The organism is Methanoculleus chikugoensis, from assembly GCF_900095385.1.
Classification (GTDB): domain Archaea; phylum Halobacteriota; class Methanomicrobia; order Methanomicrobiales; family Methanoculleaceae; genus Methanoculleus; species Methanoculleus chikugoensis_A.
Window position 1 is genome coordinate 1 of record NZ_FMID01000062.1, and the last position, 51631, is coordinate 51631.

At 60.5% G+C, this 51631-nt stretch carries 47 protein-coding genes, 2 tRNA genes and 1 pseudogene; 13 read left to right on the forward strand and 37 right to left on the reverse strand.

Annotation, left to right across the window (positions count from 1 at the left end):
• Window positions 1–469 precede the first annotated feature (469 nt).
• Together L21_RS12480 and L21_RS13945 are read right to left on the reverse strand one after the other, a co-directional pair.
• Window positions 470–1477 carry a hypothetical protein gene (locus tag L21_RS12480; protein ID WP_143727306.1) on the reverse strand — a complete coding sequence of 336 codons (1008 nt, stop codon included), beginning with the start codon at window positions 1475–1477 and terminating at the stop codon, window positions 470–472.
• Window positions 1455–2486, reverse strand: a complete 1032-nt coding sequence (locus L21_RS13945) for a hypothetical protein (RefSeq protein ID WP_143727307.1) — start codon at window positions 2484–2486, stop codon at window positions 1455–1457. Before L21_RS13945 ends, L21_RS12480 begins: the two co-directional genes overlap by 23 nt.
• 191 nt (window positions 2487–2677) lie before the next feature.
• Here L21_RS13945 and L21_RS12485 point away from each other — a divergent pair, with 191 nt between their 5' ends.
• Entirely contained in the window at window positions 2678–2887 is a 210-nt protein-coding gene (locus L21_RS12485; RefSeq protein ID WP_256713212.1) for a type II toxin-antitoxin system HicA family toxin, read from the forward strand.
• Window positions 2888–3003: 116 nt separating this feature from the next.
• Here the strand turns inward: L21_RS12485 and L21_RS12490 are convergent, their stop codons facing one another.
• The 3 genes from L21_RS12490 to L21_RS12500 form a co-directional block, all read right to left on the reverse strand.
• Entirely contained in the window at window positions 3004–3246 is a 243-nt protein-coding gene (locus tag L21_RS12490; protein WP_074370785.1) for a hypothetical protein, read from the reverse strand.
• A 3-nt stretch (window positions 3247–3249) separates the two neighbouring features.
• Window positions 3250–3699, reverse strand: a complete 450-nt coding sequence (locus tag L21_RS12495) for an EVE domain-containing protein (RefSeq protein WP_074370786.1) — start codon at window positions 3697–3699, stop codon at window positions 3250–3252.
• 78 nt (window positions 3700–3777) lie between these two features.
• On the reverse strand, window positions 3778–6804 hold the full coding sequence (locus L21_RS12500) for a type I restriction endonuclease subunit R (protein ID WP_083609026.1): 3027 nt from the start codon (window positions 6802–6804) through the stop codon (window positions 3778–3780).
• Window positions 6805–7043: 239 nt separating this feature from the next.
• Here L21_RS12500 and L21_RS14250 point away from each other — a divergent pair, with 239 nt between their 5' ends.
• On the forward strand, window positions 7044–7664 hold the full coding sequence (locus L21_RS14250) for a hypothetical protein (protein WP_178377732.1): 621 nt from the start codon (window positions 7044–7046) through the stop codon (window positions 7662–7664).
• 121 nt (window positions 7665–7785) lie between these two features.
• Here the strand turns inward: L21_RS14250 and L21_RS14645 are convergent, their stop codons facing one another.
• The 6 genes from L21_RS14645 to L21_RS12535 all read right to left on the reverse strand — a co-directional run bounded on the left by L21_RS14645 (window position 7786) and on the right by L21_RS12535 (window position 13391).
• Window positions 7786–8232: a transposase gene (locus L21_RS14645; RefSeq protein WP_178377733.1), complete on the reverse strand. Its 447-nt coding sequence runs from the start codon at window positions 8230–8232 to the stop codon at window positions 7786–7788.
• Window positions 8129–8470 carry an IS5/IS1182 family transposase gene (locus L21_RS12515; RefSeq protein ID WP_074370788.1) on the reverse strand — a complete coding sequence of 114 codons (342 nt, stop codon included), beginning with the start codon at window positions 8468–8470 and terminating at the stop codon, window positions 8129–8131. The genes L21_RS14645 and L21_RS12515 overlap by 104 nt, the downstream gene beginning before the upstream one ends.
• A 95-nt stretch (window positions 8471–8565) precedes the next feature.
• On the reverse strand, window positions 8566–8937 hold the full coding sequence (locus tag L21_RS12520) for a DUF2513 domain-containing protein (protein ID WP_074370789.1): 372 nt from the start codon (window positions 8935–8937) through the stop codon (window positions 8566–8568).
• Window positions 8934–10370: a restriction endonuclease subunit S gene (locus tag L21_RS12525; RefSeq protein WP_083609028.1), complete on the reverse strand. Its 1437-nt coding sequence runs from the start codon at window positions 10368–10370 to the stop codon at window positions 8934–8936. The genes L21_RS12520 and L21_RS12525 overlap by 4 nt, the downstream gene beginning before the upstream one ends.
• Window positions 10360–11352, reverse strand: a complete 993-nt coding sequence (locus L21_RS12530) for an HTH domain-containing protein (RefSeq protein WP_074370790.1) — start codon at window positions 11350–11352, stop codon at window positions 10360–10362. The genes L21_RS12525 and L21_RS12530 overlap by 11 nt, the downstream gene beginning before the upstream one ends.
• Entirely contained in the window at window positions 11349–13391 is a 2043-nt protein-coding gene (locus tag L21_RS12535) for a type I restriction-modification system subunit M (protein WP_074370791.1), read from the reverse strand. The genes L21_RS12530 and L21_RS12535 overlap by 4 nt, the downstream gene beginning before the upstream one ends.
• A 448-nt stretch (window positions 13392–13839) precedes the next feature.
• Here L21_RS12535 and L21_RS12540 point away from each other — a divergent pair, with 448 nt between their 5' ends.
• Window positions 13840–14277 (forward strand): hypothetical protein, encoded by a 438-nt coding sequence (locus L21_RS12540; RefSeq protein ID WP_143727308.1) that lies wholly within the window; start codon window positions 13840–13842, stop codon window positions 14275–14277.
• Between the two features lie 125 nt (window positions 14278–14402).
• Complete coding sequence (locus L21_RS12545; RefSeq protein ID WP_178377734.1) at window positions 14403–15884, forward strand: ATP-binding protein; 1482 nt, start codon at window positions 14403–14405, stop codon at window positions 15882–15884.
• A 263-nt stretch (window positions 15885–16147) separates the two neighbouring features.
• Here the strand turns inward: L21_RS12545 and L21_RS12550 are convergent, their stop codons facing one another.
• From L21_RS12550 to L21_RS12565, 4 genes are all read right to left on the reverse strand, one after another.
• Window positions 16148–17830: an AAA family ATPase gene (locus L21_RS12550; protein WP_074370793.1), complete on the reverse strand. Its 1683-nt coding sequence runs from the start codon at window positions 17828–17830 to the stop codon at window positions 16148–16150.
• Window positions 17814–19001 (reverse strand): ATP-binding protein, encoded by a 1188-nt coding sequence (locus L21_RS12555; protein WP_074370794.1) that lies wholly within the window; start codon window positions 18999–19001, stop codon window positions 17814–17816. The genes L21_RS12550 and L21_RS12555 overlap by 17 nt, the downstream gene beginning before the upstream one ends.
• Before the next feature lie 257 nt (window positions 19002–19258).
• Window positions 19259–19330 (reverse strand) — tRNA-Ala (locus tag L21_RS12560).
• Between the two features lie 58 nt (window positions 19331–19388).
• Entirely contained in the window at window positions 19389–20513 is a 1125-nt protein-coding gene (locus L21_RS12565; RefSeq protein ID WP_074370795.1) for a nicotinate phosphoribosyltransferase, read from the reverse strand.
• Window positions 20514–20658: 145 nt separating this feature from the next.
• Between L21_RS12565 and L21_RS12570 the strand changes: the two genes are divergently transcribed.
• Complete coding sequence (locus tag L21_RS12570; protein ID WP_074370796.1) at window positions 20659–21330, forward strand: MTAP family purine nucleoside phosphorylase; 672 nt, start codon at window positions 20659–20661, stop codon at window positions 21328–21330.
• Window positions 21327–22634: an amidohydrolase family protein gene (locus L21_RS12575; protein ID WP_074370797.1), complete on the forward strand. Its 1308-nt coding sequence runs from the start codon at window positions 21327–21329 to the stop codon at window positions 22632–22634. The genes L21_RS12570 and L21_RS12575 overlap by 4 nt, the downstream gene beginning before the upstream one ends.
• 6 nt (window positions 22635–22640) lie before the next feature.
• Here L21_RS12575 and L21_RS13950 read toward each other — a convergent pair whose 3' ends face one another.
• Both L21_RS13950 and L21_RS12585 read right to left on the reverse strand, forming a co-directional pair.
• A complete protein-coding gene (locus L21_RS13950; RefSeq protein WP_074370798.1) occupies window positions 22641–23486 on the reverse strand; it encodes a 4Fe-4S ferredoxin in 846 nt (281 codons plus the stop codon).
• Between the two features lie 44 nt (window positions 23487–23530).
• A complete protein-coding gene (locus tag L21_RS12585) occupies window positions 23531–25231 on the reverse strand; it encodes an AMP-binding protein (RefSeq protein ID WP_074370799.1) in 1701 nt (566 codons plus the stop codon).
• 95 nt (window positions 25232–25326) lie between these two features.
• Here L21_RS12585 and L21_RS12590 point away from each other — a divergent pair.
• A tRNA-Trp gene (locus tag L21_RS12590) sits at window positions 25327–25479 on the forward strand.
• A 410-nt stretch (window positions 25480–25889) separates the two neighbouring features.
• Here L21_RS12590 and L21_RS12595 read toward each other — a convergent pair.
• Window positions 25890–26417 carry a DUF421 domain-containing protein gene (locus tag L21_RS12595; protein ID WP_074370800.1) on the reverse strand — a complete coding sequence of 176 codons (528 nt, stop codon included), beginning with the start codon at window positions 26415–26417 and terminating at the stop codon, window positions 25890–25892.
• Between the two features lie 165 nt (window positions 26418–26582).
• On the opposite strand from L21_RS12595, the gene L21_RS12600 reads away from it, so the two are divergent.
• The 3 genes from L21_RS12600 (at window position 26583) to L21_RS12610 (ending at window position 29951) form a co-directional block, all read left to right on the forward strand.
• The gene (locus L21_RS12600; RefSeq protein WP_074370801.1) at window positions 26583–27764 is read left to right on the forward strand and encodes a bifunctional 5,6,7,8-tetrahydromethanopterin hydro-lyase/3-hexulose-6-phosphate synthase; all 1182 of its coding nucleotides are present in this window, start codon (window positions 26583–26585) and stop codon (window positions 27762–27764) included.
• A gap of 103 nt (window positions 27765–27867) precedes the next feature.
• Window positions 27868–28455, forward strand: a complete 588-nt coding sequence (locus tag L21_RS12605) for a PH domain-containing protein (protein WP_074370802.1) — start codon at window positions 27868–27870, stop codon at window positions 28453–28455.
• Window positions 28452–29951: a PH domain-containing protein gene (locus L21_RS12610; RefSeq protein WP_074370803.1), complete on the forward strand. Its 1500-nt coding sequence runs from the start codon at window positions 28452–28454 to the stop codon at window positions 29949–29951. Before L21_RS12605 ends, L21_RS12610 begins: the two co-directional genes overlap by 4 nt.
• A gap of 129 nt (window positions 29952–30080) precedes the next feature.
• Here L21_RS12610 and L21_RS12615 read toward each other — a convergent pair whose 3' ends face one another.
• Window positions 30081–31808, reverse strand: coding sequence for a TIGR03768 family metallophosphoesterase (locus L21_RS12615; protein WP_074370804.1), 1728 nt, complete (start codon window positions 31806–31808; stop codon window positions 30081–30083).
• Between the two features lie 434 nt (window positions 31809–32242).
• Between L21_RS12615 and L21_RS12620 the strand changes: the two genes are divergently transcribed.
• Both L21_RS12620 and L21_RS12625 read left to right on the forward strand, forming a co-directional pair.
• Window positions 32243–32554 (forward strand): nucleotidyltransferase family protein, encoded by a 312-nt coding sequence (locus L21_RS12620; RefSeq protein WP_074370805.1) that lies wholly within the window; start codon window positions 32243–32245, stop codon window positions 32552–32554.
• On the forward strand, window positions 32541–32888 hold the full coding sequence (locus tag L21_RS12625) for a HepT-like ribonuclease domain-containing protein (RefSeq protein ID WP_074370806.1): 348 nt from the start codon (window positions 32541–32543) through the stop codon (window positions 32886–32888). Before L21_RS12620 ends, L21_RS12625 begins: the two co-directional genes overlap by 14 nt.
• A gap of 55 nt (window positions 32889–32943) precedes the next feature.
• Here the strand turns inward: L21_RS12625 and L21_RS12630 are convergent, their stop codons facing one another.
• On the reverse strand, window positions 32944–34020 hold the full coding sequence (locus L21_RS12630) for a GHMP family kinase ATP-binding protein (RefSeq protein ID WP_074370807.1): 1077 nt from the start codon (window positions 34018–34020) through the stop codon (window positions 32944–32946).
• 15 nt (window positions 34021–34035) lie between these two features.
• A complete protein-coding gene (locus tag L21_RS12635; RefSeq protein ID WP_074370808.1) occupies window positions 34036–34587 on the reverse strand; it encodes a ferredoxin domain-containing protein in 552 nt (183 codons plus the stop codon).
• Window positions 34588–34674: 87 nt separating this feature from the next.
• Here L21_RS12635 and msrA point away from each other — a divergent pair, with 87 nt between their 5' ends.
• Entirely contained in the window at window positions 34675–35169 is a 495-nt protein-coding gene (gene msrA / locus L21_RS12640) for a peptide-methionine (S)-S-oxide reductase MsrA (protein WP_074370809.1), read from the forward strand.
• 485 nt (window positions 35170–35654) lie between these two features.
• On the opposite strand, the gene L21_RS12645 is transcribed toward msrA, so the two are convergent.
• The 16 genes and pseudogenes from L21_RS12645 to L21_RS14255 all read right to left on the reverse strand — a co-directional run.
• Window positions 35655–36080: a PaaI family thioesterase gene (locus L21_RS12645; protein ID WP_074370810.1), complete on the reverse strand. Its 426-nt coding sequence runs from the start codon at window positions 36078–36080 to the stop codon at window positions 35655–35657.
• A gap of 4 nt (window positions 36081–36084) precedes the next feature.
• Complete coding sequence (locus L21_RS12650; protein WP_074370811.1) at window positions 36085–36783, reverse strand: glycosyltransferase family 2 protein; 699 nt, start codon at window positions 36781–36783, stop codon at window positions 36085–36087.
• A gap of 156 nt (window positions 36784–36939) precedes the next feature.
• Window positions 36940–37917 carry a glycosyltransferase family 4 protein gene (locus L21_RS12655; protein ID WP_074370812.1) on the reverse strand — a complete coding sequence of 326 codons (978 nt, stop codon included), beginning with the start codon at window positions 37915–37917 and terminating at the stop codon, window positions 36940–36942.
• Window positions 37914–39227 carry a protoporphyrinogen/coproporphyrinogen oxidase gene (locus L21_RS12660; protein WP_083609040.1) on the reverse strand — a complete coding sequence of 438 codons (1314 nt, stop codon included), beginning with the start codon at window positions 39225–39227 and terminating at the stop codon, window positions 37914–37916. The genes L21_RS12655 and L21_RS12660 overlap by 4 nt, the downstream gene beginning before the upstream one ends.
• A gap of 150 nt (window positions 39228–39377) precedes the next feature.
• Window positions 39378–40772 (reverse strand): NAD(P)H-dependent oxidoreductase, encoded by a 1395-nt coding sequence (locus tag L21_RS12665; protein ID WP_074370814.1) that lies wholly within the window; start codon window positions 40770–40772, stop codon window positions 39378–39380.
• A 65-nt stretch (window positions 40773–40837) separates the two neighbouring features.
• Window positions 40838–41413: a hypothetical protein gene (locus L21_RS12670; protein WP_143727309.1), complete on the reverse strand. Its 576-nt coding sequence runs from the start codon at window positions 41411–41413 to the stop codon at window positions 40838–40840.
• Window positions 41414–41465: 52 nt separating this feature from the next.
• Window positions 41466–42272 carry a 4Fe-4S binding protein gene (locus tag L21_RS12675; protein ID WP_083609036.1) on the reverse strand — a complete coding sequence of 269 codons (807 nt, stop codon included), beginning with the start codon at window positions 42270–42272 and terminating at the stop codon, window positions 41466–41468.
• Window positions 42273–42556: 284 nt separating this feature from the next.
• Complete coding sequence (locus tag L21_RS12680) at window positions 42557–43216, reverse strand: DUF4332 domain-containing protein (RefSeq protein WP_074370816.1); 660 nt, start codon at window positions 43214–43216, stop codon at window positions 42557–42559.
• A 9-nt stretch (window positions 43217–43225) separates the two neighbouring features.
• Window positions 43226–44050 (reverse strand): EFR1 family ferrodoxin, encoded by an 825-nt coding sequence (locus L21_RS12685; RefSeq protein ID WP_074370817.1) that lies wholly within the window; start codon window positions 44048–44050, stop codon window positions 43226–43228.
• Window positions 44047–44838 carry an EFR1 family ferrodoxin gene (locus L21_RS12690; protein WP_074370818.1) on the reverse strand — a complete coding sequence of 264 codons (792 nt, stop codon included), beginning with the start codon at window positions 44836–44838 and terminating at the stop codon, window positions 44047–44049. The genes L21_RS12685 and L21_RS12690 overlap by 4 nt, the downstream gene beginning before the upstream one ends.
• A 108-nt stretch (window positions 44839–44946) precedes the next feature.
• On the reverse strand, window positions 44947–46533 hold the full coding sequence (locus L21_RS12695) for a sodium:solute symporter family protein (protein WP_074370819.1): 1587 nt from the start codon (window positions 46531–46533) through the stop codon (window positions 44947–44949).
• Between the two features lie 205 nt (window positions 46534–46738).
• Window positions 46739–47242 carry an acetolactate synthase small subunit gene (gene ilvN / locus L21_RS12700; RefSeq protein ID WP_074370820.1) on the reverse strand — a complete coding sequence of 168 codons (504 nt, stop codon included), beginning with the start codon at window positions 47240–47242 and terminating at the stop codon, window positions 46739–46741.
• On the reverse strand, window positions 47239–48915 hold the full coding sequence (gene ilvB, locus L21_RS12705; protein WP_074370821.1) for a biosynthetic-type acetolactate synthase large subunit: 1677 nt from the start codon (window positions 48913–48915) through the stop codon (window positions 47239–47241). The genes ilvN and ilvB overlap by 4 nt, the downstream gene beginning before the upstream one ends.
• Window positions 48887–50398 carry a 2-isopropylmalate synthase gene (locus L21_RS12710; RefSeq protein ID WP_074370822.1) on the reverse strand — a complete coding sequence of 504 codons (1512 nt, stop codon included), beginning with the start codon at window positions 50396–50398 and terminating at the stop codon, window positions 48887–48889. Before L21_RS12710 ends, ilvB begins: the two co-directional genes overlap by 29 nt.
• A gap of 181 nt (window positions 50399–50579) precedes the next feature.
• The gene (locus tag L21_RS12715; RefSeq protein WP_074370823.1) at window positions 50580–51257 is read right to left on the reverse strand and encodes a DUF4013 domain-containing protein; all 678 of its coding nucleotides are present in this window, start codon (window positions 51255–51257) and stop codon (window positions 50580–50582) included.
• Between the two features lie 173 nt (window positions 51258–51430).
• Window positions 51431–51631: pseudogene (locus L21_RS14255) on the reverse strand (DUF4013 domain-containing protein); the annotation flags it as partial.

Sequence of the window (51631 nt, forward strand, 5' to 3'; positions counted from 1 at the left end):
AGATCGAAAAGATCACGGTACCGAGTCTTTTCTGATACCTCCGGGAATGCGTCAATGATCGTTAGTTTTTGGTATGTAACGGGTATGTAATCCACAACTCAGAGAGCCGGCCCTTCCCTCTTCGTAAAACTCCGGATGGAGCACTGCATCGTCATATCTCCTCGTATAACGCTTTGCTGGGTATGTAACCGGTATGTAATCGGGAGTGCGGGGCTCCGGGGAAACCACGCGATCGGTGTGGATATTATCACGGAGTTTCGGCAGAACGGGTGCCGCTCCGACTCTGGATCAGTGCGGGTGGCCTGCCGGGTGTGGATAACGTGATGCCGTGGTGATCTATGATGCCGGAGGACCCTGCGTATCTTCGTCGCATCCTTGATGCTGTAATAAGCATTGAGGAATTCTCTGAAGGCACCTCGCCGGTGGAGGACCTCAGGAGCCGCCGGTTGGAACAATCCAGGATATGATGTTACTTTATTGTTTCAAGTTTGAATAGTCGTTCAATTTCCGAAACAAAGTCTGCTTGGTTGTAGACCAGAAGACCTTCGGCAGCAGGTTTATTGTAGTTTAAATCTGTCTTCGAAATTACTTTCATCGATTTGGGCCATGTTGGGAATGGCAGGTTATCGTAATAGTCGCTACCTCTAGAACAATTAAGATATGTGAAATCCTTCCTTATATCGATGTATCTCCTGAATCTTCCCGGAGTGAATAGATCGTACATATTTTCCAAAATGTCCATCGTATCCCCCCCATATTCTTTTTGCTGCAATTGATACAATCTTCTCCAAAGTTTATAACCCTCAGATCTCCCCTTTTTCTTCGATAGTTCCACTAAGGCCTCTAACTGTTGTCGAAATATTCCGGGCACTTTTGTGTTAATGTCTTGATATACGCTGACATCCACTGAAAATTCTAAATCTCTTAAATTTACATTAAAATACTTCTGTCTTAGTACGTCGAGGTGTTTCAATTGGGCACTCATCTCGTATTCTCTTATATCTTCATCAGGATTCCGAGGGACATCGCGAGGGATGATCCTTTCCACAAGTGAATCCATAAGTCTATGATCTTCGAAGCGATATTCAACGTCGAGAATGTATAACTCACCTGGGTCTAACTCGGTTAAATTAATGCTAAAACCATCAATTGTCCTCTCAACGCAATCAAATAGTGGACATAATCCCCTCATCTGTGTCAACTCAACCCGTAGGGGGACGCCATGTGGAAAATCCACAGATTTGGGGTTACCAAAAAGACCTCTTTTGGGGGTGAGAGATAGTGAGTATTTTTGGATGCCATCGGAACACATGATGGTCATCTGCTGTCCTTCGATTTTGAAACCGCTTTCTAATGTTTTTTGTAAATTGCCAATATGCTTTACCATTGAGCGAATTGTTTGCACTACAAGTTCTTTCCCCGCAACTGTTCCAACCCCCGTCGCAATATCATAACTAACAGATGGATCTATCATCATTTTGACCTCCATTTGATTGTAAATTTAGTAATTTGTGGAGAGGCAGCTCGCACGCCTCCATAGCACAAATCTCAAAACTGATCGGAACCTTTGGATAAGAACTGTAATTTAAATCAATAATGTTGAGATTTGCCCTGAATTTTTTCTTTATGGGTTCAAGATTTAAAACATTTATTGGGTTCTTTAGAAGAAGCCTTTCGGAATCTGTGGACTTTAGATATATTAAAAAGCTCTCAAGTTCTGTAATAAATTTTAAGTTTTTGATATAGGCTACTTGAACTGTCGATTCATACTCCTCACTAAAACTAGAGTCTGTAATCAAGATATTCTCAAGTTCTTCGACAAGATCTTTAAGTCCCTTCACTTCTGCCTCATCAAGTACTTTTGAGAGTTTATCCTTTAGCCCAATCAATTTATCAAGAAGTTCCGCATGATCAGGATAACGGTTTTTTAGATGGCTTAACCCTTCGATGAAATCAGACCAAAAATTAGTGATAAACTCGCCGATACCATGAGGTTCGCGGATCCTTAATTCGGTCTCTTCCCTTTCTACAAGACTTAATACCGCGGTCCCCTCACCACAGTTGACAACTTGAATCCGATCAGAAGCATAGTACTTGCCACCTTTGTCCTTTTTTATTTCAATGACGGATGGTACATGAACCACTTTAACGTCTGGACGGAAACAATGAACTTCTCTTGTTATATGTCCTATATTCCCGCCTGCTTCCTCAAAAGTAAAATCAATTGTTATTTTTAGTCTATTCTCTAAAACTTTCTTTGTATTGAATACAATTCCAATATATCCGTTTTCCTCAAACTCATTGAAAACAAGAGGATTACTTTCGGAGAGACTTGGTTTTCCGTTGAATATCTCTGAGACCTCAAATGAATCTGGATATCTCACAGATATTTTCAAATCTTTCTCTTTTGACCAAATTACGTGAACTGGTAGTTTACTGCCTTGCAAGCAAGTGGAGGGAACAAATAATGATTTCACTGACTTCATGAAACCCAACCGTTGTATTGTATGTTTGTTGCATCTGTGATCGGAGTATATATCTTTTCTTATTAGCAATCGAGTTTGAACACGTTTCTCTAGTTTTAACTGGTAGAGTGTTTTGCTAGGACCCATCTTTCTGACTTAGGAGGGAGTGTTGGAATATATCCTCGTTGTCGAAGCCCATGCCTAGACCTCCAATGCTTACGCTCCAGAAAGCCACCAAGGCTCTGGAGAAGAAGGGGTTTGTGCTGGACCGTGTGAAGGGGAGCCATCACATCTTTTATCAACCGGAGACGAAGCGCCGGGTCGTCGTCCCGGTGCACGGGTGGGACCTTCCGCCCGGGACGCTCCTGGAGATCCTCAAGCAGGCCGGGATTGAGCGGGAGGAGATCGAGGATCTTTCATAGATTTCTTAGTAAAATTGAAATTTTTTCTTGGGTGTCAAGCCACTTTGGCGTTTCAGATCTTAAAACAGTAAACGGGGACCGGGACGGCGGTCCCGCCCCGTCGGACCCGGGGCCGGTCACGGGAGCGGGAGGAGGTGAAGGTTGCGATGTTCCGGAATGCGACGGACAACGTCCGGAGCTTGAGAAACCATATCAGGCTTCGAAGGTGCTATGCCCGGCTGGTGCGGGGAGTGGAACAGGGGGAGGGGTGAGGTGAACGACTGCCGGGACGGCAGGAGTTCGAGAAAACCGCGGGGTTTCGAGATCCGGGGCATGAGCTGCTTGGGAATCGAGAAGGTGACGCCGGTGATCTCGGACATCGGTTACGCCTCCACGCCGGCCCGCTTGAGGATGAGCCGGTAGTCGTCCTCCGGGATCTCGCGCATGGCTATGCGGAGGTGACCGCTCCACATCGTCTTGTTCGTGATGAATTTGAGATCCTCGATCAGCGGCTTGAACTCAAGAGGTTCGGCAAAGACTGCGACCGGCCGGACCTTCATGCGGAAGGGGAAGACCTCGTCGCCCATCTGCGGCGGGGTGACGAAAAGGCGGGAGTGGTCCTCGTAGGGCTCGGAGACGACTTCATAGGCACCGGTTATTGCCGAGGGAAGGATGGTGTCGCCCTCTTTCTCCTGCCGGACATATACAAGGATGGTGTCGCCGGGCTTCACCCGCTGCATGAGGGTTTTGTTCCGCTTTGGAACTCCCCAGACATGCTTTGCATCGAGGATCCTGGCGTTGTCGCGGTTGGAGGAAGCGATCCAGTGGGTCATATATCACCATGCATCGAACTGTTTTAAAAACCCTGGGATGCGGGAGAAGCCTCCCTGGAGCCGGTGCAGAACCGAGCGTTATCCGGTCCCTGCCACGATCTGGCCATAGATGCGGTTGAACATGTAATCCTTGAAGAGTCTGGCAAAACCCTCGTCGTCATTGATCTTTTTGAAGATCTCCTTGTTTGTAGAGAGCATCTCGACGAGTGTCTCCTCAAAGAAGTTATTGAAGGCGATGCGGACGTTCTCTCTTGAGTTGATCTCCGGATTGAACGTCTGCCGTAGCGTGGTATTATCTATCAGCCTTTTCTCCATGTCGTCGGCGAAGTAGGCGATTTTGTCCTCGTTGGTGAAGTCCGTGCCGAAGTTCTCGTTGATGTACTGGATGATCTCCGAGAGAGGGACTTTCTCTTCCGGCAGGGGATGCAGGGGCTTCTCGTCGGGCTGTTTCAGCGTCCCGTCCGCGTTGATCATGACCCTTCCGCTGCTGGTCTCCTGAATCCGGTACGAGTCCATATCTATGTTCTCTATCACATCGACCGGGAGACGTTCGTTCCCTTTCGGGAGGGCCTTCTGGAGGTAGCGGGCGAACTGGTAGTATTTTTCAAGCGCTACGTCCTGGAAGGTGATGATCTGCGAGAGGAAGGCGTAGAGGTTGACGAACTGCCGCAGCGTCTTTTTGAACGTCTCGCGGTCTTCCTTCTCAAGGTGCGTGTAGTTCTCCGCAACCGGCCGGATGATGGTGAGGAGCATCTCCTGCCTGCCCTTCTCCGCGAAGTATTCGTTGCCGAATGCCTCGACGTCGTCTGCGGTGTATATGGCGGCCTGGTCGAGTTGATACTGGAGGTCGTAGAGCCTGTTCGGGTCGGTCGGCTCCTCAAGGAGGGTCTTTTCGTAGTAGGGCGCAAAGGATTTCTCGATCTCCTGGGCGTCGTTTGCGAAGTCGAGCACCATCGTGTCGCTCTTCTGCGGATGGATCCGGTTCAGCCGGGAGAGGGTCTGGACGGCGGCGACGCCGGAGAGTTTCTTGTCCACATACATCGTGTGGAGCAGCGGCTGGTCAAATCCGGTCTGGTACTTGTTTGCGACGACGAGAAGCCGGTTCTCCGGTCTCTTGAACTCATCTGCCGTCTGCCGGTCGGGAAACCCGTTCATGCCGCCTTCGGTGAACTTCTCCTGGAGGTCGGGGTCCAGCACCTCGCCGGAGAACGCGACGAGGGCCTTGAACGGGAGGTGGTTCTCGCGGATGAGCCGGTCGAGGGTCCGCTTGTAGCGGACGGCGTGAAGCCGGGAGCGGGTGACGATCATGGCTTTGGCCTGCCCGCCGATCCGGTGCATCACCTCGTTTGAGAAGTGGTCGAGAATGATCTCGCACTTTTTGTTGATGGCGTGTTCGTGGAGATCCACGTAGGATCGGAGGAGGGCGGTCGCCTTCCTCCTGGGATACATGGGGTCGTCCTCGATCTTCTTGAGCAGGTTGAAGTAGACCTTGAAGGTGGTGTAGTTTGCGAGGACGTCGAGGATGAAGTTCTCTGCGATCGCCTGGTGCATGGAGTAGAGGTGGAAGGCTTCAAACTCACCCATGCGGTTCCTGCGCCCGAAGAGTTCGAGCGTCTTCTGTTTCGGGGTGGCGGTGAAGGCGAAGAAGGAGACGTTCTTCGGGCGCTGGGTGGCTTTGAGATACTGTTCGATCTGGCTGTTGACCAGGTCTTCGTCGTCGGTGTCGGGTTCTTCGTGGTACTCGGCCTCTTCGAGGGTTTTCGGGGAGAGGACTTCGCGGACGCTGCGTGCGCTCGCGCCGGTCTGGGATGAGTGGGCTTCGTCGATGATGACGGCGAACCGGTTGCCGGGGCGTTTTGCGATCTCGTGTATCGCGTGCGGGAAGGTCTGGACGGTGACGACGATGATGTCTTTGTTCTCGCTCAATGCTTCGGAGAGCCCTTTTGCTTTCCTGCCGGAGATGGTGGAGACGACGCCTTTGACCTGCTCGAACTGGCGGATGGTTTCCTGGAGCTGCTGGTCGAGGACTCTCCTGTCGGTGATGACGATGATTGAGTCGAAGAGCCGCCGGTCCTCGCCGTCGTAGAGGGTGGCCAGGTAGTAGGCGAGCCATCCGATGGTGTTGCTCTTGCCGCTCCCGGCGCTGTGCTGGACGAGGTAACTCTCTCCTGTGGGGCTTGAGCGGGCGTGGAGGACGAGGCGGCGGACGGCGTCGAGCTGGTGGTAGCGGGGGAAGAGGAGTTTTTTGCCGGCCTTTCTACCGTTTTCGTCCCGCTCCTCCACCTCGCGGATGAAGTGCTCGAGGATGTCAAGGACGCTCTCGGTGTTCCAGACCTCCTCCCAGAGATAGGCGGTGTCGTAGCCGTTGCGGTTGTTCGGGTTCCTCTCCGGGTGGTCGGGGTCGGTCGGGTCGCCGCGGTTGAACGGGAGGAAGGCAGTCTTCTCGCCCGCGAGGCGGGTGGTCATGCAGGCGAGGTTGGGGTCGACGGCGAAGTGGGCGAGGCACCGTCTGTGCGCGAAGAGCGGTTCTCTCGGGTCGCGGTCTTTTCGGTACTGGCGGATAGCGTGCTCCACGGTCTGGCCGGTGAGCGGGTCTTTGAGTTCGGCGGTGAAGATGGGGATGCCGTTGACGAATATGGCGAGGTCGAGGGACTGCTCCGTCCGGGCCGAGAAGTGGAGCTGGCGGACGACCGAGAAGACGTTCTGCTGGTAGAGGTTCCGGTGCGTCTCGTTTAAGGTGGAGTTCGGCTTGAAGTAGGCGAGGTGGAAGGTGCAGCCGAGGTCGCGGACGCCCTTTTTGAGGACGTCGATGGTGCCCCGCTTCTCGATCTCGGACTTAACGCGGCCGAGGAACTCCCGGCGGGTCTCGGTCCCGCGCTGCTGCTTGAGTTTCTCCCACTCTTTGGCCTGGGTGGCGTAGATGAAGCCGCAGAGGTCGGCGGGGATGAGGCAGAGGTCGCGGTCGTAGTCGGCGCTGGTGCGGAGGCGGTAGCGGGAGCCGGGGTTGACGAAGGGGTTCTCTTCGTCGAGGGTCGGCGGGAGTTCGCCGGTGAGGGTTTTTACGATCGTCTCTTCAAAGTCCGCTTCGGTGATTTTCGCGACCATCTGCCTGAGTGCCTCCTCTCCGGCATCCCGGGGGCGCGGGGGCCGGTTTTGTGGCTGGTAATGGTAACTGGGCGATGAGAAGACATCAATTTATTGATCGGGTCTTTTGCCGGGGCCGAATAACAGAGCAAGATCGATACTGTTGAATACGGCGGGACGGATTTACTGGTATGCCTCTCACCATCGATGATTTCCGAAGAGAACTCGGGGAGTGTCTCACCCGGGCGGAAGCGTCAGGCATGACCGAGATCACGATCCGGGCAGGCGATCTGCACAAGGCTCTGAGCGGTTGTTACGGATCAAACCACCGGATGCCAGTCTGCTGCTCGGCGATGTACCAGGCGATGGAGATCGGAGACGAGATCGTCAAGGCGCCACTAAAGGGAAGGGGTGCGAACCTGTACATTCGTTATCACCTTCCCCGCCCCGGAGCGGTCGAGAGGCAGGAGAACCTTCGACAGGTACTCCCCCGGAGCCCGGAGCCGCAGGTCTTTGCAGACCTTGAATACCTGATGCTCCGTCATCCTGAGTATGCAGCGCTTGACCAAATCCGCGATCTGGCCAGGGCCACGCCTGCAACGGTGGTCAGCATCTGTCGCACGATAGCCGAACATATTACGAGGATGGTCTGCACCCGGCAGGGCATTCAGGTCAAGAGGATGACCCTTGATGAGATGTGCGGAATAGTGAAAGCTTACGAGTTCCTCGACTCCCGCGCCCTTGCCTATCTCAATACACTCCGTATCATGGGAAACAAAGCAGTCCATGCCGAAGCGGAGTTCCTGGAGCAGGACCGGATTATCATCTGTTCTATTCTCCACGAGTACCTGCTTGCCGTGCTAGAGGAGGATCTTATCTAGAAGATAGCCGAGGTCATCCCAATATTCTCCCGATCATGACCGCACATGCCAGGTGAATCAATCCCATGAATCAATGCTCATATCGCTCGTAACGCGGAACGATCTTTTTAAACGCCTCAATTCAGCTGAAGAACCGTTCGACGGCGCTGCGTTTTTTGTAGAGTTCCCGATCGAACCAGACTGGTCTCCCGCGTTTTGGATGTACCCAGGATCTCTTATTTACCGGGATATTGCTCTTGATCCCTCGTTTCCGGTTGTACTGACGAATTTCCCGGGCATCGTAGGCTGCATCTGCGGAGATGATCGTGGGATGATCCTGCACCTCGGGGATCTCAAACGCTTTGAGGGTTGGCTCGTAGAGACGGGAATCATGGACGTTAGCAGGGGAAACTGCGCAGACAAGCGGGAGACCGTTTCGATCGACCAGAGCACTCAGCTTGTTCCCGTTTACCTTTTTATAGCCATCATAGCCGGTCGAGCCCCTTTTTAGCGGGAATAGCCTTAGTATCGGTAGAACAGTGCGAGAGATCGATTTTTTTGATCTCGTACCCCGACCGGAGAAGGTCAAGGAAGATCGCCTGGTACACGCCTTCCTCGCAGAGTTCAAGGTGGTACCGATGAACCGTCGATTTGGTGCCGTAGTTCGCCGGAACATCGAGCCAGGTGCATCCGGTGGTCAGAACGTACAGGATACCGTTGAACAACCCGCGGGGGTCACACCGCGGTCGGCCAATGTGCGGCTTCGTTGGGGGGAGGTATTCCCGAACAATCTCCCAGAGATCATCGTCAATTTCCCGGAATGCCATGATCTTTGATTTTATTTGAGGGGCCTTATAATTTTAGGATCGCCTCGCCAACAAAGAACAATATTTTGAGGGCAAATTTATTGGTAGTTTTGAACTTACATAATCGCCTGACACAACTGAAGTTCAATCATCTTCACGAGAATCGTCTTGATGACATCAAACGGAGCGCTCTTCACCTGCTCCCCGATTATGCCCATCGCTTTCTTCCACAGCCCCTCATCTCGACTGGCATCGAGGAAGTCATGACCTGCCCAGGTCATGCGGAAGATGACGTAATCTTCTGGTTTTACTGAGTCCATACTGTAAGAGATTTCTGCCTCAATTAACCCGGCATCCTTAAGAAGGTAAACGTGGTATGCGATCTCTTCAGGTGAGTAGTTTTCTATCTGTATATTTGCAAAATCATCACCGGTTGAAGATTCTATCTGGAGTAAGATTTGCCGCACCAGTTCCATATCACGTTTCATGCTGCCTCCTCGCCCCGGACGTCGATCTTGCCGGTGACGGCGGCGGAGATGAGGGCGGTGCGATATTCCTTAAACAGGGCAATTTGCCTGTTTGCACGCTCAAGGATTTTATCAGGCATGGCACATTTTTTGTCGATGAGAGCCAGAATCTGCTGTTGCTCAGAGACCGGTGGACACAGAATTTTAAGCTGTGGAAGTTTACTGGCCTTAATTCCGAGAACTGTTGACCCAGTGCTCTGACAGAGCATCTGATTCTGAAAATACGGGGATAATACTGAATAAAGCACAAAGCGCGGCTCGAAAAGGGAAGGGTCCATCCGGAAACGAATTACACGCTGTGCAAGAGCAATATCCTCTCTATCAACAAGTGCCGCATATCCAAGCGGGGCCTCGGTAGTCAGTAGTAGATCGCCAAGCCGGGGAAGCCCTCGCCGCATGATGGTGAGGTAGTCTATCTCTGAAACAAACTCTCTTGAGGCTTCATAGTCAATCCAGCCCTTGCGGATATTCTTTGCTGTCACCAAGAAAATTCCGCTTTCAGTCTTTGTTGGCGTCGCGCCTCGATAGTCTGCTTGCTCAATGGCACAGCGTGTAAACGCCCGAACCTCCCAATGAGCCGGCACCTTCCCGATCCACGCCACCCCCGAATCCTTCATCTCCGCGTCCGGGTCGAGCCCTTTCGTCACGGCGTGGGTGATCAGCGCCTGTCGCTTCTCCTCGAGAAGTTCGATGAAGCGGTGCTTTTTCTCGATAAGGGCGTCGATCCGGACGGTCTCACGGTCGAGGAAGGCGACGATGGCCTGTTGTTCGGGCAGAGGGGGGAGTAGCCACGCAGCGTTAGCATACTTTTCCCCGTTAACGTTTTCAATCGTTGACGAGATTGCCGTCACCTGGAGAAAGTCTGCGAAAGCTTGGGTCTTAGTGAAAAGGAATACGAATTTCGGCAAAACATTCTCAGATGGAACGAAACGCACAAGGTACCCGGCATAGGCGCAAGGTCCGTGCTCCCCAGAGTCATAGAGAAAGGCACGACCAACAGTTCCGCTACGTGAGATGAGCACGTCCCCACCTTTAAGTAAGTAGTCTTTTACTAACTCCTCTGGGACGAAGACACCTGTTTCCTTGAGATGCCCATCCTCAGTTATATCGGTGGTGCGAATGAAGCGAACCCCTGTTGTTGTATAGGCAGTTGCAGCCACGTTTGCGCCGTAAAGTGCTGATCGTAAGCACAATGTCTTTAGCCGCCGCACCTCCCAATGCTCCGGCACCTCCCCAAGCCACTCCACCCCGGAGTCCTTATACGCCGGATACCGCTTCCACGCCCGCACCTGCGTCGGGTCGATCGCGAACCCCTCGCCATCCGCCGCACTCATGCCGCCACCCCTGCGCCGCGACCGGGACTCCCCCCGGCGTTCCCGGTCGTCATTCTTCACCCTCCTCAAGGTCGATGAGGTCGTAATTCGTCCGCAACACTCCGATATCGTGCTCGATGAGCAGACTCACCATCTGCTTGCCGTTCATCAGCGCGATAGGTGTCTTGTCCGGCTGCTCTGCTTCCTGCCGGGCACCCGCGGAGAAGTCGCCTGTGGTGATGATCAGCCCCTGCTCGTGCGCCCCAAGAGAGCCCCTGACCTGCTGGACGACCGGCGCCTGGACGTTGTTCTTCCAGCGCTTCACCTGGACCGCCATCTTTGTCTGGATGACGTCGCCGGCAACAAGTGTCCCCCGCACGTCGATGCCCCCGTCGCCGCTCGCCCGCGTGACCGCGACATCCTCAAACCCGATCTTTGCGAGCAGTTCGCCGACAAGTTCTTCGAATGCAATGGGGCCCATCGTCCTGATCCGCTGCAGAAGGCGTTCCCGCACCTCCCGGTTGTGCGCCTCGATCTGGTAGGGAAGACCCCGTTCGTGCCACCGGGTCAGCCCGACGTAGCCTTTGCCAAACTTCTCGAACCTCGGGAGTTCCCCCCGCTTGATCTGCCGCTGGATCTCGGTGAGGATGCCGGCATACATCGTCGATTCAGGCGTCAGCCCTTCGGTTGTGATCAGATGGAGGTCGAGAGCCTTTCGGGTGATATCCCGGTAGTGCATCGGCTGCCCCCCGGCGTACTCCTCCAGCACTATCTCGGCGGCATCGAGGAACGACAGGGAGGCCGGTTCCGGATCAGGTTCCGGAGAGGGAGGGTGACCACCAATCTCACGACACCCGAAGGTACCGGGCGCCGCCCGATAGAATCTGGACCGGTCCCCGTTCTTCTTGATATCCACGGTGATCCTGGCGTTGACCGAGTCCCAGGGGGTCAGCCCTGCGCTCGTCCAGAGGCCCCGATCAAGCATCCGCTGCGTGATCTCGCGGTAGTGGAGCGGCTTGCCCGCTGCGAGGAGCACCTCGTATGCAGCGTCGAGAGCGCTCATCCCATCATCTCCTTCACCATCACCAGGATCTCCGCTTCGAGCTCCTTGATCTCCGCCTCGATCTCCTCAAGCGGCCGGGGCGGCGTGTAGGTGTAGAAGTAGCGGTTGAAGTTGATCTCGTAGCCGACCTTCCCGACCTGGCCGTCTCTTGGATCCGTCACCGACTCGTTGATCCAGGCATCCGGAACGTGGGGCAGCACCTCGCGCTCGAAGTATTCGTAGACGGACTCCGCGAGCGGGACGTTCTCGGTGTCGCGGAGATCGGAGTCGGCCTCCGGCATGCCTTTCGCGTCGAGGCAGGCAGGCGCCGTCTCGTCGCGCTCCGAGAGCGCCGAGATGATCGCCTTCTTCACCGCACCGTCGAGCTTCACGCCGCGTCTCCTGAACCCTGCGACCAGAACCTTCTCGAACCGCTGCCGGTCGGTATAGACCTCATCGCCGGCCATCTCCCTGAGCACGGAGAGCACCAGGTCCTGCTGCCGTCTCCCTTCGGCGACCTCGGCAGCCCCGGCGTCGCCTTTCTTCTTGCTCGCCGCAAGCCTCTCAAACGCACCCTCAGATCGCAGGCGTTCGATCCGCTCCTGCGAGATACGGAAATTGAGGCGGAGCGGCCGCTCGACGGTGATCTTCCGGTACCCGAACTCCGTGGCATCAAAGATCTTCACGATCTTCGACTCCTCGAAGGCTCGGAAGAGTCTCGTGATCTCCCGGATCTGTTCATCCGAGATCTCGTGGCGCTTGTCCCCGAGACTTCTGCGCATCTTCACGAAGCAATTGGTCGCATCGATGAGCTGCACCTTCCCCTTCCGCCTCTCCTCCTTCCTGTTCGAGAGCACCCAGATGTAGGTATTGATCCCGGTGTTGTAGAAGAGCTGGCCCGGCAACGCCACGATCGCCTCAAGCCAGTCGTTCTCCAGAACCCAGCGCCGGATCTCGCTCTCGCCCGAGCCGGCATCGCCGGTGAAGAGCGGTGAGCCGTTCATGACGATCGCGATCCTGCTCCCGCCGTCCTCCGGGGCCTTGCGCTTGGCAAGCATGTGCTGCAAAAAGAGGAGCTGTCCGTCGCTGATCCGGGGGAGGCCCGCCTCGAACCGCCCGGCCGTTCCGCGCTCAAACTCGGCCTTGATGAAGTCCTCCTCCTTCTTCCAGGACTTCCCGTAGGGCGGGTTGCAGATCATGTAGTCGAACTTCATCCCCGGATGCCCGTCCCTTGAGAACGAGGAGTCGGGCTTGATATTGTCCGCGTCGCGGTCGTCGCCCTTGATCAGCATATCGCTCTTGCAGACCGCGTAGGTCTCGTCGTTCGTCTCCTGCCCGAAAAGCCAGATGTCCGCGTTCGGGTTGATCTCGGAGATAATGTGCTCCTTGGTGACCGAGAGCATCCCCCCGGTTCCGCAGGCCGGATCGAGGACCGTCTTGATGATATGATTGTGAGCGAGCATATCCGCGTCGCCCGCGAGCATGAGGTTCACCATCAGTTTGATCACCTCGCGGGGCGTGAAGTGCTCACCGGGATTCTCGTTGTTCTGTTCGTTGAACTTCCGGATGAGTTCCTCAAAGATGTAGCCCATCTGGTGGCTGCTCACGCGGTCGGGGTGGAGGTTCACCGTATCGGAGGCGAACTTCTGGACGAGCAGGTAAAGCGACCCTTTCTCGTGCAGCGCCTGGATGGAGTTCCTGATCTTGAACCGGTCCAGGATATCCCTGACGTTCTCGGAGAAGCCGTTGATGTAGTCGATCAGGTTCTTATGGATATTTGCCGGATCGTCAAGAAGCCGTCTGAAATCATATTTTGAAACGTTGTAAAAGGCATAGCCCGACTCGTGCTTGAGCACAGCGTCGAGGTTCTGGATCTCGTCTTTTAATTCGGTGTATTTCTTCAGCACATTCTCCTTGGTCGGCGCAAGCACGCAGTCGATGCGGCGCAAGACCGTGAACGGAAGGATCACATCCGGGTATTTTGAGCGTTTAAAATCGTCTCGAAGGACATCGTCTGCAACATTCCATATAAAACTGGTGATGTGCTGAAAATTCTCCATATAATTATCCGATGGCGAGAAAGTGTATTAAGAGTGATTATTTGCGATCACACTGGTGATTCGATGAAATTCAGAAAATCTGAGTAAACTCGTATCTGTCCACTTATCATGGGGCTTCTCGATACATTGGCAAAGGCGTTCGACCTCTGGCTGCCGGTGGAGCAGCGCGAACAATCCGGAAATGATGTTCCGCATTCACCTCAAGGATGCAAAGTGCCCGGAGATCTTCCCAATCAATCCAGACCTTCTTCTGGCGGGATGGGATGCTGAAGTAGTCCTCCCGTCCCCGGCGGCCCCGCTGAGCATGCTAACGGCTTTTTAATCATTTTTTTGGGCAAGTTTTCAGTCCTACCGGGATGAGAAGCAGGCTCAGTTAGAAGAAATTACGGAGAACAAAACTCCTCTCGCCGGTCAGGGGACGTCTCTCGAAACCCAGGTGGCGAAGATATTGGAAGAGATCGGTTTTGCAGTGCAGCCCGGGACGACCAACCGGCATGATCATATTGTTGAGTACAACGGAAGGTCAGCAGTCGTAGAAGTGAAGGGTCGGACGAAAAGCGGAAAGGAAGAGGACTCACGGCAACTGGAAGTCTGGGTGAGCGAATATCTGTTGGAACACGGTGAAGGGTCGAGTTGCAAGGGGATCTTATTTCTGAACGCATATTGCGACACTCCACTTTCAGAAAGAAAAGGAAAGACGATCTTCCCTGACGGCATGCTCTGGTATTCGGTAAGTAACGAGCACTGCTTGATAACGACGACACAATTACTGCGGCTCTATTACCATCTCCAACAGCATCCTGAAGCAAAAGAAAAACTGATCGAGGAGATGTTTGCCACTGTGGGGGTATTCCAAAAATTCACCGAGCCTGATGCCATAGAATGATAGTGTCAAGCGACTCTTCCCTGCATCTTCCGGGACGAGGAAGCAGCAGCAGGCGCCGAAATAATCCAGCCAACTGAAATAATTACCTTTATCATCCTCCCTTTTGAATGGTTATCTATCGATATATGACCCAGGACGAGCTCTCCTCCCCCGACCAGCACCCGTCAGAAGACATGACGTTAGTAGCCGAGCCGGACTATCCGGGACAGTACCCATACGCTTCCCTCGATGAGTTCCTGTCACTGCACGAGGGGAGACACCTCGACTTCAAGGAGGCGGTATCGGAATCGTTCTTCAAACTGCTCTCAGCCTTCTCAAATACCGAGGGTGGGTTCGTCATCCTCGGGGTCAATGACAAGACCCGCAAAGTAACAGGCTTTGACTGCAAGGGAGAGAAACTGTCCGAACTCGCAAACCGGATCAGCGACGGCCTTGGCATACACCCGGTCATCGACGAGATACCTGCAGAAGGCAGGACAATCCTCATCATCAAGGTGAGCCCCCAGAGAAAGCCGATCTCCTACAGGGGAGTGTACTACACCCGGGTCGGCGACACCGTCCGGGAGATCGATCCTGATGAACTCAGGAGAAAGTTTCTGGAAGATACCAGCTGGGAGGATCTCGTGGGCGGCTGCACCCTCGACGATATCGATGACGAGACGGTGCAGAACTTCATGGACCTGCTCCGGGGCCGTGTTGCAGGAAGCGGGATCCCCGACATCAAAGACAAAGAAACGACTCTTCGACGCCTCGGCCTGATCACCCCGGATGGAAACATCACCAATGCTGCGTACATCCTCTTCGGGAAGAATCCCCAGTCCCGTTTCGGAAACGCAGGACTCCAGATCTCCCGGATAAACGACGAGACCGCACTGATCAATCCGAAGAACTTTTCGGGGAATCTCTTTCAGCTCCTGGAATATGCGGAAGAGTACCTCCTCACAGCGCAGGCGGTCGTCTACGATCCATCCGGCAATGCAATCATCGATTCTTTCAGGAGAAAAGAGATCCCCGAGTACCCGGTAGCAGCACTCCGTGAAGCGCTGCTGAACCTGCTTATTCACCGCGACTACTTTGATAGCAGAACCCCGAGCATCATACGAATGTATGACGACCGCATTCAGTTCCTGAACCCTGCCCGTTTCCCTGCAGATGTTACGCTCGAAAAGATCCTCTCGCAGCACTACCCCTACCATAGAAACCCGAAGATCGCGGATATCTTTGCAAAAGCAGGATATGTGGAAAAATTTGGTACCGGCCTTGAGAGGATCCGGGCCGAACTTTCCCGTGCAGGGCATCCCGCTCCGGAAGTTGACTACTCATCTATCGGGTTCAGTCTCGTTCTCCGGAAAGACCCCTACACCCGAGAGCGGCTCGATTCACTCGGGCTGAATGAACGGCAGATTGCTGCCGTACACTACCTGAAAAGCAGAGGATCCATTTCAAACCAGGAATATCAACAACTCAATAATGCGAAGAAGGCGACCGCAACGCGGGATCTTAAAGCGATGGTTCATAGCGGCATTCTCCGCAAAGAGGGAACGACCGGACCGAACGTGCGCTACTCCCTGACATACGCAAAGAGAGAGGGCAGCAAGGGTTCATAATGGGATCATAATGGGATCATAATGCCCGCTCCCCATATTCTTAAACAAAATCTGTGCCCCGGATTTGCAAAATATCCTCAATTTGTAATTACGTAATGGGATCATGATCTTCTCAAGACCGCAGTTGTCACCCCGCGCCGCACCGCAGGAGTTCATGGTCTCCTTTGAATCACTGATCTATGCAGGATATGCTGTGAGAAAAGCGGGAGCCGTAATACTCCTCTAGAGCCCAACATACTACCGCACTAAAAAGTATCAGTTGGTCAGGTTGGCCCCCCCAACCAACCCCTACCCCCCACCGCCAACTCCTCCGACCCCGTGATCGCCCGGACAATCCCGGCAACGACCGCCCGCTCCTCCGGCTGCAGCCTCGTATAATACAGCCTCGTATCCTTCGCCTCGACGATCGCCACGGCATCCGCGACCGGCTTCAGGAACCCCGCATAGCCGGCACCCCCGGACGCGATGATCTCGCGAACGGCGCTCCCGACCGCGGAGACCTCCCCCTTCCTTACGAGCCGCTTCAGGAACCCTGCCGTCATCCCCCGTGCCGTTGCCGGGTCCAGGCGGCCCGCGTGCCCATACGCCGCCCGGATCAGGGAGAGGCCATTTGTCCGGTTCCCGGCCAGCAACTCCTCCCCCGCCAGATCGAGCGCGAGGTGCACGAACCGGCCCGGGTCGTCGGCCTCTCCTTCAGCCCCCTTTAATGCCGCCAGTGCATCCTCCCGCCTCCCGGCCGTGGTCCGGTCCGGCAGGGCTTCGCCTTCCATGACGCCCGGCGCCCCCCGGTATCGTGTATCGGCGGGAGCCGGCTGCCCATACCAGGCCTCCAGGAACCCGATGAGGGCAAATACCCGGGCACGGCCGGCCGGCTCCCGCATCGCCCGCCACAGCGCAAAAAGCCGATCCCGGGCCTCGTAGGTCGTCCTCTTCTTCATCGGGCGGGAGACGACGTAGCCGTCGGCCTCCAGCCTCCGGACCTGAGCGTTCACCGTCGCGAGGTTCAGCCGGGCGCGCTCTGCGACGTCTTTCGGGGTGAGCGGGGTCTCTGCGGCGAGGATCGTATCGAGGATGAGCCGCCGCTGCCCCGGAAGCCTCCGGAACACCTCCCGGTAGTAGGGCGTCTGCTCGTCCGCCAGCCTGAAGAAGGCCTCCGCCACCTTGCCGGCCCCGCACAGCGAGAGGATCTCGTACAGCCGGACCACCAACCCCGGGTTGCCGCCGACGAGGTGCCAGAGGGCCTTGATGCCGGGCTCGTAGTCCCCGAAGTTCTCGATGAAGACGGTGTTGCCGTCGACCTCCGCGACCCTCCGCATGAGGTCCTTCGAGCCGGCGCAGTCGAGTTCCCGGAGGTGAAAGACCCGGAAGAAGTTGTAGAACGGTTCCTCATGGTCGAGGACTCCGGGGAAGAGCGACGGCGCCGACGCAATGACCGAGAGATTATCTCCCCGCTGGAAGACCGACCGCAGCGCCCGGACCTCGCGCCTCTCCATCTGGGAAAAGGCCTCGTGGATGTTCTCGACGAATACCACGACCTGCCTCTCCCCGGCCGATGCGGCGATCCTCTCGACCGCGGCCTCGCGGACCAGCGGATCCTCGCCGAGCGCGGCCACATCGGAGGTCTCGACCCCCATCCCCGCGAGCACCCGGAGAAAGAAGTCGGACGCCCTGAAGATCGAGAACCCCTCTCCTGCAAGGTGTACCGGGATCATCCGGTCGGAGAGCTCGTCGCGTATCCTGTGGCAGAGCAGGCTCATCAGGTGGGACTTCCCGGCGCCCCGGTCCCCGACCAGGAGGAAGAACCGCGGCGTTCCGGAGCCGGACGCCCGGTCTATTTCGTCGAAGAGGTTCTCCAGGAGTTCCTGCCGGCCGACGAGAAGGTGCTCGAGCGTCTCCCCCTCAAGGGCCGCAGGGAAGTAGCGGTAACACCTACCAGGTGCCGGCATAATAGATCCTCCACCAGTCCCTGAGCATCTTCGAGTAGAACCGCAACTCGCCGGGAGTCTCCGAAGTGACGTAGAAGTCGTGGTTCAGCTGTGCCAGCAGCGCTAAAAACGCATCCTCGCTCTCTGATGCGGTGCTCTGCAAAAAGATCTCGTAGGCAATACCCACGGGCAGGGACTCCGCGAGACTCACCCTGCTCAAGATGGCGCGGGCAGCCTTCGCCTCCTGCCCGGAGTAGGTCGTCTGGAGACGGCGCGAGTAGTGCTCAAAGTAGTGGCGACCCTCGCTGCCGAGGATCCTCCTGTTGTAGACCCTCTCGACCAGCGCCGGGGAGGGCACCCCTCCGGAGATATCCACCTCTTCCTTCAGGCCGGAGAGGACGATCATGAGGAAGTAGGGGATGTAGGGCTCGCCCACACAGTCGAGAACCGCTCGCCCGATCTCCGGAGAATAATCCCACCCTTCCTCCCCGAAGATGCGTTCGACGACGGAGAGCGCGACATCTCCGCTGAACCCGCCGATGGTGACCCTCCGGAAGTCGTTTATGACCGGGGTCCCCCCGATAGGGTAGACGACGTGGTCGATGCTGACCGAGCCCCCGACGATGAACCTCGCCCCGGGCGAGACCTGCCGCAGCCGCCGGAACCACTGCAGGAACTTCCTCGCGTCCTCCTCCTCCATGTTCTGTATGGCAACCGGGAACTCGTCGAGGATGATGCAGACCGGCTCGGTGAGCCCTGCAAAGATCTCGTCCACCTTCTTTGCCTTCTCGTGCCAGTCGTCCGAGAACTCCGCTCTCAGCCGGCTCCGGAGCTTTGCCCTGAAGGCCGGGGTCTCGATCTCATCGATGTTCTCCTGCACCAGGGCAAACGCCTTCCCGAGCGCCGAGGAGATCCGGGCTCTGGGGGTCGCTCCCTCGCACTCGACGAGCGCCGTGATGAGATCGGTGATGAACTCCCCCGGAGAGTTAACGTTCTCGACCTCAAGGAAGACGCACGACTGGTGCTTGCTCGCGAGGTCTCTCTCGATCTTTCGCATGATCGAGGTCTTGCCGAACCGCCGGGGGGCGACGAGCATGACGTGGTCGTTTGTGATGGTGCTCAGGATGAACGCGGTCTCGCGCTCGCGGTCGACGAAGTCGTCGCCTGTTGCGGGGCTTCCTACGGGCAGCATGTATGACACCTGACAGATCAGGTATATAACAAATCTGTTATATAACAGATTCGTTATTCTCCGGGTAGGTCTGCCTGGGGAGGGCAGGGGGGCCGGCACAATCTTTGTGCCGGTATGTACGCAGCGGCACCTGGACAGGAAGAACGACAACGGACCGCGACAGCAGGCGATCGTTGAGCAGGAGAAGTGCTGGAACAGTTGAGAGAAACGGTACGGCGAGATGCATCTCACAAAAAAACACTCTCAAAAGAACAACATGGACCGAGCGGGAATTGAACCCGCGGCCTCTTCCATGCCAAGGAAGCGATCTACCCCTGATCTATCGGCCCCTGTTACCCTACAATGTTGATCGCGATCACATAATAAGGATTGGGGCGGGCCGCTCCCCTATCCCTCCCCGGCAAGGGTTGAAAGCCGCGAGAGCACCCGCTCCCGCGCATCCTCCATCTTCGGGCGCACCAGGGCGACGCCGCCCCTGATGCAGGGGACGAGGAGCCCCACCCCGCCCTCCGGCGCGGGAGCCCCGAGGGGCAGCGTGACCCGCCGGCCGGCCACCTCATAGACCTGCTTTGCGCTGCTCCGCTTCCCGCGCTTCGCGTAGGGCCGGCCCTTCATCTCCACGATGTCCATCGCGAAGTCGACCACCGGGGCGTTCGCGATCGCGCCCCCGACCCCGAACGCGTCGGCGATGTCGCGGTAGGCCGCGACCTCATCGCGCGACAACCCGCCCGAGAGGAAGATCTTCACGTCCGGGTAGCCGTGGACGTCGAGTTCCCAGCGCACCTCCTCGACGATCGCCCGCAGGTCGCCCCGGCGCGACCGCGGCGTGTCGAGCCGCACCGCCGTCGCCCCGCATGCCGCCGCCCGGACCGCCTCGTCCGCCTCGTCGGAGAAGGTGTCCGCGAGCATGATCCGCGGCACCTCCGGCCCCGCCCCGCGGTCGAACGCGCACCAGGCATCCTCCTCGCGCGGGTAGCACATCACGAACGCGTGCGGCATCGTCCCCGCGAGCGGGATTCCCTCCGGCGCACAGGTGTTGCTCGCCCCGTCCACCCCGCCGATCCAGGCCGCCCGCTCGATCATCGCCGCGATCGCCGGATGCTGCCGGCGCGAGCCGAAGGAGAAGACCGGTCGCCCGCCGGCGGCGAGCTTCATGTGGGCGGCCGCCGACGCCACCCCCGAGGCGTGGCAGAGGAACCCGAGGATGGCGGTCTCGTAGACCGCGAAGTCCCGGTAGCGCCCGGATATCCGGAGCACCGGCTCGTTAGGGTAGAATATCGAGCCCTCCGGCATCGCGTCCACGTCCACCGGGAGGCCTTCGAGCAGGTTGATGACGTCGTCAAGCCCGCAGAAGACCCCCCACGGGTCCGGGAGCGCCGCCGCCGTCACCTCCATCGCAACCTCGGGGTTGATGCCGTCCCGCTCCATCACCTCCACGACCCGCCGGAAGTAGATGTCCGTGCACTCACCGTTCTTGATGGCGTCCTCGCCGACCACCAGAAACCTGCCCATGGATATTCCGGTTGTCGCGATGGCGTAAATCCTTATTGAACTGATCCGACGGCACCGGAACGGTGAGCCTTTTTTGCTGGGAGGTCTACACTCTAAGGAGAATGTCGTACGGAGAAGCGTATGCCGCTATAGGGGAGAGGGTCTGGTGCTCGGGATCATAGGGGGCACGAGCCTCCTCTTCGCCGACCTGCCGGCGCTCGAGAAGACGACCGTCGCCACCCCCTACGGGAAGGCGGAGGTGCACACCGGGGCCTTCGCGCTCCTCCTGCGCCACCAGCACAACCTCCCCCCGCACCGGATCAACTACCGGGCGTGCCTCGCCGCGCTCGCCGTCCTCGGGGTGGAGGAGATCGTCGCGTTCGGTTCCTCCGGCTCACTGAAACCGGAGATAGCGCCGGGCTCGATCGTCATCCCGACTGACTACTTAAGCGTCACCGATATCCCGTCCATCCACGAGTGCACCATCGGCCACGTCCGCCCGGAACTGGACGCGGACCTGGTCCGCACCCTCGCCGGACTGGTGCCGAACGCCCGGGTGGGCGGGGTATACGCCCAGACCCGCGGGCCGCGGATCGAGACGATCGCCGAGGTCAAAGCGCTCGCCCGCGTGGCGGATATCGTCGGGATGACGGTTGCAAGCGAAGCGACGCTCGCCCTCGAACTCGGGATGCGGTTTGCCGCCGTCTGTACCGTGGACAACTACGCGAACGGCCTCGGGGAAGAGACCCTGACCTACGAGCACATCCTCGCGACCTCCCGGGCGAACTGCCGGAGAACCGAGAAGATTCTTGAGAATATCGTGGAGAGATTTGCATGAACGAGATATTCACCGCCAGAGGATCCGTCCTGATCGCCGGGGTCACCGTCGACGGATCGACCGTCGATATCGCGGTCGACGAGAAAGGTACGATCGCCGCGATTGGAAAGGACGCGAAGAAGACCATCGACGCCGATATCGTCATCGACGGCTCCGACCGGATAGCCGTCCCCGGCTTCGTGAACACGCATACCCACGCCGCGATGAGCCTCCTGCGCGGCTACGCCGACGACATGGTCCTGCAGGACTGGCTCTCGCAGAAGATCTGGCCGCTTGAGGCGCACCTGACCGGCGACGACGTCTACGCCGGGACGAAACTCGCGTGCCTGGAGATGATCAAGAGCGGCACCGTCGCGTTCAACGACATGTACTTCTTCATGGACCGGGCCGCAGCGGCGGTCGACGAGATGGGCATGCGGGCGACGCTCGCCTACGGGTTCATCGACCTCGGGATGGAGGAGAAGCGGGAGGCCGAGATCAAGGCGACCGAAACCCTTGTCGCCCACGTCAGATCGCTCGACAACCCGCGGATCAGGGCCGCCGTCGGCCCCCACTCCGTCTACACCGTCTCCCCCGAAGGCCTCACCTGGTGCGCCGAATACGCAAAAGAGCAGGGGATCGGCATCCACGTCCACCTCTCCGAGACCGAGAAGGAGGTCGTCGACTGCGTCGCCCGGTTCGGCAAACGCCCGGCGGTCCACCTCGACGACTGCGGCTGCCTCACCCCCCGGACGGTCGCCGCGCACTGCTGCTGGCTCGACGAGGCCGAGTGCCGGCTCCTTGCAGAGCGCGGCGTCACCGCCTCCCACAACCCGGCAAGCAACATGAAACTCGCCGTCAACCGGGCGATGCCCTACCACTGGCTGAGACAGCACGGGGCGAACGTCTCCCTCGGGACGGACGGCTGCTCCTCGAACAACAACCTGGATCTCATGGAGGAGATGAAGTTCGCCGCGCTCCTCCAGAAGTTCGCCTGGAACTCGCCGACCGTCCTCCCCGCGGGCGAGGCGATCGCGATGGCGACCGCGGCGGGCGCCCGGGCGCTCGGCACCGGCCCCGGCACCCTGACCGTCGGCGCACCGGCCGACATCGTCCTCCTCGACGCCCGTGCGGCCTGCAACACCCCGCTCTTCCATCCCGACTCAAACGCCGTCTACGCCTGTAACGGCGGCGCGGTCATGACCGTCCTCTGCCAGGGAAGAGTCCTGATGCACGAGCGGGAGGTCCCGGGAGAAGAGGAGATCGTCCGCGAAGCCGGAGAGACCGCCCGATCGCTCGTCGCGCGGGCGGAAGAGGCCCAATAACCTTTTTTATCGCGGCCTTCGCGACTCGCAGGGCACGCCGGTCTGGCAGAAACCGCAACTCGCGACCGGGAGGCCGAGTTCGTCCTCGACGAAGGGCATCGTCGTCTCCCGGATGTACGCGAAGCACCGCTCCTTGTCGTGCCCCTCCGCCGAGATCGCGCCCGTAGGACAGCGGCGGATGCAGGCGTCGCACCCGGAGGGGTGGAGGCAGTATCCGTTCCTGTCGCTGTAGGGTCGCGGCGTCGGGGGAAGGTCTATCGCGGCCACGACCGACCCGAACCGCACCGCCTTGCCCCGCTCCGTGATCAGGCCGTCGCTGAGGCCGAAGGTGCCGAGGGCTGAAGCGTAGGCGGCGTGCCGCTCCGACCAGCGCGAGGCGATGCCGAACCGTTCCGAGGTCTCCCGCCCGAACGCCGGGAGCCGAACCGGGGCGACGGCCGGGTATCCGGCATCGACGAGCACCCGGACGAGACGATCGCGGAGACGGTCGTTCACCGCCTCCCCGTAGTGGCGGGCAAGGCTCCAGCGCCGCGAGGGAAGAGCCGTGCACGCCCGGTGGTCTCGCCGTGTCGCAGCGGTCTGCGGCAGCGCCCAGACGACGACGGCGAGGTCGGACGCCGCGACGTCTATCCCCGGAAACCCGGCACGGAGCGCCTCGAGGGGCGTCCAGTGAAACGGTCCGATCGTCTCCTGAAACTCGGCGTAGAGCGGGTCGTCGCCGCGGGAGACGCCGATGAGCGGGCCGTCCCAGGCGGGCTCCGCGCAGTCCGGGCCGAGCCGATTTACGTCCGGGTCGGCGAGGATTGAGCGGATCTCCTCGAAGATTTCCCGGACGCCGAACGAGTCGTGCATGATAAGGAGACGTCGTGCGGAATAAAAAAAAGGTGGGACGGGGGTTACGCCGTCTCGATCTTCGACTCGCTCTCGAGCCCGAGTTCCTCGATCGCCATCTCGCGCATCTGGAACTTCATGATCTTGCCCGAGACCGTCATCGGGAATTCGTCGACGAACTTGACGTAGCGCGGGATCTTGAAGTGCGCGATCCTCCCGCGGCAGTACTCCTTCACCCCGTCCTCCGTGAGGACCGCGCCGTTGTCGGTCTTGACCCAGGCCATCAGCTCCTCGCCGTACTTCCGGTCCGGGACACCGATCACGTAGGCGTCGGCAATCTTCGGGTGGGTGTGGAGGAACTCCTCGATCTCACGCGGGTAGATGTTCTCCCCGCCGCGGATCACCATATCCTTCAGGCGGCCGACGATCTTGACGTAATCCTCCTCGTCCATCGTCCCGAGGTCGCCGGTATGGTTCCAGCCGTTCTCGTCGATCGTCGCCCGGGTGGCGTTCGGGTTGTTGTAGTAGCACCGCATCACGCAGTAGCCGCGGGCGCAGATCTCGCCGGTCTCCCCGCGGGGGACGATCCTCTTCGTGTGCGGGTCGATGATCTTGATCTCGGTGTGGGGGAAGGGTTTCCCCACCGTCGAGACCCGCCGCTCCAGGGGATCGGCGGTCGTCGTCATCGTGACGCCGGGAGAGGTCTCCGTCTGCCCGTAGACGATCACGATCTCGGACATGTTCATCTCCTTGTTGACCTCCCGCATCACCTCGGTCGGGCAGGGCGACCCGGCCATGATCCCGGTGCGGAGCGTCTCCAGCCGGTACTTCGGGAAGTCCGGGTGGGAGAGTTCCGCGATGAACATCGTCGGCACCCCATGGAGCGCCGTGCACTTCTCGTCCTGCACGGTCTTGAGGACCGATTCGGCGTTGAAGACCGGCGCGGGGAGAACCATCGCGGCGCCGTGGGTGACGGCGGCCATGTTCGAGAGCACCATGCCGAAGCAGTGGTAGAACGGCACCGGGATGCAGAGCCGGTCCTCGTGGGTGAACTTCATCCCCTCGCCGATGATGAACCCGTTGTTCAGGACGTTGTGGTGGGTCAGGACGACGCCCTTCGGGAACCCGGTCGTCCCGCTGGTGTACTGGATGTTGACCGCGTCGTCGAAGTCGAGCGACGCCTCCCGCTCCCGAAGCTCGTCGGGGCTGATGAGGTCGGCCTTCGCCATGAGGTCGTCCCAGGTGTACATCCCGTTGTAGGGGATGTCGCCGAGGAAGACGACGTTTTTCAGGAACGGGAACTTGTCGCTGTTGATCCGGCCGGGTTTCGCCTCGAACGCTTCCGGGCAGGACTCGTAGAACATCCCGACGTAGTCGGAGGTCTTGAACCGCCCCTGGATGAGGAGGGTCTGGACCTCCGACTGCTTCATGGCGTAATCGAACTCGTAGGTCCGGTAGGCCGGGTTGATGTTCACCATGATGGCGCCGATCTTCGCCGTGGCGAACTGGGTAAGCACCCACTCCGCGTAGTTCAGCGCCCATATCGCGACCCGGTCACCGCGCTCCACGTCGAGCGCCATCAGGGCACGCGCCAGGGTGTCGACGCGCTCAAGAAATTCCGCATACGTCCAGCGGATGTTCTGGTGGACGGAGACGAGCGCATCGCTATCCGGATGCGCCGCTGCGATTCGGTTCAGCATTTCACCGATGGTGATGCCGAGCAGGGGTATCTGCGAGTTCCCACACGCGTAACTGCCCTCAACCATTCTATATAAATGGGTTCTGTGACGGTTATATGATTAATGGTTCTTACCGAGCGTAATCCTTATACTGCATGGCCGTCAAAGGTATAGAGGACAGTGGGGTCGTGGCCAAGCCCGGAATGGCGACGGGCTCCAGCGGTCTTTGCACGTGATGAACAATGGGTCTCCTGACTTACGGATGATGACCCGTTGGAGCACTGATGCATGTCGGAGAGACCCGTCGATCGTGAGTTCAAATCTCACCGACCCCACATTCTTATGATCTTACCGGATACCGCAGGGTATCTCTGGAACTTCTCCTTCGCGCCTAAGGTGTTCATGCTCCTGCCCTTCAGCCAGCCGCACTTCGAAACCCTCCGGCTTTCTCAAGCTCCGTTCCTACGGAACGTCGCACTTCGCACCTGGCGGTGCTCGAACTCCGGCCCTTCGGCCTGTCGTTCTTCGCGGCTTCGCGTCCTTCGCGTGAGACGGTATTACTATCAGCAATCGATATCGCACGCGAAGCCGCGCAGAACGCGAAGAACCGTTTGGTTGTGAGTAACTCCCCTTCGAAGCCTGATGGCTTCTCATGCTCGCTACACTCGCACTTCGCGTGAGGCCGTGTCATTACTCATAAACTGTCAACTCACGCGAAGAACGCGAAGATGCCCTGCAGAGCAGGTCACTCCGACTTCTTCTCCTCCTCTGCGGCCGCGGCCGCCCGGTGCTGGCGGCTCTCCTTATAGGTGAGCGCCGATATGTCGCCGTCGCTCTCGATGTAGGCGACCCGCACCTTCTCAATCCCGTCGATGCCCCGTGCCCGGAGCCGCTCGATGAGGTCGTCGCGGGTCATCAGTTCCCGCCTGAGGCTTCGTTCGATCACGTGGCCGTTCTCGATCACCTTGAGCGCCTCCGGCGAGACGATCTTGCGGAACCGCTTGCTCTTGTACTGTCCGAAGGAGACGAGCACCGAGAGGGTGAGAAGCGTCGACGCGCTGACGAGCCCTGCAAGGAGCGAGTCGTCGCCCGCGGTGAACGCCTCCGAGATGCTCTCGGATATGATGAGGAGGAGGATCAGGTCGAAGGGCGTCAACTGCCCGAACTCGTGCCTGCCGATGACCCGCATGACGAGCAGGAGGAAGAAGTAGATCACCGCCGCCCGGAGGATGAGTTCGACGAGCGGCGTCTGGAGGACGAAAAGTTCCGACATGGGCGTGAGTGAACCGTGACCGGATTATACCTTCCCCGGTTTTGTGGGAGACGTCCTCGCCCGGCCTCCTGAACCGGATCTTCCCGCACATAACAGTATCGCCCCGACCGGGAGGTCTTTAATACCTGCTTCACCAATATTTCAGCACTATCTGAGGGCATCCATATGTATCTCATCGGTGAAGCATTGGTTGGAGACGGCGCAGAACTTGCGCACATAGATCTGATAATGGGAAACAAAGAGGGCGCGGTAGGACAGGCGTTCGCAAACGCCATCTCGCAGCTCTCGAAGGGGCACACGCCGCTCCTCGCGGTCGTCAGGCCGAACCTGCCGACGAAACCTTCGACGCTGATCATCCCGAAGGTCACCATGAAGAAGGGGTACCAGGTGAACCAGATGTTCGGGCCCGTCCAGGCCGCGGTGGCGAAGGCCGTCGCGGACTCGGTCGAGGAAGGCGTCTTTGAGGGGGTCGATATCGAGGACACCGTCATCATGGCGAGCGTCTACCTCGACACCGCCGCGGAGGACTACAACAAGATCTACCGGTTCAACTACGGCGCGGTGAAACTCGCGCTCCGCCGGGCTCTCGACCGGTTCCCCGACGTCGAGACGCTCCTGCACGAGAAGGACCGGGCGGCTCACGCGGTCATGGGATTCAAGGTCCAGCGCCTCTGGGACCCGCCCTACCTCCAGGTCGCTATGGACCTCGTCGACAGGAACCACATGCGCAAGGTCCTTGAGTCGCTGCCCCAGAACGACCACCTGATCATCGAGGCGGGAACGCCCCTGATCAAGAAGTTCGGGCTCTCGATCATATCCGAGATCCGCGAGATCCGGCCGAATGCGTTCATCGTCGCGGACTTAAAGACGCTCGACACCGGGAACCTCGAGGCACGGATGACCGCCGACGCCGGCGCCGACGCCGTCGTGATCTCCGGCCTCGCGCCCATCTCGACGATCGAGAAGGCGATCGAGGACACCCGCAAGACCGGGATCTACACGGTCGTGGATATGCTCAACGTCGAGAACCCCGTCGCCGTCATCGAGCAGTTGAAGGTGAAGCCGGACGTCGTGGAACTCCACCGGGGCATCGACATCGAGGATACCGACTACGCCTGGGGAGACATCCCGGCGATCAAGAAGGCCGGCGGCGAGCGGCTCCTGGTCGCGACGGCGGGCGGCATCCGGCAGCCCGTCGTGAAGGACGCGCTCAAGGCGGGCGCCGACATTCTGGTCGTCGGCCGCGCCATCACCGCGAGCAAGAACATCCAGCACGCGGCCGAAGAGTTCCTCCAGGAACTGAGCACCGAAGAGATCGACCAGTTCAGGATCATGACCGACTTCTAACGTCGGCCGATATCTTTTTTTCCGCCGGAGAGTTTCCGGCGGCGCAGGGTTGCAAGCCGTCCCGGACAATAGGTTAACGTGAGCAGAACGGCAACGAATAACCATGTCGTTTCCCGGCCCGGTGAGCGGGCAGGCTCCGGCCGACGGGGGATCGCCGGAACCCGGGGCGGGCACGGGCGGGTATCGGCGGCTGAACCGGAAGTGCATGCTCTCGATGTACATCGACTACGCCATAGGGTATGCGGTTCTGCTCGCGGCCTACATCCTCACAAAGACCTATGGAGAAGGGTTCCTGGGGGCCTACTACGATCCTGTCGGGTACGGGTTCCTGGTCGCCCTGGGGATCGCTCTGGTCTACATAGCCGTGGCTCCGCCGGTCTTCTACGCCCGGTACCGCTACCGGATCACCGAAGACCGGGTTGATGTGCGTTGCGGAGTCCTCTTCATCCGCCACACCCTGGTCCCGATCGAGCGGGTGCACCAGGTGGAGATCGCGAGAGGCCCGATCAACAACCTGCTCGGCCTCGCTGATGTCACCATAACCACGGCAGGGGGCGAGGCGACCCTCAGGTACCTGGAACTTGACGAGGCGGAGAAGGTGGCCGACCGGCTCAACAACCTGATCGGGAGGATGCTCCGGGAGAGGATGCCGACGACCCCGGGCCCCCGGCCGGGGGCTGCAGACGAATGACCGACGAGTGCAGCAGCGATACGGCTGCGGACACCCCAACTCGCCATGACGAGACGATCCGGTGCCACCCGAGCATCATCGTGGAGCGCTCGCTCTCGGCAATCGTGGTGCTGGGCGTCCTCGCCACGCAGCTCGGCAGGGGTGCCGTACCGGCCGTGTTCGCGATCCTCTTCATCGGGCTGGTGCTCTTCAACTACCGGCAGTGGAGCCGGACGACCGTCCGGTTCGACGAGACGGGCGTGGTGGTGGAGAGGAACACCCTCTTCAAGACGAAGAAGACGCTCCCCTACGCGAAGATGGCGTCGGTCAACATCAACCGGGGCGTTCTGAACAGGGTCTTCGGGACGTCGAGGCTGCAGATCAACATCAACTCGGGCAGCGGTGCCACGGTGCCGGAAGCCGTCCTGACGTTCCGGCAGGATGTGGCGGAGGGGATACGGGCGGGGATGGCAGAGCGGCTGTACGGCGGCGAACCCGTCCCGGAAGAAGAGCCGGCCGAACCCCCGGTCACGTTCTCCCCGGCGGACGTGATCGTCCACGGCCTCTTCAGCGTCTCGACCTACCAGACGGTCTTCGGTTTTGCGTTCCTGGCCTACTCCGTCTTCCAGTTGTATCTCTCCGCGGGGGTAGGCGGGGGAGCACTGGTCTCCCTGCTGATGTTCGTTGTCGTCCAGCTGGCGCCGTCGGTCTCGCTGATATCCCATTACTACAACTACCGGGTCTACCGCCGGGGCGATACGATATACCTGGAGCACGGCCTTATCCGGACGTACAGGACGTCGTTTGCCGCGTCGAGGATCAACGCCGTCCGGGTAAAGCGGACTCTCGCGGCCCGGCTCCTCCACCGGTCGTGCATCGAGGCGGAGGTGGTGGGGCTCGCGTCCGGGAGCGGGGAGAGTCTCCGCCCCGTCCTCTGCCTCCTGAAAGACGATGCGGCACAGCAGAGGCTTCTCGAAGACCTGGTGCCGGAGTTCGTGTACGAAGGAGGTCGGGAGAAGCAGCCGGAGGGGGCGAAGGGCGTGCTCCGGGTCCGGGCCGCTGTAGCGTCCTTCGCGCTCGCTCTCGCGATGGTCTACCCGTCGATCGCCGTCTACCGCGCGACGACGGCCCTCCCGGGGATCGCGGGGACGGTCCTCCCCTGGGTGCTGCCGCTCGCGACGGCGGCAGTCGTCCTCGCGATATGCTACGCGACATACGTCTCCTACCGGGTGACGGAGTTCGGCACGGACAGCGACCTCTTCACGTTCGTGAACGGTGCCGTCGACCGCGAGACCGTCGTGATGAACTACGACAGGGTGCAGATGGTCTGGATCACAAAGGGGCCGGTCGCCCGGTTCTTCGGCGTCGCCCGGGGGCAGGTGTACCTCCTCTCGGCGATCGGGGGGGCGAGCGTCGGATCGGGGTATTTCGACGAGGGCCGGCTCGCCGCCATCGGGGAGACCGTGATGGCGCGGATCGTGAGCGGGGAGTACGATTACCGGAAGAACAGTGTCTGAGCGGGGGAAGGCCCCGGCTGTGAGAGATCTCGAATCCGGGAAGAGGAATCAGCTCGATCGGTATGAGAAAAAGGGTGGCGGGTCAGGGCTCACCGGTAGACCGGGGCCGGTAAAAGTGCGATCGCCTGCCTAGAGATCTCTTCCTGTCTTCTGAAGTATCTCCTGCATCTCCGGGGTCAACTGGAGAACAAGTTCTGCATTATATGCACCGCTTGGCTTCATCTCTACGGGAGATTGGAATATCTGTTGGGCTGCGATAGCATACGACCGCGATTGGGCAGCGGGCGATCCGTCTCTGACCGCCGGATCGACATTGGTCGCAAAGATCGAGACGGTATCATCGCCGTTATAGACGACCTCGAAGATCCGGAACTGCTGAGGGAACTCCCGCAGTGATGCGGTTTCAACCTGCCAGAAACCGAGTTCAGGACGGTCGACATCCGGAGATTTGATAGGTATCACGGTATTTTGATGGCGATGCCCCGAGATCCATACCATGAGATTTGGATAGGTCTGAAGTTTGGCTATCAGATCGACATCGGATACCGCAGCGTACTGACTCCATTTCATCAACGAACTGAGACCGGCTTCATCCTCCTGGATGACTATCGGAATGTGTGCTGCGATGATCATGAGCTTTCCTTCAGCCTGACCACTCTCGAGTTCTTGTACCAGCCAGTCGTAGCGTTCCTGATCGATAGAACCAAATCCGGAGCTGCCTTCACCGGGATCATCGTCCCTCTGGGTATCATCAAGCACAATGACCTTTATCGGAACGTCCGATCTCGGTTCGAACGAGTAACAGGCAAATCCCGTTGTTCTATCGGACTGGTTGAATCCATGCCCTTTTGGACTTGAAGGGGAGTCTAAAAATTCACCGATCCCCTCTGTTCTCGAGAGGAAACTGCGATTTTGATCGGCCGGGACCGTTGGGGCACCATCAGGGAAGTCGGTGACGGGGCCTGCACCGATGATGTCACCATAGGGTGTCCGGCCATCGATTGCTCCCATATAGAAGCCACGGCTCTTCAACTGGCGCGGATCGGAGAAGATATTACCCAATTCGAGTACGGCGTTGCCGGTCAAGGCACTGTTGACGTGATCATCAGGAGGGAAGAGACCCATCCAGAAGTGATCGTGATTGCCGAGAGCCTGATACCATCTGATCGATTCATCAAGCCCTGCCGCTCTGTATTGGTCCTGGTAATCGTTGAGAGGGCCGGGGATGGGATCGTCCCTGTCACCCGAATCGGGGTTGACCGTCCTGCCGTCAAGCACATCGATATACCATCGCAGTTCGTTGTACTGGCCACTGTTGATTGCGTCACCAAGGAATATGCCGAAGTCAAATGGATCCTCTTTATGAAGGGCGTTCACCGTCTGGACCGCCGCGTCGAGGACATGGGTGGTATACAGCATAGCCGGAGAGTATCCTGAGATTACACCCCATTTATAGCCATAATAGACCACCTGACCGGGAGACTCTTTGTCAGTGATATGGATATCGCTCATGGCAAAGAAGGTCAAAAGCTTCTTTGTATTGGTATCCGATCCAGGGGTGTATCCATCCGGCATGAGGTCCAGTCTCTTCTCATAACCCAGCCCCTCGCCAAACTCCCAGACCCCATATCCATACTCTGAAAAGTTTGCGACCTGATCCGGATTCAGGGCAGGCGACGTCAAAGGGACGGGGACGGGAAGAACGGTTCTGTCAACTGTTGTCAGGACCAGAGAATCTATCGGATAATCCGGTCCTCCTTCTTCGGGGAGCTGGGAGCCGGGACCAGTGCATCCTGCTGCAGTGATGAACACCACGAGCAGGAGAGCCAGTATGGCGCCTACTTTAGAATTGTACATATTTTTCTTAGGATCAAATTGGAGATAAGGCTTTTTACGGGAGAGTACCAGATCGTCAGATGTATATACCGGCAATGACGGGACACGACAGTAGGGATGACACTACTCCTTTTCGTCCTGCAGCTGCGCCCATTCATAACGAGGCTCATAAACATTGACTGGATTTCGACTTAAATTTCGATCGGAGTAAATTTCATGGAGATATTTGTTTTACTCATTATGTGTTGTGCCTGACACATAACGAGATTCGGGATTTGTTTTTCTTCAGTGCGAGGCGGGGCTGAAGATAACCGGGTAACCGACCCCCGGCGAACTCCCGCCACGAGTACGGCGCCTGCTATCGGCCCTGTGCCGAAGCCGGGGGACCGGGCTGGAACGGTTCACCCGAAAGGGCTAATGTCTCAGGAGTAGTAATACCGTCATAGAGGACTCCGGTGCACGCAATCATTCGCGAGAAGATCCCTGATCTCGCCCGCATCGCGGCACGTCACCGCGTGAGGCGACTGAGCATATTCGGTTCGGCGGCGAGCGGCCGGTTCGACCCGGCAGCAAGCGACATCGACTTCGTCGTCGAGTTCGAGCCGATGACCCCGGTGGAGCATGCACGGGCGTACTTCGGCCTCGCCGAAGACCTGGCCCGGGCCCTCGGCCGCGAGGTCGATCTCGTTGAACTCTCCGCGGTAAGGAACCCAATCTTCCGCCAGGCGGTGGAAGAGACCGCGAGGGAGATCTATGCCGTCGCGTGAGGCGAAGAAGTACCTCTACGATATTGCCGAGGCCGCGAAGCATATCGCGCAGTTCACTGCCGGCAGGACGTACGAAGAATATCACGCCGACCCCATGCTCCGTTCTGCAGTGGAACGGCAGTTTGAGATCATCGGCGAAGCCCTGAACCAGCTCCTCCAGCGGGAGTCGGATCTTCAGAAGAAGATCTCCGATGCACCCCTGATCATCGCGTTCAGGAACCGTTTGATTCACGGATATGCAACTGTATCCGATGAGGTTGTCTGGGGTGTTGTCAAAGGGTATCTGCCGGTTCTTTCCGGTGAGGTGCAGGCTCTCCTGACAGAGAACGAATAGTCAGTGCCGTTGCGTCTTTAAAAAAGGGGTTTTAAGCAGGGTTACCCCCGCCCCTTCACGCCCTCTCCTGGACCTTCAACCCCTCGTTGTCCACCGTCGTCGCGATCGCGATCCGGAGCCCGACCCCTGCAAGGATCTTCGCCACCTCATCCTCCGGCCGGTCGGTGATGACCGCGATCGACGGGCCGACCGAACTCATCCCGACGAACTCGAGGCCGGCTTCGCGGAGCGCCGCCATGTAGCGGTAGATCTCGAACCCGTGGTGCTCCACCTCGGCCCGCTTCGAGCCGCGGAACTCGATCTCCCATATGACGTCGCCGGCTTTCCTGAGATCGCCCCTCTCCAGCGCCGGGATCAGGTCCATCAGGACGAGGTAGGACTTCAGCTCGCGGTCGCGGTAGTCGAGCGTCCGGGCCTTGTTCATCAGGAGGTCGAACTCCATCTCCCCCGCCGACGATATATCGGAGGACGGGATGGCGATATACACCTGCTTTCCCACGGCGAACGCGTGCCGGTAGACGAGCGCCAGTTCGTCGCCCATCACGACCATCCCGCCGTGGATGGTCGCGGCAGGCCCGACGCCGGTCTCGAACGCGAACGCGACGTTCCCGGTCGTCGTCTCCTCGACGAAGTTGCAGCCGATGAGGAGGCGGAGCTGGTCAGAGGTCAGGGGCGAGCCCACGGCGGTGTTGAGGGCGTGTCCGACCGCCGTCAGGATGGTGCTCGTCGACCCGAGCCCGACATGCTCGTGCTGGTGGTCGCGGGCGCGGATCTTAAACCCGCCCTCATAACCGACGACCTGCCGGAAGGCCTCCACGAAGTGCCGGAGGATCGGCTCGCGGGTGTAGTCGATCTCGATCCCTGAATCCGTGCACTCGACCTCGGCGGTGCAGTAGACGGCGATGGCAAACCCGATCCCGCCACCCCCGGCGTGGTCGGGGGAGAACCGGTTCATGTCGAGCACGGTGAGGTGGATCCGTGCAGGAGCACGGACGACGACGGTGCCGGATACCGGGTTGAGCCGGTAGTCCTTCTTGAGGCCACACGGCCGGATCTTCTCGCCGGGGGAGAAAGAGATGAACTCGTACTCGACGAGGTCGAGATCCCCTCCGCGGATCTTCATTATAGCCATTTTGACACTTCGCTTTCAGCGTGTACGGTCAAAGAAGATATCCTTTCCCGATGCCCGGAGCGGGATACCGTAGGCTACCCCGCAGCCGTCCAGCCACCCGAGCGAGAGCGCTCCGACCCCGGCCGAGTACATCACCCGGTTGTCGACGTTGTGGATGCTCGCGGTCTTCACCGCGGAACCGAGCGCGATCCCGAGATCCGCCATCCTGACGGCGCAGTTCGGGCCCCGGAACGGGACAGATGCCGGGAGGCCTTTCTTCTGGGCTTCGAGCATCTCCGCGCAGGTGGGATACCCGCACGCCCCGCAGTCGAGGCCCACGGCGTCGTTGTGGAGCGAGCCGACGAGGAAGCAGGCGTCGCTTGCCTTGACGTTCCCCGCGTCCCGCAGAAAGAACCCCAGGTGGTGCTTCTCGCCGTACTCCCGCATCGCACCGGCGAGCTGCTCCTTCTCCTTACCCGTGACGATCATCGTCTTGATGACGTCGCTGCCCCGGGCCTTCGGGGCGGTGCGGGCAGAGAGCGCCATCAGCCGGGCGACCATCTCTACGGCGTCTGATTCAACGACCATGAGAATACGTATCCTCTACCCCAGATAAGGGTATGCCCGGAGGGGTCGATACCTTTTTCCACAGACCCGCAAAGAAACGGAACTATCATGGTACCGGAGAAGAGCCTCGAACTTGCCACCTTCGGCGCGGGATGTTTCTGGGGCGTCGAGGAGGCATTCCGGCGCGTCCCGGGTATCAAGGATACCGCGGTGGGGTTCATGGGCGGCACCGTCGAGAACCCGACCTATGAGGGCGTCTGCACGGGAAGGACCGGGCACGCCGAGGTCGTGCAGGTGACCTACGACCCGGAGAAGGTCTCGTACCAGGCGCTCCTCGACACGTTCTGGGACGCCCACGATCCGACCACCCCGAACCGGCAGGGGCCCGATATCGGGACGCAGTACCGGTCGGTGATCTTTGTCCACACCCCGGAGCAGGAGGCGGAGGCCCGGGCCTCGAAGGAGGAGATGAACCGGTCCGGGAAGTTCCGGCGCCCCATCGTCACCGCGATCGAGCCCGCGGGGACGTTCTGGCGGGCCGAGGAGTACCACCAGCAGTACTTCGCGAAGCGCGGCGGCGGGCAGTGCCGGACGGTGTGGTAGGGGATTTCTTCTGACTGCCAGGAGGCCCGGGTTTTAACTCGCAGCGCTGCTATGTGGCATTTAACTTAGTAAAGTCCGTACACGGCTTTCCAGTGGCTATCGCCATGACTGCCCCCGCCCCGGAGGGGGCGGGGGAGGAGCGTCTGTTACCGTTGCTGCGTTGTATCGTTTCATCCCCGCCCCTCGCGGGCGGGGGAGGAGCGCGAAGCGCGGGCGGGGTGGGGGTTACAGGTTAACCTTACGAGGTAGACAGGGGAGGGGGGATGCTCCCCCCTCCCCGTCGGCCCCACCCCCAATGGCGATGTCCCCACGAAATCCGTGGTTCGTTACGCGACAGGATCAGAGCACGAAAAGCGTTGAGTCTTCGAGGTGCGCAGCCCCCACGTCCACGGTATCGGGCTTGCGCTCATACCCACTGTTTAGAAAAATAGGCTGATGGCCGGAATGCAGGGGCGAGCACCTCTAAATCGGCACCAAAACCCCTTTCACTCTTTCTGCGCCGGAACCCCGAACTTAAACCCGACACCCTCGAACGAGGCGACCGGGCGGTCGCCCGAGTAGACGTCGACGGCGTAGACCGACGTCCTCTCCGTCTCCGAGACCATGTACGCGACCGCCTCGAGCGTCTCCCCCGCGGGGACGGAAAAATAGCGGATGTTCGCGGAGATCGCGATCTGGTCGACTCCCTCCATGTTCGCGGCGATGCCAAACGCATGGTCCGCGAGGGCGAAGATCGCGCCCCCGTGGGTCGTGCCGTGGGCGTTCTTCATGCCCTCCGCCAGCATCGCCACCCGGACGCGGCCGCCCTCGATCTCCGTGACCGCCATCCCGAGGAGGCGTGCGAACCCGCAGGTGTCGGAACGCTGCACCGCCTCGGCATAGGCCTCCGGGATGGATACGGTCTGCTTCATAGAACTACTTGTACTCCCGCTGCGTGTAGGTGGCACCGCCGGCCTCGCCGCCGCGAAGAACGATGTAGAACCATTCCCAGAGCGACTTGAGCGTCCCGAACTGCTGGTAGCGCCGCATCGAGAACCCGACCTTCAGGCCCGGGTCGAGGTAGACCTTTCCGAGCTTGCGCATCCGCTGTGCAATCTCGAGATCGTCCCCGGCATCGATGCAGCGATACATCCCCGCCCGCACAAACGCCTCCCGGTCGAACGCCGTGTTGCACCCGAGCGTGAAGTAGATCGTCCGGGTGTGGTAGCCCAGGCGCGAGAAGGTGTTTGCACCGAGAAGAGAGAGCCGGTTCCTGAAGGAGTCCTCGATCGGGTAGACCGTGCCGTAGAGCTGCACGATATCCCGCTCCGCGAAGTTCCTTTCGATCCGCTCCACCCAGTCCCGGGGGAGGATGCAGTCGGCATCCGTCGTCGCGACGATATCGCCCCTAGCCGCCATCGCCCCGTCGTTTCGGGCTCCTCCAACCCGCTTGCTCGTCTGGATGAAGACCTTGTCCGCGAGGGGTTCGGCCAGTTCCCGGGTCCTGTCCTTCGAGTCTCCGTCGACGACGATGATCTCGTAGGTATCCCGCGGCACCGTCTGGTCTGCGAGCGACGCAAGACAGCGCTCGATGTTCTGCTCTTCGTTGTAAGTCGGCACGACTACGGAGATCATCCCTCGATCAACTCCCGGTATAGTTGTTGATGCCGTGCTGCTATAAGCGTGATGCCGCATCTCCCCGCCACCATAACCGGAGAAGAGGATCGGCCGCTGGGAAGCGCCGCGACGGCCCGATGGGCGCATACGTTGCCCCTCAGGGTGAACCCGGCACTACCCGGCCAGTTTCTGGTACAGGTCGATGTGGCGGGTCGCGATCGTCCTGATATCGAACTCCTCCGTGAACGGCCGGGAGAGCGCCGCATGCCGTCCGAGCAGACTCCGGTCCTCGATCAGCACCCCGGCCTCCTCGGTGTTGTCGAAGTACAGGGCGGTATCCCTGAAGTTCCCGGTGAACTCAGGGATCCTCCGGGCGACGACCGGCAGGCCGGTCGCGAACGCCTCCAGGGCGACCATCGGGAGTCCCTCCGCGTAGGAGGGGATGAAAAAGAGATCGGCGCTGCAGTAGGCGGCGGTGATGTCGTCGACAAAACCCGTGAAGAGGACGTTCTTCCCGGAACGGCTTTTCTGCTCCTCGATCATGCTGTAGTCCTGGGAGAGCCGCCCGTAGGGGAACCCGCCGACCCAGACAAACCTGATATCGGGGTGTTTGTGCGAGAGGTCGAGAAAGTCGTAGATGCCTTTCCGCGGCGTCTGCTGGGCGACGGTGAGCACCACCCACTCGTCCTCCCCGATGCCGTACTTCTCCCTGAATGCCGCCCGCTTCCCCGGGTTCGGCTGGAACTTCTCCCGGTCCACGCCGTTCGGGATGAGGGTAGTCTCGACGTCCGGGGCGATCTCGTGAACCTCCTTATCGCAGAGGGGCGAGATGGTGATGATGTGGTCGAAACTCCCGTAAATATTCGGGTAAAAATGGTTTACCGTCTCGGAGAAGGCGACGTTCCCGGTGTTGAGGCGGGGGGTCGAGTGAGCCGTGAGCACCTTGACGCCGAGACTGTACTTCTTGTTCGTCAGGGCAAGGGGGCCGAAGGTGTGGTAGTGGACGAGATCGAAGTCGCGGCCACGGGCGTTCCAGGCGATATCCGGGCAGGACTCTTCCCGGGTGAGTGCATTATAGAGCATCTTCGCCAGAGTGGCGCACCCGATGTACTTGAAGAAGAGCATGTCCTCGACGAAGAAGTTGAGTTTCATGGGTATCCCTTCACGAACTCGATCGCGCTCCTGATGCAGCCGTCCATATTGAGGTACTCGAACTGCGAGAACCGCCCGACGAGGTCGATGCCGCGTTCCCGGCAGAACTCGCGGACGATCACGATGTTCTTCTGGTATTCGGTATCGTAGACGACGTACGCGAACTTCTCCCGCGCAACGCCGGTGTAGACGACGTCGTCCCGTGAAGGGATGAACCCGGCGGCGACGAGCGACGCCACGGTATGCTCGACGATCTCGGCGTCCGACATCCGGGAGACCGCGTCCCCGTCGTTGTAGGTGATCTCGGCGAGGATCGATGAGTGATCGGGGGGGGCGACCTCGCTGCTGTAGTTCGAGGGGAACGAGATCCGGTTGAAGAGGCCGGTCTTCTCGTCGGGGACGTAGAGCCACGAGATATCGGGAACCTCCCCGGCAAGGCCGATGAAGACCGAGCAGAGCGAGTTGTAGCGGAGGGCGTCGCAGGCCGCCTGCACCTCGGCAGGAACGTCAGAGAGGCAGGGGAGCAGGTTCTGGAGCGGGATGGTCGAGATCACCCGGTCCGCATGGATGGTCGTCCGGCCGTCGCTCACCGCAAAACCCCCGTCCTCCTCGCGGACGGAGGCGACACGGAACCCTGTCCGGACGGACGGAACGACCGGTTCCGCCATCGCCTTCACCAGCGCCTCGATCCCGCCCGTCACCGGGTAGGAGAAGACCGCCTGGTGGACGTAGCCCTCGGTCTCGATCCCGATCGCCGACTTGATGATATCCTCGACCGGCGGGCGGGGGATGCGCCCCTCAACCCAGTGGTGCGACATCCGGTCGGCCGGGTAGTTCCAGATCTTCTCGTTGTAGGGGAGCATGTAACACTCGGCGATGCCCCGGCCGAAGGTGCAGGTGATCCATTCGGCAAAGTTCGTCGGCGGCAGAACCTCGCCTTTCTCGACGGCGATGAGGTTCTTGATGAACTCGTTGATGCAGAAGAAGCGGTCTTCGTCAGGGAGTTGATACAGGCCGTTCTCGAAGGGGTACTTGACATGGCGACCTTTGTAGAGGATCTTCGTGTTCCGCGTCCGCCGGTCGGCGTTCTCGCCGAGAACCGAGAGCATGAAGGAGAGGACTTCCGTGTCGCGGGAGAAGATGATGTGCGAGCCTCCGGCATCGAACGTAAACCCCGCTTCCGTCCTTGAGCGGCAGAGTCCCCCGATCCGCTCACCCTGTTCAAGAACGGTCACGTCGTCGCCCCGTTCATGGAGCAGGCGCGCGAGCGTAATTCCGGTGAGACCGCCACCCAGTACCGCCGTTTTCACGCTCATACTGTTTATGCCGAAACCATATATGGTTGACCATCCGTTTCCCCGAGGACGGCGCATATTGGAGCAAATTGCGGGAGTTCCCGGGCAGGGAACGCGGAGTGCGGGTTCTGCCGCCGCGTGAACGCCCGGCGGCCTCCCGGTGCGCTACTGCTCAGATCTTCTCTCTGCGAGAACCCGGCTCGACTCGATCGCCTTCTCGAGCGGCCGGATCATGTGGGAGGGCATCTTCTTCACCACATCCCGCCGGACGGAAGGGATGGCCATCGCAAGAGAGGTCGCCCGGGTGATGATCCTCTGCTGGTAGTCACGGGTGGGGAAGTCGTAGAGCCCGTGCTGCCGGTAATATCGGTCGTCCGCCTTGAAGATCGCCCGCATCCCTCCCCAGATCTCGTCCCGGAAGACCTTGTGGCCAGCGACGGCGGGGAAGGTGGCCGGTGCGACGTACCCCCGCTCGGAGAGCCTCACGGAGCGCTCGGCGAGAGCGTGCAGGGCGGCGTCGATCTCGCCCCCCGGCTCGCCGGTAACGATCCCCGCAAGATTGGCTCCTTCCATCACCGCGAGACCGGTGAGAACCTCCCGGAGGGTCGCGAGATGGCCGAGCGGCCCATCCACCAGGTACGCGACCTGCTTCCTCTTGAACGCCGGTATATGCCCGCTCGCGAAACTCCGGTCGAAGAACTGCTTCCAGGCGGCCGAGAGGAAACGGTCGCGGACGGTCCCGGCCATGACGAGGATATCCGCCGGGGCGACGTACTCCTCCCAGAACGCCAAAAACCCGTCGTCGTAGACGCAGGTGTTCTCAAAGGCGCACCGGCAGCACCCGAGACAGGCGCCTTTCATCGCGGCGTCCCGGATGTGGGCGACCCGGACAGAATCCCCGTAACACGCCGCGAGCCCGCCGACCATCGCCGCGAGGCCGGAACCGGGCTCCGCATCGTGGAGGATGACGACCCGCTTTCCACGGGTCTCCACCACGGCCGGCGGGGTCGTTCGGGCGTAGGGGGCGGGAGAAGCGGGCAGCGGCGGAAATTCCCGCTGAACCGGGCGCCGTTCTGCGATCGCTTCCAGGAAGTCGGAGAAGAAGAGGACGAGCTGCTCCTGGAACGCCTCCTTCCGGAGGTCTTCCATGTGGGCCGAGCAGAAACCGACGTAGCGCATGGCAAGGTCGTCGCAGATCCCGTGCAGGTAGGCGTGGGCGGTATGGTCGAAGTAGTGGATGGAGGTGGTGAGGCAGGCGGCGTACTTGCCGGAAAACGCATCCCCCGCATTCCGCTCGCCGACCAGTTCGATGAACCGCTTCAACTGGGCCGGGACCAGCATGACGTAGACGGGGGTGGCCCAGAGCACGCCGTCGGACTCCGCCACCGTGGCGAGCAGCCTCTTCCACGCCTCTCCCTGCCGCTCAATCGACCTGATATCCCGCCCTGCATGCACCACGGAGAAGGTGTGCTCCGGAAATGCCTCCTCGAGGAACCGGACGTACTGCAGGGTGACGCTCATCTCGCCTTTGGGGCTCCCGGAAATGACAGCGATCTGCATGATCTTGCCTGCTCGTGTTTTATATACGGATCTGAGGTAGGCGGGATATACCTTGCGGAAGAGGGTTACGCGGCGGCCTGCCGCCGTAGATCGCTCGCGGCCCATCCGGCGACTGCAGCGAGGATGTTCAGCACGCTGACCGCGATGAACGTGTACTTGATCGGCGAGATCACGGCGGTGAACGCTGCAACCCCGTAGAGCTCCGCCGGGTAGGCAAGGAGCATCGCGACGACCCCGATGTTCTCGCAGTAGTCGGCAGCGCCCGCGACGAGCGGGACGAGGTTGAGGCGCATCCAGGGGCTGCCCGCCGGGAGCCACCGGGAGAAGAGCCAGGATATGGTAACGGCATAAAAGAGCGTATACGCCAGCGGGAAGACGAGGTCGAGCGGCACGATCCGCGTCAGGTAGAACGCCCGCCCGGCGTCCCCGAGCGCCGCAAGCATCGCGTAGGCCTCAACCGGGGTGTAGGTGAACGCCATGTCGAGGATACCTGCGCCGCCCGTGATCTTCTCGAGCGCAGCAAGACCGAACGGCCGGCCGTTGATCAGGGCCGCCGAGACGGCGAAGAAGGCGAGCGATAGAAGCACTGCCCTTCCTGACGAGATCCGTTGGATGGCGGTGGAGACCGTATCGACGATCACAGCCTCCCCCTCCACGCGTACCCGACGGTGTTATCCGGGCGGTATGCCGCGATCAGCGCCGGCCGGGTCGTTGGTGCCATGAGAGGATGGTGGTGCTCACCGGCCCTGTACGCCGTAGGTGATGGCCCCCTCCGGGCAGGCGTCGGCGCAAGCAGCGCAGAGGATGCACTCGGCACTCTCCATATCCCCCTCCCGGACCCTGCCGTGGACGTCGAGGCCCATCGGGCAGGCCTTCGAGCATTTCCCGCAGTCGATGCAGCGGCCGGCATCGGCCGCAAGGCGGAGCGCCGGCCAGGCCGACGGCGTTCCTGATCTTCCGGCCGACGATCATCAGGGCGGCGATCGGGCAGAGGACGCGACAGAAGCCGCGACGGCCCAGGACGAACGCGGCAGCGAAGATCCCGAGGAAGATGAAACCCGCGATCGCCAGGGTCTCGAGGGACGTGATCGAGAATCCGTTCACCGTGCCGTAGAAGGGATCGACCGCACGGATACCCCCGGCGCCGACGAAGAGGTACGCGATCAGCCCAAGCCAGAGGACCGTGACGCCGTACTTGACCAGGTTGCGTCGGCCGTCCTTGACGGTGCGCTTTATGGCGGGCGAACAGATCTCCTGCCATGCTCCCATCGGGCAGAGCCAGCCGCACCAGAGGCGGGAGACGCCGAGCGAGAGGACGGCGAGCGCGGCAAAGAGGAGCAGGCTGCCGGTGGCGATGCCTTCGGCCGCCCCCATCAGGATGACGATGGGGGAGATGTAGAAGAGCGTGGCCGGGAGGATGAGGAACGAGACGATGAGGATAGCCCTCCTGATCGTCTGGCGCGAGAGTCGCGGCTTCTGTGACAGGGTTTCCTGTGCCATGATAATTTCCTTAGGCTGATCTGACGGTCGTGCGGCCTCTCACGCCGCCGGAACAATCCATCACTCATGGGATCTGCCGGTACGGAGGGCTGTGAGCGGACGCACAGAGCAACATTCCTAGTTTTATCAAAAGGGTGCAATAACACTTTTGCATGACGATTCCATCAAGGAGAAGCAGCGGTTGCGGAAATAAATGGGTATTCCCGCCCCAAATCCCCTATAACCACCCGGAGGGGGTTTGCCCGTTCCCTGAAACGGTCAGCGTTGCAGGTGAACCGGCCGGGTTACGAAACGTACGACGCCGCTTTCACCAGCCGCCTGACGTCCCTGAGACCGATCGTTCCTCTGAAGTAGGTATGTTCCCTGTTGACCCGATCGAGATCGCTGCACAACTTCTCCGGATCTGCAGTTGCAACCGTTTTTGCATCCGTATACCCCGCGGCGACCAGCATCCTGGCTGCTGTAGGGCTTACCCACTGGATTCGCGTCAGATCAGCCAGTGCGTAGAGGGAATCGATAAGATCGGGATCGATACCGAGAGCGGTTGCGGTCTCCTCCCGTCTTCCGGGCGAGGCCAGAGCATCGTAGAGGAGAGCGGCATTCTTCAGACCGCTGCTCTCCAGGTTATCGAGATCGGCCTTCCGGAGCCAGTCAAAAGCGCTTACGGGGTGTGCTTTTGGAAAATAACCCTCGATCTCCCGGCGCAGCAACGTTAGGTACGCCGGGTCGACTCCGGTCTCCGTTGCAAGTGCGGGTATCTTTTTTGGATTCTTCAACTCCTTCCGCAGATCCGCGAGGGTTGCGAAGCCATGCGCTTTCAGCTTCAGAAATGTTCCATCAATATCTTCTAGGAGAGACGAGCGGCTTGGAACCAGATCGGTCTCTTCAATCCTCTTCTTCAGGTCGTCGAGGCTTACTCTTTCGGCATCGATGTAGTACGGCATAGCCACCTCTCACGAACGGTTCTCCCGTGCGGCTCCGTCCCCGCGTTGCGCCTCCATATCCGCAACCGTGAGATCCGGGTGCCGGTAGCGCCCCCGCCCCTCGGTCCCGAACATCGCGTTGAGCTGGATCGCCTCGGTCGGGCAGAAGTGGAGACAGGCGCAGCAGAACTCGCACTTCCGGCCCCACATTGGGCGGCCGCCGGTGAGGGTGAGGTTCCCCGCCGGGCAGACCCTCGCGCAGGTGCCGCAGCCGGTGCAGGCATCCGAGACGGAGAAGCGTTCGCCCGCATCGCGAGCGCTCTTTGCAAGCGATCCGTAACTCAGGGCATTTACGAGCCCGGAGAGGGGTGCGAACCCCGGGGAGACCGGCCGGCCGCCCCTGATCGCCTCCGCGATCTCATCGAGCCGGCGGTCTGCCCTGCCGAGGATCTTACCACACTTCCCGGCCGGCACCGAGCGCATGAGCGGTGGGAAGTTGCCGGGCATCCTGACGGCAAACCCTGCGTCGAGCCCCCGGCCCTGCCGCTCACGGAGGATCCTATCGAGCTGGTGGAGCGCCGAGACGCCTATCCCGCCCATCGTAACGACGGCGAAGGTATACTTCGCCCGTGAGAGGTCGAGTCTCTCTGCGAAGTCGGCGACCATGACCGGCAATCCGCAGTCGTAGACCGGGCAGACGATCCCGATCCGGCCGGCGTCCGGGGTGATAGGGCCCGGGGTATTCGCAAGCGATGCGATCGGGACGAGTTCGGTCTCCCCGAGAGCCCCCGCGATCTTCCTTGCCGCGGCAAGAGAGTTCCCTGTGCCGGTGAAGTAGTAGATGACGGTCTTCATAGCCGGTGCTCCAGCTCGGCGATCTCGACCGACGGATTCCGGTAGCGCTGCCTCCCTTCGGTAGCCTTGCCGGCCTGGATCGCCCCGGCCGGGCAGAGGTGGATGCACCCGCAGCAGAGTTCGCACCGGTGGTTCCAGACCGGCCGGCCGTCGACCATCTCGATGTTCTCCGCCGGGCAGAGCCTCGCGCAGATGCCGCAGGACGTGCACTCTTCGGTCACCGTGAACCTGCGGTCTTCCCCGTGAACCCGGGAGCGGAACCGGGGGTACATGACGGCCCTGATGAGGCGTGTCAGAGGCGCGGACGGGAGGTTTACTTTCTCCCCCTGCCGAACCCGGCCCGCGATCGCCTCGAGCTCCGCGTCCGCTGCGGCAAGGATGCGGTCCCGCTTCTCCCCCGCAGGCGACCCGTACATCAGGATGTAGTTGCCCGGCATGTTCACCGCGAACCCCGCATCGAGCCCCCTTCCGGCCTTCTCCTTCAGGATCCCGTCGAGCTGCCGGAGCGCCGCGGAGCCTCCGCCCCCGCCGTGCGTGACCACCGAGAAGATGTACTTCGCACCCGAAAGGTCGAGACGCTCCGCAAACGCCGTCACCATCGCCGGGAGCCCGGAGAAGTAGACCGGGCAGACGAACCCGACCCGGTCGGCGCCGGGGCGGATCTCGCCCGGGGTCTTCGCGAGCGACGCGATAGGGACGATCTCGGTCTCCCCGAGGGATTGGGCGATCTTCTTTGCCGCTGCAAGGGAGTTCCCCGTGCCAGTAAAATAGTAGATGATGGTCTTCATGGCAATCTCCGTTCTCCACCGGTTGTGTCGGCAGTCTAGTGTCTGCTCAGGGGGATATGGACTTTGCGAAGGCGAACGGGAGGGAAAAATGACGGGAGCGCTCCGCCGTCACTGCCGGCGGGGCGATTCCCGGTCGACAAACAGGGTCTCTCCGGGGCTCGCGGCCGGTGAAGGGAGGGAAGGCGACTGGATGAACCAGCCGGTCCGGGTACTGTCGAGCACGTCATCGGAGTTCCGGGTGGTCATGAGGCTGACGACAACCATGGTGAGGATCGAGAGCCCGAGCGCGTAGATGCTGAAGTGCATGGGAAGGGGCGCCACGAACTGGTGCCAGTAACCGAAGACGGCGGACGCAACGAGCCCGACCAGCATGCTCGCGATCGCTCCCTGTCCCGTCGCACCGCGCCAGTAGAGCCCGGCAAGCAGCGGAACCGCGAACGTCGCGAGCATCACCCCGATGCCCATCCAGATCAGCCACGCGAGCATCGGCGGCGGGTTGACGGCGAGCAGGAGCGTGCCGCCGGCCCCGACGACGATCGCGACCTTCGAGACGAGGAGCACCTCTTTATCGGTCGCCGAGGGACGGAGGATGTTCTTGTAGACGTCCCACGCGAACGAGGTCCCCACGGTGAGCATCAGCCGGTCGGTCGTGGACATCACCGCCGCAAGGACGATGACCGCGAAGAGCGCCCACAACGCCACGTTCGGCATCGCGTACTCGACGCCCGCGATGAAGGCGAAGTCCTGGGCGTTCACGGCGTCGGGGAGGACGAGCTTCCCCTCCTCGACGAGCGACCGCACGGCAAACCCGGTGAACTTGACGAGGAACATCACGACCGCGTAGATGACGAACGCGAGGAGCGGCGCCCACTTGAAGTAGCGTTTCTCCTTGACTGCCAGGACGTTGCTGACGACGTGCGGTGCGCAGGCGAGGCCGACCATCAGGAGGATCCCGAACGAGAAGAGGAACTCCGGCGTCGTGTAGGCATACGACGCGTAGGCCGGGCTCGGGTACCAGGGCTCGACGAAGTTCGGGTCGATCCCGGCAAGCACGGTATTGATGTGGGCCAGGCCGCCGGCGCTCATGATGACCGGCGGCGCCATCAGGAGGACGCCGAAGATCAGGATCCCGCCCTGGAAGAGAGTCGTCCAGGAGACGGCATAGAGCCCGCCGACGACCGTATAGGCCGTGATGATGACCCCGGAGATGAGGAGCGCCTGCCAGTGCGGGATACCGAAGAGCCAGACGAGCACGATGCTGATCGCGGCATACTGCCCGACGAGGTAGATCAGCGAGACGACGATGCCCGAGATCGCGGCGAGCGCCCGGACCGCCCGCGGGCTCTCGAACCGGTCCGCGAGGTAGTCCTGGACGGTCAGGTAGCCCCGTTCTCTCCCGAGGGTGTGGAGTTTGACCCCGAAGAAGATGATACAGAACGAGGCTGCAAGCGGGACGAAGATCTGCTCCCATATCCCGGGCCAGCCCGAGTTGTAGCCGAACCCGCTTACGCCGAGCAGGGTCATCCCGCTGCAGATCGAGCAGACAACCAGGATCGTGAAGACCCAGAACCCGAGCGATCTGCCTGCGAGGATGTAGTCCTCGGTGTTCTTGATCTTCTTCGAAGCCCAGTTCCCGATGCCGATGAGCACGAAGAAGTAGAGCCCGATCAGGACGAACGTCAGTATATCCGCCATTCAAGCGGCCTCCCTGAACCGGAGGCCCCAGAGGGCGAGCAGTACGACGACGATCAGGATCGTACCGCCCACGACGAGTCCCGTATGGAAAGGTAATCCGGAGAACATGCTGTGTTAGTGTGTGGCGTGCTAACATATAACACGATCGCCGGAGAGGCAGGGAGATCGGCCTGATGGCATGACGGACGCACCGGACCAAAAAAAGTTATTTTGAACTCTTCACGGTCTTTGCCCCACGGAGAAGGGCAATCTTCCCTGTGCGGACGAGTTCCTTGATGCCGTACTGGCGCAGGAGTTTCTCCAGCGCATCGATCTTCTCCGTATCCCCGGTCACCTGGAGGACCAGGGTCTTTGACCCGACGTCCACGACCTGTGCCCGGAAGATGTCCGCGATCTGCAGGATCTCGGCGCGGAACGGCCCGGTCTCGGCGGCGACCTTGATGAGGGCGAGTTCCCGCTCCACGCTCTCCCGCTTCGTCAGGTCCGAGACCTTGATGACGTCGATGAGCTTGTTGGTCTGCTTCATCACCTGCTCGATGACGCCGTCGTCGCCGTTCACCACGATGGTGACCCGGCTCATGTTCGGCTCCTCGCAGGGTCCGACGGCCAGGCTCTCGATGTTGAACCCCCGCCGCGAGAACATCCCGGCGACCCGGCCCAGGACGCCGGCCCGGTTCTCGACGAGAACGCTCAGGGTATGCGGTTTCATTCCTGCCTCACCCCGATCATCTCGTTGATCGCAGCACCCGCAGGGACCATGGGAAAGACGTTCTCCTCCCGTTCGACCCGGAAGTCCAGGACGAACGGCCCGTCGGTGGCGAGCGCGGTCTCGAGCGCCTCCCGCACACCGGCCTTCTCCTCGACCCGGAGCCCTTCGACCCCGTAGGCGTTCGCGATCTTCACGAAGTCCACCGCCGGCAGCTCCGTGTAGGAGTAGCGGCGGTCGTAGAAGAGTTCCTGCCACTGCCGCACCATCCCGAGGTACATGTTGTTCAGGATGACGACCTTGACCGGGATCTGGTAGTGCGCCACCGTCCCGAGCTCCTGAATGTTCATCTGGAAACTCCCGTCGCCGGCGACGTCGACGACCGGGAGGTCGGGCCGGGCGTAATGGGCGCCGATGGCCGCCGGGAACCCGTAGCCCATCGTCCCGAGACCGCCGGAGGTGATCCAGGTCCGGGGTTTCTTGAAGCAGTAGTAGAGCGCGGTCCACATCTGGTTCTGGCCGACCTCGCTCACGACGATCCCCTCGCCCTTCAGGAGATCGGAGAGCTGCTCCACGACGTACTGCGGGCGGAGATGGTCGTCGTCGCGGTAGCAAAGCGGATACTGCGCCTTCCAGGCGTTGATCCGGGAGACCCAGTTCGCCGTATCGCCGCGCTTCTGCATACGACGGAGGAGCGCCTGGAGGACGGCCTTCACGTCGCCCACGATCGGGACGTCGACCACCTTGTTCTTCCCGATCTCCGCCGGGTCGATATCGATGTGGATGACCGCGGCGTTCGGCGCGAACGTCTCGATCTTGCCGGTGACCCGGTCGTCGAACCGGACGCCGACGGCGATCAGGAGGTCGCACTCCGTCACCGCGTAGTTCGCGGACTGGGTGCCGTGCATCCCGAGCATCCCGAGGTTGAGCGGGTGGTCGCCGGGGACGGCGCCGAGCCCCATCAGGGTTGTCGTCACCGGGACGGCGGCCGTCTCGACGAACTCCAGGAGTTCGGCCGACGCTTCCGAGAGAATCACCCCGCCGCCGGCGTAGACGAGCGGGCGCTCGGCGTTCGCTATCAGGTCGAGCGCCTTATCGATCTGGCGGACGTGCCCCTGGTAGGTGGGCTGGTAGCCGCGGAGGGAGACCGTCCCGGGGACGGGCGCTCCCTCCAACACCTGGCCCGTGCTGACGTCTTTGGGGAGATCGACCAGCACCGGGCCGGGCCGGCCGGTCCGCGCGATGTAGAACGCCTCCTGCACCACGCGGTCGAGGTCGGCGGCATCCTTCACCAGGTAGTTGTGTTTGGTGACCGGCATCGTGATCCCGGTGATGTCCGACTCCTGGAACGCATCGTTCCCGAGGAGGCCGGTCGGCACCTGGCCGGTGAGCGCCACGATCGGGATAGAGTCCATGTAGGCCGTCGCGATCCCCGTGACCAGATTGCACGCGCCGGGGCCGGAGGTGGCAAGGCATACCCCTACACGGCCGCTCGCGCGCGCGTAGCCGTCGGCCGCGTGCGCTGCTGCCTGCTCATGCCTTACCAGAATGTGCCGGATCGACGAGTCGTAGAGTTCATCGTAGATCGGCAACACCACGCCGCCGGGGTAGCCGAATATGGTGTCCACCCCTTCACGCTGCAGCGCTTCAATCAGAGTCTTTGCTCCGGTCTTCATGCTCTTCCCTGAGTAATCTGTTCATCCCGGCGATAACTGCTTCGACGCTCGCCATGATGATGTCGGTCCTCGCACCCCGCGAGGTCACGGTCTTCCCGTCTTTGCTGAGTTTCACCGAGACGTCGACGAGGGCGTCCGTGCCGCCGGTTATGGCATCGACGCTGTATTCATCGAGCCGCACACTACCGACGTCCGCGACCGACTTCTGGAGCGCGCGGATCGCCGCGTCCACCGGCCCGGTACCGACTGCGGCGCCGGTGACCTCCTCGCCGCGGACGAGCATCGTCACCGAGGCGGTCGGCATCGCGTTGCTCCCCGAGACGATGGTGAACTGGCGCAGTTCAAGGCAGGGCGTAAACGCGATATCCATGACGGTATCGGTTATCGCCATGATGTCGGCGTCGGTTATCCGCATCCCGGCATCCCCTATCTGCTTGATCCTCGTGACGATCTCCGCGAGCTGTGCGCCGTCCGGGGTATACCCCATGTCGTGGAGGGCGGCCTCGACCGCCGCCGACCCCGAGTGCTTCCCGAGGACGATCCGGCGCTTGCGGCCCACCCTCTCCGGCTGGAGCGGCTCGTAGGTGCTCGCGTCCCGCATCACCCCGTGAGCGTGGATGCCGCTCTCGTGGGTGAAGGCCATCTCGCCGACGATCGGCTTGTTGGTCGCGAGCGGTACCCCGGTCAGCCGGGCGACGTGGGTCGAGAGGGGGTAGAGTTCCCCGGTCTTGATCCCGGTATCGACCCCGTAGAGTACCTCGAGCGCCATCACCAGCTCTTCGAGGGCGGTGTTTCCCGCCCGCTCCCCGAGGCCGTTGACGGTGACGTGGGCACAGGTCGCCCCCGCCCGGAGGGCGGCGACGGTGGTCGCGAGCCCGAATCCGAGGTCGTCGTGGCAGTGGATCGAGAGCGGGGCAAAGAGAAGCGGCGGTATGATCGCGGCCGCCCGCTCGGGGGTGAGGAGCCCGACGGTGTCGCAGAAGCAGAGCCGGTCGGCTCCCCGCTCGACCCCTTCCCGGAAGACCGTCGCGAGAAACGCCTGGTCGGCGCGGGACGCGTCTTCGCCGGATAATTCCACGATCAGGCCGCGGCTCTTCGCGTACTCGACGGCGCTCCAGGCCATATCACAGACCTGCTCGCGGGTCTTCCTGAGCTTCTTGCTGATATGGAGATCGCTCACCGGGACGACGAGGTGGACGGAGTCGGCACCGGCGTCGGCGGCGAGGTCGATGTCCCCGGGGAGTGCCCGGACGTAGGTGCAGGTCTCGGCTGCAAGCCCGGCGTCGGCGATGGCCCGGATCGACTCACGCTCTCCGGCGGAAGCGGCGGCTGAGCCCGCCTCGACGACGTGGACGCCGACGTCGGAAAGGTGCGTTGCAATCTCAAGTTTCTGTGCCGGCGTGAGAGAGACACCCGGTGTCTGTTCCCCGTCCCGTAAGGTAGTGTCAAAAAAGCGGATCGATTCAACAAATAAAACAATCACACATAGTGCAATTCACCGTCAAGAAATTGGCGGCAGGGATACTTAAACGTTGGGCATTCGGGGAACCTGGTGCAGGGAAAGGTTCTGGTGAAACCTCCCGTCCGTCGCCGACCGGGTGAGACGAAGATGTGGAGTTCATAGCACTGGTGATGATCGAGATGAACCGAAAAAGAAGAGGATTTTATGCCGCCGCCGGGGCGCTCTCGTAGAGGAGGGCGACATAGCGGGCGGAGAAGATGATGAATGCCGGCATGAGCAGGAAGACGAGGATCGGCCCGGCGAGCGGGATCAGGGCAAGGACGAACTGCGCGATCGTTATCACGATGCCCATGACAAGGAGGGCGATGAAGCAACGGATCCACCCGACCCTGCCGACGTGGCGGATGAGGGTGCCGACCCGGAACGCCTCGCGCATCTTCCCCGTCCGGGCAAACCTGACCGCCGCAAACGTCGAGAGGATCCCGATGATGATGGCGGCGAGGATGAAGATGATGAAGACTGCAAGGGCTGCGAAGATGGCCAGCTCCGGGCTGATGAGCGGTTCGGGACCGGATCCCGCCGGGGTTACCGTCGCTGAGACCGGGATGAGGTACATCAGGAAGGGAAGGACCGTGAGGACCATGAGCGGGATCGAGTAGACGACCGTGATGACGATCAGTTTGATGCCGTCGATAAAAAGCCCGATCCAGCCTTCGAGTTCCGGGGCGGGTTTCGTGCCGCTCATGACCCGCACCGTGTAGCCGTACATGAACGGGAATATGATCGTGCTGACGAGCAGGAGGAGCCAGCGGACCCACCTGCCCCAGATAGCGTCCTTCGCGTAACCGAAGGACTCGCTGAGTAACTGAACGAGACCCATGTGTATCACCGCATATTCGGATAAGCATTACCCGGATCAGGGATAAACACGCTGCTTTTATCCGGGGAGAACCCCGTGCGCTCCGGAGATTCTGTCGACGGGGCAAAGACGGTATCGTTGACCGGGTGCAAACAGGTGCGGAACCGGAGAAAAAGAGGGGGTTGGTTGAGCGATTACGCGGAGGCAGGGGCTTCCTCGTAGACCTGCGCGAGGTAACGGGCGTAGAAGATGGCGAACGCCGCGTTGAGGAAGAGTGCAATGAGCCATCCGAGGAGGGGTATCGCACCGAGAATGCCGACCACGAAGCCGTAGACGAGCGCAATGACGAGGAGAATGATGACCGCGATGATCCAGGTTCCCCAGCCGAGCGCACC

What these genes read in the sequence shown, in the direction of transcription:
- L21_RS12480 (WP_143727306.1), bottom strand. Translation starts at nt 1,477, where the DNA reads ATGATGATAGATCCATCTGTTAGTTATGATATTGCGACGGGGGTTGGA.
- L21_RS13945 (WP_143727307.1), bottom strand. Translation starts at nt 2,486, where the DNA reads ATGAAGTCAGTGAAATCATTATTTGTTCCCTCCACTTGCTTGCAAGGC.
- L21_RS12485 (WP_256713212.1), top strand. Translation starts at nt 2,678, where the DNA reads ATGCTTACGCTCCAGAAAGCCACCAAGGCTCTGGAGAAGAAGGGGTTT.
- L21_RS12490 (WP_074370785.1), bottom strand. Translation starts at nt 3,246, where the DNA reads ATGTCCGAGATCACCGGCGTCACCTTCTCGATTCCCAAGCAGCTCATG.
- L21_RS12495 (WP_074370786.1), bottom strand. Translation starts at nt 3,699, where the DNA reads ATGACCCACTGGATCGCTTCCTCCAACCGCGACAACGCCAGGATCCTC.
- L21_RS12500 (WP_083609026.1), bottom strand. Translation starts at nt 6,804, where the DNA reads ATGGTCGCGAAAATCACCGAAGCGGACTTTGAAGAGACGATCGTAAAA.
- L21_RS14250 (WP_178377732.1), top strand. Translation starts at nt 7,044, where the DNA reads ATGACCGAGATCACGATCCGGGCAGGCGATCTGCACAAGGCTCTGAGC.
- L21_RS12515 (WP_074370788.1), bottom strand. Translation starts at nt 8,470, where the DNA reads ATGGCATTCCGGGAAATTGACGATGATCTCTGGGAGATTGTTCGGGAA.
- L21_RS12520 (WP_074370789.1), bottom strand. Translation starts at nt 8,937, where the DNA reads ATGAAACGTGATATGGAACTGGTGCGGCAAATCTTACTCCAGATAGAA.
- L21_RS12530 (WP_074370790.1), bottom strand. Translation starts at nt 11,352, where the DNA reads ATGAGCGCTCTCGACGCTGCATACGAGGTGCTCCTCGCAGCGGGCAAG.
- L21_RS12535 (WP_074370791.1), bottom strand. Translation starts at nt 13,391, where the DNA reads ATGGAGAATTTTCAGCACATCACCAGTTTTATATGGAATGTTGCAGAC.
- L21_RS12545 (WP_178377734.1), top strand. Translation starts at nt 14,403, where the DNA reads ATGACCCAGGACGAGCTCTCCTCCCCCGACCAGCACCCGTCAGAAGAC.
- L21_RS12550 (WP_074370793.1), bottom strand. Translation starts at nt 17,830, where the DNA reads ATGCCGGCACCTGGTAGGTGTTACCGCTACTTCCCTGCGGCCCTTGAG.
- L21_RS12555 (WP_074370794.1), bottom strand. Translation starts at nt 19,001, where the DNA reads ATGCTGCCCGTAGGAAGCCCCGCAACAGGCGACGACTTCGTCGACCGC.
- L21_RS12565 (WP_074370795.1), bottom strand. Translation starts at nt 20,513, where the DNA reads ATGGGCAGGTTTCTGGTGGTCGGCGAGGACGCCATCAAGAACGGTGAG.
- L21_RS12575 (WP_074370797.1), top strand. Translation starts at nt 21,327, where the DNA reads ATGAACGAGATATTCACCGCCAGAGGATCCGTCCTGATCGCCGGGGTC.
- L21_RS13950 (WP_074370798.1), bottom strand. Translation starts at nt 23,486, where the DNA reads ATGCACGACTCGTTCGGCGTCCGGGAAATCTTCGAGGAGATCCGCTCA.
- L21_RS12585 (WP_074370799.1), bottom strand. Translation starts at nt 25,231, where the DNA reads ATGGTTGAGGGCAGTTACGCGTGTGGGAACTCGCAGATACCCCTGCTC.
- L21_RS12595 (WP_074370800.1), bottom strand. Translation starts at nt 26,417, where the DNA reads ATGTCGGAACTTTTCGTCCTCCAGACGCCGCTCGTCGAACTCATCCTC.
- L21_RS12600 (WP_074370801.1), top strand. Translation starts at nt 26,583, where the DNA reads ATGTATCTCATCGGTGAAGCATTGGTTGGAGACGGCGCAGAACTTGCG.
- L21_RS12605 (WP_074370802.1), top strand. Translation starts at nt 27,868, where the DNA reads ATGTCGTTTCCCGGCCCGGTGAGCGGGCAGGCTCCGGCCGACGGGGGA.
- L21_RS12610 (WP_074370803.1), top strand. Translation starts at nt 28,452, where the DNA reads ATGACCGACGAGTGCAGCAGCGATACGGCTGCGGACACCCCAACTCGC.
- L21_RS12615 (WP_074370804.1), bottom strand. Translation starts at nt 31,808, where the DNA reads ATGTACAATTCTAAAGTAGGCGCCATACTGGCTCTCCTGCTCGTGGTG.
- L21_RS12625 (WP_074370806.1), top strand. Translation starts at nt 32,541, where the DNA reads ATGCCGTCGCGTGAGGCGAAGAAGTACCTCTACGATATTGCCGAGGCC.
- L21_RS12630 (WP_074370807.1), bottom strand. Translation starts at nt 34,020, where the DNA reads ATGGCTATAATGAAGATCCGCGGAGGGGATCTCGACCTCGTCGAGTAC.
- L21_RS12635 (WP_074370808.1), bottom strand. Translation starts at nt 34,587, where the DNA reads ATGGTCGTTGAATCAGACGCCGTAGAGATGGTCGCCCGGCTGATGGCG.
- msrA (WP_074370809.1), top strand. Translation starts at nt 34,675, where the DNA reads ATGGTACCGGAGAAGAGCCTCGAACTTGCCACCTTCGGCGCGGGATGT.
- L21_RS12645 (WP_074370810.1), bottom strand. Translation starts at nt 36,080, where the DNA reads ATGAAGCAGACCGTATCCATCCCGGAGGCCTATGCCGAGGCGGTGCAG.
- L21_RS12650 (WP_074370811.1), bottom strand. Translation starts at nt 36,783, where the DNA reads ATGATCTCCGTAGTCGTGCCGACTTACAACGAAGAGCAGAACATCGAG.
- L21_RS12655 (WP_074370812.1), bottom strand. Translation starts at nt 37,917, where the DNA reads ATGAAACTCAACTTCTTCGTCGAGGACATGCTCTTCTTCAAGTACATC.
- L21_RS12665 (WP_074370814.1), bottom strand. Translation starts at nt 40,772, where the DNA reads ATGCAGATCGCTGTCATTTCCGGGAGCCCCAAAGGCGAGATGAGCGTC.
- L21_RS12675 (WP_083609036.1), bottom strand. Translation starts at nt 42,272, where the DNA reads ATGGCACAGGAAACCCTGTCACAGAAGCCGCGACTCTCGCGCCAGACG.
- L21_RS12680 (WP_074370816.1), bottom strand. Translation starts at nt 43,216, where the DNA reads ATGCCGTACTACATCGATGCCGAAAGAGTAAGCCTCGACGACCTGAAG.
- L21_RS12685 (WP_074370817.1), bottom strand. Translation starts at nt 44,050, where the DNA reads ATGAAGACCGTCATCTACTACTTCACCGGCACAGGGAACTCTCTTGCC.
- L21_RS12690 (WP_074370818.1), bottom strand. Translation starts at nt 44,838, where the DNA reads ATGAAGACCATCATCTACTATTTTACTGGCACGGGGAACTCCCTTGCA.
- L21_RS12695 (WP_074370819.1), bottom strand. Translation starts at nt 46,533, where the DNA reads ATGGCGGATATACTGACGTTCGTCCTGATCGGGCTCTACTTCTTCGTG.
- ilvN (WP_074370820.1), bottom strand. Translation starts at nt 47,242, where the DNA reads ATGAAACCGCATACCCTGAGCGTTCTCGTCGAGAACCGGGCCGGCGTC.
- ilvB (WP_074370821.1), bottom strand. Translation starts at nt 48,915, where the DNA reads ATGAAGACCGGAGCAAAGACTCTGATTGAAGCGCTGCAGCGTGAAGGG.
- L21_RS12715 (WP_074370823.1), bottom strand. Translation starts at nt 51,257, where the DNA reads ATGGGTCTCGTTCAGTTACTCAGCGAGTCCTTCGGTTACGCGAAGGAC.